The following is a 41,818-nucleotide window of genomic DNA, read 5'->3' on the forward strand; positions in this document are numbered from 1 at the left end:
TGAATAAACCTGCACGTTCTTGTGTTGCAGTGAAAACACTTCCGAAGAATGTGTTATGTGAAGTAGAGGTTATTGCGAAACTGTAAATGTTTGGGCAGAAAGAGGTAGTAATGTCAGAAAACAGATTTGATTTTGACACTGTCGTAGACAGGCGTGGGACAAACTGTGCAAAATGGGATACCATGGACAAAAAATATGGAAGCAGAGAGCTTATTCATTTAGGTGTGGCTGATATGGATTTTCCTTCTCCAAAACCTATTCGTGATGTGGTACATCAATGTGCTGAACATGGGATTTTTGGATATACAGATTTAGGTGATGATTTCTATGAAGGTTTTATATCATGGGAAAAACGAATGCACAATGTGGATGTGAAAAGAGAAGAAATCGTATTTTGCTCTCGCATTAATATTTCTGCAGGCCTTTGTGTGGATGCATTTACAGAACCGGGGGAGGAAGTATTACTTCACACTCCGGCTTATGGTCCACTGTATGAGGCGATTTCCAAGAATGACAGAATTGTAGTAAAATGTGGATTAAAATCTCAAAACGGAAAGTACACCATGGATTTACAGCAGATGGAGGCGCAGATAACGGAAAAAACAAAAATGCTTTTATTATGCAGTCCTCATAATCCCGTAGGTCGTGTTTGGACAAAAGAAGAGCTGGAGGCAGTAGGTGAATTTTGTATAAAACATGAACTGCTGTTATTTGTAGATGAAATTCATGGTGATATTACTGCACCGGGAGTAGAGTTTGTATCTGCCTTGTCTTTGTCGGAAGAAGTGCGAAAAAGATTGATTGTTGCATCATCACCTACAAAAACTTTTAATATTCCGGGATTTATTTTATCTTATCTGATTATTCCAAATCAAGAATACAGAGCTGTGGTAAAAAGGGAAATTGACAGAATCGGTATGCATAATCCCACAATCTTTTCAGCAGCAGTAGCAGGTTGTGCGTATCAACAGTGTGATGACTGGTATAAAGCAATGCTGTCTTATATTGATGAGAATGATAAATTTACCAGAGCGTATTTTGCAGAAAAAATGCCGGAATTTTATATTTATCCAAGAGAAGGGACATATCTTTTATGGATGGATTATAAGGAACTGGGTTGTGAAGAAGCAGAATTGGAAAAATGGTTTTTGGAAAAAGCAAAAGTCAGCGTGTATATGGGAACTGTGTTTCAGGAAGAAGGCAGAGGCTGCATTCGACTGAATATAGCAAGTCCCAGAAAATTATTGGAAGAGGCGTATGACAGAATGTACGTTGCATATTGTCATATAAAGAAAAATTAAATATTTAACTTCATTTAGAAAAAAGAGCAGATGAGGTATGTTTTTATTGAAATTATTAGAAACATATTTTGTCTGCTTTTTGTTTGATTAAATATGAAATTTACATGATTTTTATAAAAGAGAGATAACATATTTTACAAAAGAAATTTAAACTTATAGGAGAATAGGGGGAAAAGGAGATGAAAAATAGTTTGAATGATGAAAAAAAATCAGATAAATCGGAGATTGTGCAAATAAATTCACCAATGACGTTGTTAATGTATCAATCGGCTATTGATATTGTAGTGGATCGATTGAAAGCAATTAATATAGAGCTTACAAACAAAAGCGGGCATCATGTAATCAGGGGGATTACAAGCCGAATTAAGTCACCGGAGAGTATTACAAAAAAATTAATAAGAAAAGGTAAAAAAATAGACTATGAGACCGCAGTTGAATCATTAAATGATATTGCAGGAGTACGAGCAGTATCTTATTTTTTTGACGATATTTATCAAATATCTAAAGCTGTAAAAAAGCAGAAAGATTTTACATTGATAAAAGAAAAAGATTATGTGCAAAAACCGAAAAAAAGTGGATATAAAAGTATACATTTAATTGTAAAAGTTCCGGTTGTATTGGACAGTCAGACAACGTATGTAAAAGTAGAAATTCAAATTCGTACTTTTGCAATGGATTATTGGGCAGAATTAGATAGTCAAATGTGTTACAAAAAATCTGCCGATGATATAGAGATGGTTAGACAAGAGAGTAAAAGATACGCAGAGGCAATTACTGCTTTGGATAATAAAATGCTGGAATTTAGAAAAAAAATTGAATTACTAGAAAAAAATAAAGTTTTGTGTGAAACAGATAAGGTGAAGAAATGAAAAAATTGGATTGTTAACAAGCGGGGAAGATTGTCAAGCATTAAATTTATACATTATTGTAGCCGAATGTGTAGGGATATGTTAAGATGATACAACAGAGAAAATCATCAAAACAGAGGAGGAAAAAATTTGAAAAATTTAAAGATAGCAAATAGATTAGAAGCCTCAGAGATTGCATTGGGATGTATGCGAATTACCGGATTGGAAGGGACGGATGAGGTTAGAGAATTAGTAGATACAGCTATGGAACATGGGATTAATTTTTTTGACCATGCTGACATTTATGGAAATGGTGAGTCAGAACATATTTTTGGAGAGGCCATAAAGGGAATACCAAGAGAAAAAATGATTGTCCAGACAAAATGTGGAATTCGTCCGGGGTTATGTTATGATTTTTCTAAGGAACATATTTTGGAATCTGTAGATAAGAGCTTAAAGCGTTTGAATATGGATTACATTGATGTATTGTTATTGCATCGCCCAGATACTTTGATGGAACCGGAAGAAGTTGCAGAGGCTTTTAATATTTTGGAAAAAGAAGGAAAAGTAAGATATTTCGGAGTCAGCAATCAAAATTCTATGCAGATGGAATTGCTTCAGCGTTATTGCAGTCAAAAACTTATCATTAATCAGCTTCAGTTTAGTGTTGCGCACTGTGATATCATTGATTCTGGATTAAATGTGAATGTTCATAATGATGCAGGGTGTGTTCGAGATGGAAGTATTCTGGAGTATTGCAGGTTAAAAGAAGTTACCATTCAGGCATGGTCTCCTTTCCAATATGGATTTTTTGAGGGAGTATTTATCGGAAGTGAAAAATTCCCAGAACTGAATAAAATGCTGGATGAACTGGCAGAGAAATACCATGTAACAAGTAGTGCTATTGCCATTGCTTGGATATTGAGACATCCGGCAGGTATTCAGGCAATTTTGGGAAGTACAAAGAAGCAGAGAATTGCAGAGATTTGTAAGGCAAGTGAAATAAAATTGACAAGAGAAGAGTGGTACGCACTTTATATGGCAGCAGGGAAAAAATTGCCGTAGAGGATATGAAAAAGTACAGAACATATATTCGATTTTGTTCTGTACTTTTATTTTGTGTTTTGATATAATGAGAAAAATGAAATTTGTGACTTTTCGCAATAAAAATTTGTAACGTGAGGAGGAGCTTAAATGGAAAATCAGGGTGAAGTTATTTTTTATAATGCAAATGATGGGTTGACACATATTGAGGTAAAAGTAGAAGATGAAACTGTTTGGCTGACAATAGATCAAATGTAAGAACTGTTTGGAAAAGCTAGATCAACTATAAATGAGCATATTTTAAATGTTTTTTCAGAAGGAGAATTACTTAAATCAGAGTCTGTGAGAAAAATCGGAAATTCCGATTTTTCTACAAAACCTACAAATTATTATAATCTTGATGTGATAATTTCTGTAGGATATCGTGTGAAGTGTTGATTACAACCCGCATAGTGATGAATCAATACGCTTTTTCAAAATTGTACAGAATAAATTGCATTTTGCAGCACATGGTCACATGGCAGCAGAAGTGATATATGAAAGAGCAGATGCAGAGAAATCTTTTATGGGACTAACTTCTTTTTCAGGTGAATTGCCAGCGTTAAAAGATATCAGTATTGCAAAGAATTATCTTTCGGCAGATGAATTGAAGATATTAAATAATCTTGTTTCAGGTTATTTTGATTTAGCTGAAATTAATGCGATTGAACATAAACCAATGTACATGAATGATTATGTAGGCGTATCTGTTGTGATATTATCTATAATAGGAGTCATACATATTGATGGCAGAAATCAAATATCTATGCTTTGGTTATGGTTATTTTCAGCTTTTATCAATAGCGTTATGCAGGAAGTGTTAGTTCGTGGTTACTTGTATCAGATGATAAAAAATAATTACAATACAGTTGCCGCTGTTATTGTATCTACTGGATTATTTACATTTGCACATGGTGGTGCTTTTGAGGCAGGAATACTTCCTGTACTAAATGTTATAACAATGAGTCTTTTCGTGACAGCGGTATTGGAGTACACGGAATCCTTAATTGCTCCGATTGTAATCCATTTTTTATGGAATGGTGTTGGCGCAATTATTTTGGGTGGAGTATCGTTGGCAGAAGATTACCCGCATATGTTTAACATGGTAATTAGTGGAAACTCAATTTACCCGTTGAGCAGATTGTTCATTTTAATCACCTCAAAGTATCGGGAGGAAGAAACGCCTATTTGGCATAAAGGAGAATAAAATGGAATACCAGTACAAACTTCGTCCACATCACGGATTGTGTATCTCCTTTTTCTCAGTGAAAAAGTATAGTGAAAAATATAAAGAAAATAATAGCTGAATTAGAAAACGCTTCAATTGTTTGTGTCACCTTGCAGTCAGATATTTTTTGTGAGGGATGTCCCAGTAGATTACAAGATGGAAGTTGTAGTGTTGCTGATAAGGTTCGAGAATATGATCAAAAGATTCTTGAATTATGTGGATGGAAAGAAGGAATGTTACTTCCGTATTCTGAATTTAAACAAGATATTCATGATAATATTTTGTCTTGTAGAAAGTGTGAAACAATTTGTGGTGATTGTGAATGGAGCGAAATTTGTTACATAAATGGAAGAAAAAATAAAAAGCTAATATGTTGGATTAATGAACAAGATAAAATATTGTCTTTTCACCAAGAAGAAGGATTTGTGCAAAAGGAATTTACAGACAGAGACGAGCTTCGATGCTTCTTGCTTGCAGTGTATGGAGGATATTGCAGGGGAGCATATAGATACAGATAATGAGTACATGTATTACTATTCGGTTGAATTTATAAAATAGCACTAATAAAAAGAAGAGGATGTCACGTAATCTGCTTTGATTCGTTGGCATCCTTTTTTTGACATTTAGTTTTTATGACATTATAGATTTCATAACCTATTTCTTATTTTTCGGTATTCTCTTGGCGAATATCCTTTCAGCTTGTGGAAAAGCCGGCTGAAATAAAGCTGATTATCATACCCGACGATTTTAGAAATTTCATTGATGGAATAGGTTGTTGTTTCAAGTAACATCTGGGCATTGTTAATTCGGATTCCCACAATAAACTGCATTGGTGTAGAACCTGTGTATTTTTTGAAGTTTCGGATAAACCAGCTGACACTCATTCCACGTGAGGCAGCATAATCATCTATGCTAATATTCTGGTTATAATTTTCACTGAAAAAGGTAACTGCGTTATCCATCTCGTGATCCAGGTATTCATTTTTCGAGATATGTTCCCTGGTCAGTTCCCGATGAAAGATGATAAGAAGATGACGGAGCAGAAGGACAAGCATTTCCTCATAATTATCTTGGCAACGCTGAAGCTCGATGATAATACGCTTGAAAATCTGTTCGTATTCCATAGAGGTTCCGACCTGAAATACACGCTCTTTATCCGGGAATCCATATTGCCGTAGGATATTTTTTACATTGTTGCCTGTAAAATGAATCCAGTATACTTCTGTCTTATCTTTTCCATAATATTCATATTTCTGAAGTTCCTTCGGTCTGTACAGTACAATATTACCGGCGGGGACAATCGTTTCGTTATCCACATTGTCAAAATGAAAATGCCCACAACCAGCAGTGATATAGATAATCTGATAATCCAGGCGTCCCCTTGGACGGTAGGTTGGTAACTTTGGATGGCTGGAAAGGCGGTAAGTACCGCAACTTCCTACAACCAGTGGGCGACTTTTGTCTTTGAAATCCATATGGGAGTGGTTTAAATAACCGGTGTTCATATACATATGGTAGCACCTCTTTTACTTTTTTTGTTATTGTATCATTTAGTGCATATTTTGTCTAATCCAATTCATAGACATGTTTTGCAGATTAGGATAAGATATATATATATATATATATATATATATATATATATATATATAGCAAAACAGAGAAGCGTAAACATAAAAGTAAAAGACAAGGTTTGCTGTGGAAAAACAAAGTGCAAAAAAATGTATATGTATTAAAGGAGAGTTATTTATGATTGTACCACGTTATTATGAGGATTTAAGCGTACTGCATGAAAATACAATGCCAGCCAGAGCCTATTTTATTCCGGCATCCAAAAGAATGGATAACCTGGTGGAGCACAGGGAAGAGTCAGACCGAATGCAGTTATTGAACGGAACTTGGAAGTTCCAGTATTTTAACAGTATCTATGATGTTCAGGAACCCTTCTTTGAGAAAGATTATGATACAGAAAATTTTGATGAGATTCAGGTTCCGAGTGTATGGCAGATGGCAGGATATGACACACATCAGTATACAAACATCAGGTATCCGTTCCCATTTGATCCACCGTATGTACCACAGGATATTCCATGTGGAACATATGCACATACCTTTGTTTATCACAAAGATGAAAATGCACCAAAAGCTTTCTTGAATTTTGAAGGAGTAGACAGTTGCTTTTATGTATGGATCAATGGCTCTTATGTAGGGTATAGCCAGGTTTCACATATGACCAGTGAGTTTGATATCACCGACCTCCTTCGGGACGGAGAGAACAGCATAGCGGTTCTGGTCATGAAGTGGTGTGATGGTTCCTATTTGGAAGATCAGGACAAATTCCGTATGAGTGGTATTTTCCGGGATGTGTACATTTTGAAACGCCCAAAACAGGCAATCAGTGATTATCATATTAAAACAAGAATTGAGGATATGCTTGCGAAAGTAGAAATTGAAATGAAATTCTACTCTCCGTTAAATGTAAAAATTTCGATTGAAGATAGAAACGGAGCAGTTGTAGCACTAGGAAGTATTGCTGAAGAAGGAACAGCTGTATTAGAAATCGCAAGTCCGGAACTTTGGAATACAGAAAATCCATATCTATATAAACTGATTCTTGAAACAGAGAATGAAGTAATTGTAGATCACATTGCATTAAGAAAGATAGAGATTAAAGACCAGGTTATTTATTTAAATGGACAGAAGATTAAATTCCGTGGTGTCAATCGACATGATTCTGATCCGGTTACTGGATTTACAATCAATCCGGAACAGATTACAACCGATCTTACGTTAATGAAGCAGCATAATTTTAATGCGATCCGTTCCAGCCACTATCCGAACGCACCATTTTTCTATGAAATGTGTGACAAGTATGGATTCATGGTAATAGATGAAGCAGATATTGAAGCTCATGGCCCATTTATGATCTACAGAAAAGAAGACACCGATTACAATCGGTTCAAACGATGGAATGAGAAGATTGCAGATGATCCGGTATGGGAAGAGGCAATCGTTGATCGAGTAAAACTCATGGTGGAACGTGACAAAAACCGTTTCTGTATTGTTATGTGGTCAATGGGAAATGAGAGTGCTTATGGCTGCAACTTTGAAAAAGCACTGGAATGGACAAAGAATTTTGATCCAGACCGTATCACACAATATGAGAGTGCAAGATATCGTAATTATGATGAAACATATGATTACAGCAATCTGGATGTGTACAGTCGGATGTACCCAGCGCTTTCCGAAATTCAGGAATATCTGGATAAAGATGGAAGCAAACCCTTCCTTTTGGTAGAGTACTGTCACAGCATGGGAAACGGACCTGGAGATTTTGAAGATTACTTCCAGATGATTCAGGATAATGATAAAATGTGCGGCGGCTTTGTCTGGGAATGGTGTGACCATGCGATTGCTCATGGAACTGCTGAGAATGGAAAGACTATATATGCTTATGGGGGCGACCATGGCGAAGAAATTCATGATGGCAACTTCTGTATGGATGGATTAGTATATCCGGACAGAACGGTACATACAGGACTTTTGGAATACAAGAATGTTTATCGCCCGGCAAGGGTTATTTCCTATGACAAAGAAAGCGGAGAACTGGTGCTTCATAACTACATGGATTTTGATGACTTGAAAGATTATGTGAAGATCAGTTATGAACTGACGCAGGACGGGCTTGTAATCAGCAAAGGTAAACTTCCAGAAGTTTCAGCAGCACCACACAGTGAAGGAAAAATAAACCTTAAAATCAATGTGCCAGAGAGTGGAAAATGTTATTTAAAATTTATTTACCATCTGAAAAAGGAATTGCCACTGTTGGATGAAGACCATATTCTTGGATTTGATGAAATTGAGGTAAGCAAAGACGGTGCAAAATGTAAACTTGCTGAGAAATGGCTACAAAAAACAGCAGTGGACTCTGAGTTACAGGTAAATGAAAATGATACACAGATCCATATCAAGGGGCGTGAATTTGCTTATACCATAGACAAACGTACTGCACTCTTTACAGAGATGAAATTCGCAGGGCGGGAATACTTGAACCATCCGATGGAATTAAATATTTGGAGAGCTCCAACAGATAACGATATGTACATCAAGTCTGAATGGAAGAAAGCCCATTATGATAAAGCTTATACAAGAGCTTACACGACAGAGGTCGTGCAGGGAAAGCATGGTGTGAAAATTACAAGCCATGCATCCGTTGTGGCAGAGACAGTACAGAAGATTCTTGATGTGACGATCACATGGAAAATAGAAGCTGCTGGAAAGATTGATGCAGATATTGCAGTAACAAAAGATGATGAATTTCCGGACCTGCCAAGATTTGGTGTGAGGATGTTCCTGGATAAAAAACTTTCAGCTGTAAGATACTTTGGAATGGGACCACAGGAAAGCTATTGTGACAAACATCAGGCTGCGAGCCACGGTTTGTATCAGGCAAATGTAGATGATTTGCATGAGGATTATATTCGCCCACAGGAAAATGGAAGCCATTATGATTGTGAATATGTAGAGCTTAACAACAGCCGATATGGAATTGTGGCATCCGCAGAAAAGGCATTTTCATTCAATGCTTCTTATTATACACAGGAAGAACTTGAGAAGAAAACGCATAATTATGAACTGATAGAATCAGATAGTGTAGTATTCTGTGTTGACTACGCATTAAATGGCATTGGTTCTAATAGTTGTGGTCCAGTTGTATTGGAGCAGTACCGATTTGATGATGTATTATTCCGGTTTCAGTTTACACTGATACCGTATGTAAAGGGGTAATAAAGTTTCATGTAACCCGTAAACAAGGAAAGAGAGTCTGATTGTTATGTAAAGTCCGGATATACAGAGCAATCAGACAAAATAAGTGCGATGAAGATGAGGAGCAAAGAAATTCGATGGAAGAAAAAAAGTATTTGAAATGGTATAACAAAATTGGATATGGATCAGGCGATATTGCAGGTAATGTAGTCTATGCGTTCCTGACATCTTTTATGATGGTCTATTTGACGGACTCAGTAGGACTTGCTGCAGGTGTCGTAGGTACCCTGATTGCCGTATCAAAACTATTTGATGGTTTTACAGATATATTTTTTGGATCAATGATTGACAAAACACACAGTAAAATGGGAAAAGCGAAACCCTGGATGCTATACGGATATATTGGTTGTGCCATTACGCTGGTCGGCTGCTTTGCAGTACCGGTGAGTTTGGGAACAACGGCTAAATATGCATGGTTCTTTATTTCTTATACACTGTTAAATGGTGTGTTTTATACAGCAAACAATATTGCTTATTCAGCACTTACGTCATTGATTACAAAGAACAGCAAAGAGCGTGTGCAGATGGGATCTTACCGTTTTATTTTTGCGTTTTCAACAAGTCTTCTGATTCAGGCAATTACAGTTGGATTTGTAGATAAATGTGGTGGAGATGCTGCAGCATGGAGAACGGTTGCTATTATCTATGCAATCATTGGTCTTGTCGTAAATACGATTTCAGCACTTTCTGTTAAGGAACTTCCTGAGGAAGAACTTAACGAAGGAGAAGTAAAGGATGATAATGAAAAGTACGGAATGGTACATGCATTCAAGCTTCTTGTTAAAAACAAATATTACATGATGATTTGTGGAACATATATTTTACAGCAGTTATATGGTGCCATGATTGGAGCTGGCATTTATTACATGACATGGGTACTGAAAAATAAGAATTTGTTTGGACAATTTGCATGGGCAGTAAATATTCCACTGATCATTGCCCTGATTTTCACACCGACATTAGTTGGTAAGTGGAAAGGTATGTATAAACTGAACTTAAGAGGTTATGTCTTAGCAGTCATCGGTAGAGCACTTGTTGTTGTTGCAGGATATATGGGCAGTGTTCCGCTGATGATGGCATTTACAGCTCTTGCAGCCTTAGGTCAGGGACCATGGCAGGGAGATATGAATGCAGTTATCGCATCCTGCTCTGAATACACTTATCTTACACAGGGAAAGAGAATTGACGGAACGATGTACTCTTGTACTTCTCTTGGCGTAAAAATCGGTGGAGGTATTGGAACCGCTGTTGTTGGATGGATGCTTGAGTTCAGTGGATATGTTGGAACAAATGCAACTCAGCCACAGTCTGCACTTGACATGATGCAGTTTATGTATCTTTGGCTTCCGTTAATCTTTGATGTATTGATTATGTTTGTACTTTCAAGAATGAATGTAGAAGATGCAAATAAAAAACTGAAAGCAGAAAAGGGAATTGCTGCAGATGAAGTAACAGATGCATCAGACATAAATTAGAATTGACAGGAGAAAGCGTTGTCTGGTCATTGCTCGATGAGACAGTGCTTTTTTCTATATATAAAGTGATTGAACTGTATTTTGAAAATAAAAAAGGACCACTTCATTTTTGTGAAATGGCCTTAAGAAAATATTCAGTTTTCACAAAATAGTCCTTTTAGTATTTATACATGGTAAGGATGCTCAAAATATTCAGTGTAGAATACTAAAAGGTCATTCAGATATTTTTTTAGGTTGCTCATTTGCAATTCCTCCTTTCCTTATTTACAAGTCGATTATAAGATAGGTGTAAAAGGATTGCTTGCCAAATCGAAAGAAGATATAGACAAATGTTGCAAAGGGGAGTATTTCATGCAGTTAAAATATGTTGACACAAAAGAGGAGATTATAGCAATAAATAGGAAGTCAAAACATATTGAACCACATCTTCATAATGCACTGGAGATCGTTTGTGTAACAAGTGGATCATTAGAACTTGGTGTCGGACATGAACTATACCATATGGAAAAAGGAGATATAGGCTTTGTATTTCCAGATGTTATTCATCACTATCAGGTACTGACACCCGGTGTAAATAAAGCGACTTATCTGATTGCATCGCCATTTACGATAGCCAAATTTGCAGATATCATGCAATCCATGGCTCCTGAATACCCAATCATCAAAGCGGAAAAGGTTGAACCGGAGGTATATAGGGTTATAAATGCAATTTTAGAGACAGAACAGTCGGATATTACTGTTGCACAGGCATATCTTCAAATTGTGTTGGCACGCTGCATAGGAAAATTAAATTTGGTAGAAAAGAGCAGTGTGGGGAGCAACGATCTTATTTACCAGACAGTTTCCTATATATCAGCAAATTTCAAGAAGAAATTTTCGTTGGAAGAGATGGCAAAAGACCTGGGCGTGAGCAAATATGTTTTATCCAGACTCTTTTCCAAGACATTCCATAGAAACTTTAATCAATATCTTAACGATGCAAGGCTGAACTATGCATGCCATCGTTTGGAAAATACGAGTGATTCTATTACAAATATTTGTCTGGATAGTGGATTTGAAAGTCAGAGAACGTTTAACCGAGTATTTAAAGAAAGATATAAAATATCACCAAGTGATTATCGAAGTACTTGTGTGAAAGAGATGTTGTCATAAAAGGTTCTGTTGATCGAAATATTTACTTTGATTTTACAGTGCTATGTATTTGATTTCATGTGTGGATGATATAATATAAAAATATTTGTAGAAAAAAGAGTTTTATTCTATTATGAAAAGAGTAAGGTGTATTCTAAAGAAACAAGAAAGGCAGGGCGCATATGAACATGAGAAAATCCATAATCGATTTTAATGAAAAAAAAGGATTCATCTGTGATATGGATGGTGTGATTTATCATGGCAATCAGATATTGCCAGGTGTTCCAGAATTCATCCAGTGGTTGCATGATGAAAAGAAAGAATATTTATTTTTGACAAATAATAGTGGATATACACCACGGGAATTAAATCAGAAACTGGCAAGGATGGGACTTGATGTGCCAGAAGAACATTTTTACACCAGCGCATTGGCAACAGCCGCTTTTTTAAAGGAACAGGCGGCAGGCTGTTCAGCATTTGTGATAGGAGAAGCAGGTCTCTTAAATGCACTTTATGATGTTGGCATTACAATGAATGATGTAAATCCGGATTATGTTGTTGTGGGAGAGGGACGATCCTATTCATTGGATACCTTAACGAAAGCAACGAATTTAGTTCTGAAGGGAGCTAAGTTGATTGGAGCAAACTCGGATGTTTCCGGACCAATCGAGAACGGAATCGCTCCTGCCTGTCGTGCATTGATTGCCCCAATTGAAATGGCAACAGGTACACAGGCATATTTCTGTGGGAAACCGAATCCACTGATGATGAGAACAGGATTGAATATGCTTGGATGTCATTCAGCAGAAGTTGTAATGGTTGGGGATCGTATGGATACAGATGTGATTTCAGGAATGGAAAGTGGTATGTCTACTGTATTGGTTCTCTCTGGATGTTCAACGAAGGATACACTCAAAACTTATGCTTATCTTCCGACAATGGTATTGAATGGAGTGGGAGATATCGCCAGTATGGCAAAAGCAAAAGAGGAATAGTGTGATTAGGCAAATAGATAGTGTCAAATAAGTTATGAAAAAATGAGCCAAAAAGAAAAGGCTCAAAAGAACCTTGAAAACTGCAAATATTTAAGGCTGTGGAAATCGTCCGCCACCCTTGACAGCACAAAAAGAACTGCTGTCAGGCAATTACCAACGGCGAAGAACTCAAAAACAGTTAGATTTTCTCCGTCGCTGACAACAGTGTAGCAGTTCTTTTTGATTATCTGTCAAGGGTATACCGCTTTGCGGTGGCTGGTAACGCTCCCTCAGGTTCAGAATCTAAGAACAATTAGCGGCTTCGCCGTTCTGTAAGTTCAAGATGGTTTGTTGCCTAAGGAAGATGAGAAGCTGCCATTTACCGGGTATATTGTTTGCACCATGAAGCATTTCAATATCATTAAGGACTTTATAGTTATTGTGTTTATGTGGTCTCAAAAAGTTATAATAAGTGACCCAGAGCGCAAGTTCATAGTTGGCACCGTCAATGTTATCAAAACCATTTGTTGGTCTATAAGAAGTCTTGTAAGTACGATTTAATCTTTCAATCATCTGCTTGTAAGGTCTGAATTCTTTTGATACTTCATCTTCGTTGGTAAGTCCAATTACTTGGGTAATGTTAAATTTAAAATCATTGCCGTATTCACGCAGGAACTGTTGTGCTGTCTGGATGTATTGGAACCATTTATTGAAGAAGTTATTCCAAAAGAGCGGAAAGATCAGTATTATGATTATTCAGAAGTGATTGAAATAGACTTAATCCTGGAGGAATATTTCAACGCAGCATGATAAAAAATAGAATAGTAGTAAGAGAGAAAAGTACAAATAAGAATCGAACATTTGTACTTTTTTCTTGCCTTCAGCTATATACTTTCAAAAAAATGTCTGATATAATAGGGACTGTTACAAGAACAAACAGTAAAAATATGACAGAACCGGAGCCTGGTATCATCAGGTATTTCCGAGTGCTGTTTTATCCGCAAAAATCAGTTTTGTGACTTTTATTCGTAACGAGGTGAGAAACACATCTATTCACCATAAAATAAGCTTTTCGTTATGAATCTGGATACGAATTTTTGGCTGATAATGATCATAGTAAAAGTCACAAATGGAGGGATTTACCATGAATGAGTTCAAATTAAAAGCCCCATATAAGCCGACCGGAGACCAGCCACAGGCAATTGCAGAGCTTGTGAAAGGGTTCAAGGAAGGTAATCAATGCCAGACTTTACTAGGGGTTACGGGTTCTGGAAAAACTTTTACGATGGCAAATGTGATTCAGCAATTACAGAAGCCGACACTTGTCATCGCTCATAATAAGACGTTAGCGGCTCAGTTATATGGAGAGTTCAAGGAGATGTTCCCCGATAACGCAGTAGAATATTTTGTCTCCTACTACGACTATTACCAACCGGAAGCCTATGTTCCGTCCTCTGACACCTATATTGCAAAGGATTCATCTGTCAACGATGAGATAGACAAGCTTCGTCTTTCAGCTACATCTTCTCTTAGTGAACGAAAAGACGTAATTATTGTTTCCAGTGTGTCCTGCATATATGGAATTGGGAGTCCTGACGATTATCAAAACATGATTATTTCCCTACGTCCCGGAATGGAAAAGGATAGGGATGAAGTTATTCGAGAGTTGATAGATATTCAATACGATCGCAATGAAATGGATTTTCATCGAGGAACTTTCCGGGTTAGAGGAGATGTTTTAGAAATCTTTCCGGCAGATTACTCAGAAACAGCAGTACGAGTGGAGTTTTTTGGAGATGAAATTGATCGTATTACAGAAGTTGATATTTTGACAGGAGAAATTAAAAGTGCATTAAATCATATTGCTATTTTTCCTGCATCTCATTATGTAGTGCCGATTGAAAAAATACGGAAAGCTGCCGTTGCAATAGAAGAAGAATTAAAAGAGCGTGTGGATTATTTTAAGGGTGAAGATAAGCTTTTGGAGGCACAGCGAATTTCAGAGAGAACAAACTTTGATATCGAAATGCTCAAGGAAACAGGTTTTTGTTCGGGAGTAGAAAATTATTCCAGACATTTATCTGGATTAAAGCCAGGACAGCCTCCATATACGCTAATTGATTATTTCGGAGATGATTTCCTTATTATTATAGATGAATCTCATAAAACCATTCCACAAATAAGAGGGATGTATGCGGGAGATCAGTCCAGAAAACAAACTTTAGTTGATTATGGATTTCGACTTCCTTCCGCAAAGGATAACCGCCCTTTAAATTTTGAAGAATTTGAAGATAAAATTGACCAGATTTTATTTGTGTCTGCTACACCTGGAGAATATGAAGAAAATCATGAACTTTTGCGGGCAGAACAGATTATTCGTCCTACAGGACTCTTAGATCCAGAGGTAGAAGTGCGTCCTGTGGAAGGTCAGATTGATGATTTAATTTCAGAAGTTAATAAAGAAATTAAGAAGAAAAATAAAATTCTTATTACGACACTTACGAAACGTATGGCAGAGGATTTGACAGAATATATGAAAGAACTGGGTATACGTGTTAGGTATCTTCATTCAGATATTGATACCTTGGAACGAACACAGATTATCAGGGATATGCGTTTAGATGTTTTTGATGTGTTGGTAGGAATTAACCTATTAAGAGAAGGGCTTGATATTCCGGAAATTACCTTAGTTGCCATTTTAGATGCGGATAAAGAAGGCTTTTTGCGCTCAGAAGTATCTCTTATTCAGACCATAGGGCGTGCTGCCCGAAATGCGGATGGTAGAGTTATTATGTATGCTGATGTCATAACAGATTCTATGAGAATTGCCATAGATGAAACTATGAGGAGGAGAGCACTGCAGCAGAAATATAATGAAGAGCATGGAATTACTCCAAAGACAATTAAAAAAGCAGTCAGAGATTTAATCAGTATTTCCAAAGCAGTGGCAGAAACAGAAGAAAAACTGGAAAAAGATCCGGAAAGCATGAGCAGAAAAGAACTTGAAAATCTGATTAAAAAAGTTCAAAAGCAAATGCAGGCGGCAGCCGCAGATTTGAATTTTGAAATGGCAGCTTCCTTGCGTGATAAGATGTTAGAATTAAAAAAGAGTCTGGAAGAACTAGATGAGTAAAATTGTAACAGTTCAGCCATATCAGCTCGAATTGGTGGTTTCACCACCTATACGCTGCAATGCAGCGCAAATTCTCGCTTATGGCAGAGCGCCATATACAAATCCAACAAAATTGTCTTGTTGCAAGCAAGTTTGCCAATCCATTTTTGTGGATTTGTGCATGGCTGAACTGTTAAGTAAAATTCTAAAATAATTATAAAGCTCTTGACAAATAAAACGACTGGTGCTATCTTAAGAACATAGATGTTAGCACTCCACTACAACGAGTGCTAACAATAAAAAAGAAAGGAGCAGGATATGGAATTGGTGACTGAGTTGGATGAAAGAAAACGAAAAATTCTAAAAGCCATTATTCAGACATATTTGGAGACTGGTGAGCCGGTTGGGTCAAGGACGATTTCTAAATACACAGATTTAAATCTTAGCTCCGCAACAATCCGAAATGAGATGTCAGACTTAGAGGAATTAGGATATATCGTCCAGCCATATACTTCTGCCGGTCGTATTCCTTCCGATTTAGGATATCGACTTTATGTAGATGAGTTGATGAAGGAAAAAGAACAGGAAGTGGCAGAGATTAAAGAACTGATGATTGAAAAGACGGATAAAATGGAAAAGGTTCTAAAGCAGGTAGCAAGGGTGCTTGCATCCAATACAAACTATGCAACCATGATTACAGGACCTGCCTATCACAGAAATAAAGTAAAATTTATCCAGCTTTCGAAAGTCAGTGAAAAACAGTTGTTGGCAGTTGTGGTAGTTGAAGGAAATATTGTGAAAAATCATATTATTAACCTTCAGGAAGCAATGGACGAAGAGACGATTTTGAAACTAAATCTGTTGCTGAATACTCAGTTAAACGGCTTATCTATTGAAGAAATAAATCTGGCAATGATTTCTCGCTTAAAAGAACAGGCCGGTATACACAGTGCAGTAGTCGGAAGTGTCATTGATGCAGTTGCTCAGGCAATTGCGCCGGACGAAGAAGAGATGGAAATTTATACCAGTGGTGCTACAAATATTTTCAAATATCCGGAGCTGGCAGATAAGGCAAAGGCAAGTGAATTGATTTCCACGTTTGAAGAAAAACAGGCTCTGGCAGAATTTGCAAAAGAAACCATGGAAGCAGATAATGGCAAAGAAAATACAGGAATTCAAATTTATATTGGAGATGAAACACCTGTTCAGACTATGAAGGACTGTAGTGTTGTAACTGCTACTTATGATTTAGGCGGCGGTATGCAGGGAACCATTGGGATTATAGGTCCTAAGCGAATGGATTACGAAAATGTAGTAGATAATCTGAAAACTTTAAAAAATCAGTTAGACCATATATTTAAGAAAACATAGAAAGGCGGTAAGAGATTGGTGTCAGAAGAAAAAAAAGAATATAATACAATAGAAGAAGATGAAATTTCTCAAAATGAAACAGAAGAAATTTTGGAAGAAGATGATGTGAAATTAGCAGAGGAAACAACTGCTGAAACAGATGAGACACAAGAAGAACAGACAGAAGAAGAAAAAGCAGTAGAAAAGAAAGGGCTGTTTGGAAAGAAGAAAAAAGATAAAAAAGATGAAAAAATAGAAGAATTAACCGATATGGTAAAACGCCAGATGGCAGAGTTTGATAACTTCCGAAAACGTACAGAAAAGGAAAAAGCTTCTATGTATCAAATCGGAGCAAGAGAGATTGTAGAGAAAATTCTTCCGGTGGTTGATAACTTTGAAAGAGGTCTGGCAATGATACCGGAAGATGAAAAAGAAAATCCTGTGGCTACAGGTATGGCTCAGATTTATAAACAGTTGATGACAGCTTTTGATGAAATAGGAGTAAAAGCAATTGAAGCTGTAGGGCAGGAATTTAATCCTGATTTTCATAATGCAGTGATGCATGTGGAAGATGAGGAAGTGGAAGAAAATATAATTGTTGAAGAATTCCAGAAGGGATATATGTATAAAGATTATGTGGTAAGACACAGTATGGTGAAGGTTGCAAACTAGCGATATTCATCAAGCAGAAGAAATTCTGTGAGATTTTATCTTATAAATGAAAGATAACCAGTAAATAAATAATAGAAGAAAAATTCAGGAGGAATTTATCATGGGAAAGATTATTGGTATTGACTTAGGTACTACAAATAGCTGTGTAAGTGTAATGGAAGGCGGACAGCCGGTAGTTGTAGCAAACGCAGAGGGTGCAAGAACAACACCATCCGTAGTAGCTTTTACAAAATCAGGAGAAAGATTAGTTGGAGAACCTGCAAAACGTCAGGCTGTTACAAATGCAGACAAAACAATTTCTTCCATTAAAAGACACATGGGAACAGATTACAGAGTGACTATTGATGATAAAAAATATTCTCCACAGGAAATTTCAGCAATGATTTTACAGAAATTAAAAACAGACGCTGAAAATTATCTTGGTGAAAAAGTAACAGAAGCTGTTATTACAGTACCTGCTTATTTCAACGATGCACAGCGTCAGGCAACAAAAGATGCAGGTAAAATTGCAGGTCTGGAAGTAAAACGTATTATCAATGAGCCAACAGCAGCAGCTCTGGCTTACGGTCTTGATAATGAAAAAGAACAGAAAATCATGGTATACGACTTAGGTGGCGGTACATTCGATGTTTCTATCATTGAAATCGGTGACGGTGTTATCGAAGTATTATCAACAGCAGGTGATAACCGCCTTGGTGGTGATGACTTTGACCAGAAGGTTGCAGATTACATGATTGCTGAATTTAAGAAAACAGAAGGCGTTGATTTATCCGCAGATAAAATGGCTATGCAGCGTATTAAAGAAGCTGCTGAAAAAGCGAAAAAAGAACTTTCTTCTGCAACAACAACAAACATCAACCTTCCATTTATCAGCATGAATGCAAACGGACCTCTTCATTTTGATATGAACCTGACAAGAGCAAAATTTGATGAATTAACACATGACTTAGTAGAAAGAACAGCAGAACCTGTAAAACGTGCATTATCTGATGCAGGACTTGCACCTTCCGAATTAGGTCAGGTATTATTAGTTGGTGGTTCTACACGTATTCCGTCTGTACAGGATAAAGTAAAACAGCTGACAGGTAAAGAGCCAAGTAAAACATTAAATCCGGATGAATGTGTTGCTTTGGGAGCATCTGTTCAGGGTGGTAAGCTTGCAGGTGATGCAGGCGCAGGAGATATCCTTCTTCTTGATGTAACTCCACTTTCACTTTCTATTGAAACAATGGGTGGTATTGCTACAAGATTAATTGAAAGAAATACAACAATTCCTACAAAGAAAAGTCAGATTTTCTCAACAGCAGCAGACAATCAGACAGCAGTAGATATTAACGTTGTACAGGGTGAGAGACAGTTTGCAAGAGATAATAAATCTCTCGGACAGTTCCGCTTAGACGGTATTCCACCAGCAAGACGTGGTGTACCTCAGATTGAAGTAACCTTTGATATTGATGCAAACGGTATTGTAAACGTATCTGCAAAAGACTTGGGAACAGGTAAAGAACAGCACATCACAATTACAGCAGGTTCTAATATGTCTGATGACGAAATCGATAAAGCTGTAAAAGAAGCTGCAGAATACGAAGCTCAGGATAAAAAACGTAAAGAAGCAGTTGATACAAAGAATGATGCAGACGCTATGGTATTCCAGACAGAAAAAGCTCTGGAAGAAGCCGGAGATAAAATCGATGCAAACGATAAGACAGCAGTAGAAGCAGACTTAAACGCATTAAAAGACGTTCTTGCTAAATGTGCAAATGTAGATGAAATCACAGATGCTCAGGTAGAAGAAATCAAAGCCGGTAAAGAAAAATTAATGCAGAGCGCACAGAAGCTCTTTGCTAAAATGTATGAACAGGCTCAGGCACAGGGCGGCGCACAGGCAGGTCCTGATATGGGTGCAGGCGCACAGGGCGGTTCTAACGAAGCATACGGCGATGATGTGGTAGACGGAGATTACAGAGAAGTTTAATCAGTAGGCGTAAAGCAGTAAAACATGGGCATGGGGTGTTTTGTGACACCTCATGTCTTATGTTCTTCCATATCTGTGATACGCCGATGAGAGAAAGGGATAAAACAAATGGCAGATAAAAGAGATTATTACGAGGTTCTTGGAGTAGACAGGGGCGCAGATGACTCTGCAATAAAAAGTGCATATCGTAAGCTTGCCAAAAAATATCACCCTGATGTAAATCCTGGAGATAAAGAAGCCGAGAAAAAATTCAAAGAGGCAACAGAGGCTTATGGCGTTTTAAGTGACCCTCAGAAGAGAAAGCAATATGACCAGTTTGGTCATGCTGCCTTTGAACAGGGCGGCGGTGGAGCCGGAGGCGGCTTTGGCGGTTTCAGTGGATTTGGCGGCGCAGATATGGGAGACATCTTTGGAGATATTTTCGGAGATTTATTTGGCGGCGGCGGACGCAGAAGACCGAATAATGGTCCAATGAAGGGTGCAAATCTGAGAGCGTCCGTTCGTATTACATTTGAAGAAGCCGTTTTCGGATGCGAAAAAGAACTGGAACTGAATTTGAAGGATACCTGTACAACCTGTAATGGAACCGGTGCAAAACCGGGAACATCACCGGAAACCTGCCCGAAATGTCATGGATCAGGTCAGGTGGTTTATACACAGCAGTCTATGTTTGGTACAATACAGAATGTGCAGACATGTCCGGATTGTCAGGGAACAGGTAAAGTAATTAAGGAAAAATGTACACAATGTCATGGTACAGGATTTACTTCCAGCAGAAAGAAAATTAAAGTTACCATACCGGCAGGTATTGACAATGGACAGAGTATTCGTATCAGAGAAAAGGGTGAGCCAGGTGTAAACGGAGGACCAAGAGGAGATTTGATGGTAGAAGTTGTTGTGGCACGCCATCCGATTTTCCAGAGACAGGATATGAATATATTCTCAACAGCACCAATTACCTTTGCACAGGCTGCACTGGGCGGTGAAGTACGTATCAGCACCGTAGACGGAGATGTCCTTTATGATGTGAAACCAGGTACACAGACAGATACCAAGGTACGTTTGAAAGGTAAGGGTGTTCCATCTCTTAGAAATAAAAACGTCAGAGGTGACCACTATGTAACCTTAGTGGTAGAGGTTCCTACAAAGCTTAATGAAGAAGCAAAAGAGGCGCTTCGTAAATTTGATGAGGCATGTGGAAATCGTCCTTCAAACGGAGAAAAAAAGAAAAAATTTGGTGAAAAATTAAAAGATATGTTTGAAAACTAAACAAATAGGTGAGTTGTATACAGCTGAAAGCCGGCTGATGCAACTCTCTTTTTAGTTGCATTTCTTTTTTGTTTCATCTATAATAATACAATACGCTTATTGTGTCTGTACGTATAAAATAAGGAGATTAGATAAAATGAAGTGGAAAAAATTTAGAATAAAAACAAAAACAGAGGCAGAAGATATTGTTATCAGCACACTGTATGATATTGGATTAGAGGGGGCACAAATTGAAGATAATGTTCCTCTTACACCTCTGGAAAAAGAGCAGATGTTTGTGGATATTCTTCCGCAGATGCAGGAAGATGATGGTACTGCATATTTAAGCTTTTTTGTGGAAGAAACGGAAGACGGAGAACTGCTCATGAATGGCGAAGTTACAACAGAAGAAACAATTTTAAACGCTGTAAAAACAGAGCTTGACGGCCTCCGTGATTTTATGGATATTGGAGAAGGCAGTATCGCTATAGATGAAACAGAAGACATTGACTGGATAAATAACTGGAAACAGTATTTCAAACAGTTTTATGTAGATGATATTCTGATTATTCCATCTTGGGAAGAAGTAAAAGAAGAAGATAAAAACAGAATGATTATCCATATTGATCCGGGAACGGCCTTTGGTACAGGTATGCATGAGACAACACAGCTTTGTATCCGTCAGTTGAAAAAATTCGTAAAAGAAGATACAGAGCTTTTAGATGTTGGTACAGGCAGTGGTATTTTATCTATTGTGGCATTAAAATTAGGGGCAAAACATGCCGTAGGAACAGATTTGGACCCATGTGCCGTACCTGCCGTAGAAGAAAATAAAGAAGCAAATGAAATTCCAACCCAGGACTTTGACATGATGATTGGTAATATTATTGATGACAAAGAAGTACAGGATAAAGTTGGTTATGAGAAATACGATATTGTTGTTGCGAATATTCTGGCAGATGTATTAGTACCTCTTACACCTGTAATTGTAAAGCAGATGAAAAAGGGCGGTATTTATATTACGTCAGGTATCATTGACAATAAAGAAGAGACTGTGGTGGAAGCAGTGAAAGCGGCTGGTCTTGAAGTGTTAGAAGTTACATATCAGGGCGAATGGGTTTCTGTTACAGCCAGAAAAAATTAGGAGAAAGCTATGTATCGTTTTTTTGTAGAGCCTTCCCAGATAAATGAAAATCAGATTTTCATAAAGGGCAGTGATGTAAATCATATAAAGAATGTTCTGCGTATGAAGCTGAAAGAAGAAATTTTGATCAGCAGCGGAGAAGATAAAGAATACACCTGCTATATAGAAGAAATGGGTGAAGAGGAAATAATTGCTCATATTATGTATGTTCAGGAAGCTGGATATGAACTTTCTTCCAAAATTTATTTGTTTCAGGGGCTTCCAAAAAGTGATAAGATGGAATTGATTATTCAAAAGGCCGTAGAACTTGGGGTACATCAGGTTATACCGGTGGCATCCAAAAGAGCTGTGGTAAAATTGGATAAAAAGAAAGAAGAAAAGAAAATCGCAAGATGGCAGGCAATTTCTGAGAGTGCAGCCAAGCAGTCAAAGCGAATGTATGTACCGGAAATTGCCGGTGTAATGAGCTTTAAACAGGCTGTAGATTATGCAAAGGATTTAGATATTGTTTTATTTCCCTATGAACTGGCAGAAGGAATGAAAAAAACAAAAGAGATTATTGGAAAAATAAATCCGGGACAGTCGATTGGAATTTTTATCGGACCGGAAGGCGGATTTGAGGAAAGCGAAGTAGAGCTTGCAAAAGAAACAGCAGATGCGCAGGTTATTACTCTTGGAAAACGGATTTTGCGGACAGAAACAGCAGGTCTTACCGTTCTGTCGATTTTAATGTATACACTGGAGGAATAGAGATGGAAGCATATCTGGATAACTCAGCTACAACCAGATGCTATGAAGAAGTAAAAAATATTGTAGTTAAGACAATGGTAGAGGATTTTGGTAATCCGTCTGCCATGCATTTAAAAGGTGTAGAAGCGGAAAATTATGTTAAAGAGGCAACAAAAGAAATTGCGAAAACACTGAAGGTGCAGGAAAAAGAAATTTTCTTTACTTCAGGTGGAACAGAGTCTGATAACTGGGCGGTTATCGGCACTGCATTGGCAAAGAACAGACAGGGGAAACATATTATTACAACACCTTTTGAACATGCGGCTGTATCGGCACCAATAGAGTGGCTTCAAAAACAGGGCTATGAAGTGACAGAAATTCCTGTAGATGAAAAGGGAAATATTCTCTTGGAAAAGCTTTCAGAAGCAATCAGAGAAGATACTATTTTAGTTTCTACAATGATGGTAAATAATGAAATGGGAGCTGTTCTGCCAGTTGAAGAAATAGGAAAATTAGTTCATGAAAAAAATGCCCAGACAACTTTCCATGTAGATGCCATTCAGGCTTATGGAAAGTACCGGATTTATCCGAAAAAATGGAACATTGATTTATTGTCTGTCAGCAGTCATAAAATTCATGGTCCAAAGGGCGTAGGTTTTTTATATGTAAATGAAAAAACAAAAATTCAGCCTTTGATTTTAGGTGGAGGACAGCAAAAAGGAATGCGCTCAGGCACAGATAATGTACCGGGAATTGCGGGACTTGGTGTTGCTGCCAAGAAAATATACAGCCATATCGAAGAAAATGTGTCCTCTATGATGGAATTAAAAAAATATTTTGCAGAGGAACTTTTAAAACTAGAAAATGTAGAAATTAATGGTCCTGAAGTGGAAAAAGGAGCGCCACATATTCTGAATGTAAGCTTTTTGGGAGTAAGAAGCGAAGTACTGCTTCATACTTTGGAAGATATGCAGATTTATGTTTCAGCAGGAAGTGCATGTTCCAGCCATAAAAGAGCAGGAAGCGCAACGCTGTCAGCATTGCGTCTGACGCCGGAGAGAAAAGAGTCTGCAATTCGTTTTAGCTTTTGCGAGTTTACTACAAAAGAGGAAATCGACTATACACTGGAAGCATTGAAAAAGGTACTCCCCATGCTTCGCAGATACGCAAGAAAATAGAAAGGAAACTACAGAATGTATAAAGCATTTTTGATTAAATATGCGGAAATCGCAATTAAAGGAAAAAACCGCTACATTTTTGAAGACGCGCTGGTAGCGCAGATTAAATATCAGCTGAGAAATGTAGAAGGCAGTTTTAGAGTTGTAAAAGAAATGGGACGTATTTTCATTTATACAGACGGAGAATTTGATTATGACGAAACCATTGAAGCTTTAAAGAGAGTTTTTGGCATCTTCAGTATTTGTCCGGCTGTTGTATTGGAAGATGAAGGATTTGAGAAATTATCTCAGGAAGTGACAGAGTACGTCAAGAAGCTGTATGGAGAAAAAGCATTAACCTTTAAAGTAAATACAAGAAGAAATAAAAAAACATATCCTATGCAGTCTATGGAAATCAGCAGCGCCTTAGGTGGTGCGATTTTAGATGCCTGCCCGAATATGAAAGTGGATGTACACAATCCTGATGTATTTGTGAATGTTGAAATCCGAAATAAAATTTACTTATATTCTGAAAATATTCCGGGACCTGGCGGTATGCCTCTTGGAACAAACGGAAGTGCTATGCTTCTCCTGTCTGGTGGTATTGACAGTCCCGTTGCAGGATATATGATTGCAAAACGAGGAGTTACGCTGGATGCGGTGTATTTCCATGCTCCGCCGTATACAAGTGAGAGAGCAAAACAGAAAGTTGTTGATTTAGCAAAGCTGGTAGCAAAATACAGCGGACCAATCCGCCTTCATGTTGTAAACTTTACAGATATTCAGTTATATATCTATGATAAGTGTCCGCACGAAGAACTCACCATTATTATGCGCCGCTACATGATGAAAATTGCAGAAGAATTTGCCAAAAAAGATGGCTGTCTGGGATTGATTACAGGTGAAAGTATTGGGCAGGTAGCAAGTCAGACTATTCACAGCCTTGCTGCTACAAATGATGTGTGTACCATGCCGGTATTCCGTCCGGTAATCGGTTTTGATAAGCAGGAAATCGTAGATGTGGCATTAAAAATCAATACTTATGAAACATCGATTCTTCCGTACGAAGACTGTTGTACAATTTTTGTAGCAAAACATCCTGTTACAAAACCAAATCTTCAGATTATCAAACGTTCAGAAGAAAAGCTTCAGGAAAAAATTGATGAGATGATGAAAGAAGCAGTGGAAACAGCAGAAACAATTATTTGTGAATAAAAGATTGAAAAAAATACAGGCTATAGAATTTCTATAGCCTGTAAAAAGTTTAAAAATTGTTTTAATTAAACTAAGTATGGTTTTAATACTTCTAAGATTTCATCTAAAGCTGCATCTGCTGCATGAATGTTTAAGTCAATAGCTTTGGATAAATCTAAAGAAAAGATACCCATAATGGATTTTGCATCGATTACGTATCTTCCGGATACTAAATCAAAATCATAATCAAATTTTGTGATTTCGTTTACAAAAGATTTAACTTTGTCGATAGAATTAAGTGAAATTTTAACTGTTTTCATTGGATAAAAATCCTCCCTTACATCAGATTTATTATTTGCTTATTACAAGCATAATGTTACCTTTTATGGTAAAAAAAGTCAATATAAAAAAGGGGAAATAAAATACAAATTATTTGAAAACAATTCGTCAAAACGCTTAACTTTCAGAAGGAATGAGGATAAAATAATGAAAAAAAAAGTAGCATTGCATAATTTAGGGTGCAAAGTAAACGCTTATGAGCTGGAAGCCATGCAGGAGATGCTGGAAAAAGCAGGATATGAGATTGTTCCTTTTGCACCGGGAGCAGATGTTTATATAATAAATACTTGTACTGTGACTAACATTGCAGACAGAAAATCCAGACAAATGCTGCATAAAGCAAGAAAGATGAACCCACAGGCAATTGTCATTGCAGCAGGCTGTTATGTGCAGGCACAGAAAAATATGGAAAACATTGATGATGCCATTGATATTGTACTGGGCAACAACAGAAAACAGGATTTGCTGTTTGTACTGGAAAATTATAAAAAGGAAAATGGACAGGAAAAGGATATGATAAGCCTAGATAAACCGGTAGAATATGAAGAACTTCATTTATCCAGTACAGGTGAGCATACAAGAGCATATCTGAAGGTCCAGGACGGCTGCAATCAATTCTGCAGTTACTGTATTATTCCTTATGTAAGAGGACGGGTAAGAAGCAGAAAGAAAGAGGAAATCTTAGAGGAAGTTCTTCGCCTGACAAAAAATGGATACCAGGAATTTGTGCTTACAGGAATTCATTTAAGCTCTTATGGAGTAGATTGTGAAGATAATCTTTTAGGGTTGATTAAAGCAGTTCATGAAATCGAAGGAGTGAAAAGAATTCGTTTAGGTTCTTTAGAGCCTCGTATTATTACAGAGGAATTTGCACAGGCATTAGGAAATATGCCGAAGATATGCCCGCATTTTCATCTTTCCCTGCAAAGCGGCTGTGACGCTACTTTAAAGAGAATGAACAGAAAATACAGTGCCGGGGAATATTTAGAGGGATGCAGAATTTTAAGAAAGTATTTTAAAAATCCTGCGTTAACAACAGATGTAATAGTAGGATTTCCACAGGAGTCAGAAGAAGAATTTGAGCAATCCTATAAGATGATAGAAAGTGTGGAATTCTACGAAACACATATCTTCAAATATTCCAGACGACAGGGTACAAGAGCTGCCCAGATGGAAGGACAGGTTGATGAAACAGTAAAAACAGAAAGAAGTCATAAGCTTATCCAGTTGGGAAAAGAGAAAAAACAAAAATATATGGAAAGCTTTTTAGGGCAGCAGGTTGAAATTCTCTTTGAAGAAACAGCGAAAATACAAGGAGAAGAATACTGGATTGGTTATACAAAGGAATATTTAAAGGTAGCTGCAAAAAGCAAAGAAAATCTGGAAAATCGTATTGTTTTTGGAAAAGTGGAGAGATTTATTGAGGAAGGGATTTTTATTTGCTCAATATAATAGTTGAATTTCTAAACAAGATATATTAAAATAGGAGTATAGTTGCAGTACTAGAATGATAGGTAAGGGCGTGAATTTATGGCAAATTTAGAGAATACACAATATTTTAATGTAAAAAAAGACCCGGCAGTTCGTGTAAAAGAAGTATTAGATTTGGTATATAATGCTATGGCCGAAAAAGGATACAATCCGGTAAATCAGATTGTGGGATATATTATGTCAGGCGATCCCACATATATTACCAGCTACAAAGGCGCCAGAAGCACAATTATGAAAGTAGAGCGAGATGAGCTGGTAGAAGAATTGCTGAAAGAATATATTAAGAATAAATCATGGAAGCGTGACTGATTTATGAGAATTATGGGATTAGATTACGGTTCAAAGACCATAGGGGTAGCAATCAGCGATCCCCTGGGGATTACCGCACAAGGTATTGAGATTATCAGAAGAGAAGAAGAAAATAAACTGAGAAAGTCCTTGCGCAGAGTAGAAGAACTGGCAAAAGAATATGAAGTTTCAGAAATTGTTTTGGGATTTCCAAAGCATATGAACAATACAATCGGAGAACGGGCGGAAAAATCGCTGCAGCTAAAAGAAGCACTGGAAAGAAGACTGGGCTTGCCCGTTGTGATGTGGGATGAAAGACTTACTACAGTAGAAGCCAATCGTACTTTAATGGAAGCAGGAGTACGCAGAGAAAACAGAGATAAATATGTAGATATGATAGCTGCTGTATTTATCTTACAAGGCTATTTAGATGCAAAAGCAAACCCGGGGACAGTTTGAGAAAGCCTGAACCATAAGTGCGGTTTCGGCAAAAACGAGCATGTGTCCGGGTTATGTGTATGCTTGAAAAGTGAATGAAGAAAGGACGAAAAATATGGAAACAGTGATTTTTGATGGAGAAGACGGAACAGAATTAGAATTTGGTATTTTAGAACAGACCAGAGTAGGGGGAATTAATTACCTTTTAGTAATTGATCCGGAAGAAAACGATGAAGAAAACGGAAGTGCGGCATACATTTTAAAAGATATTTCAGAAGATGGCGACGAAGAAGGCTGCTACGTATTTGTAGAAGACGATACAGAATACGATGCGGTTTATAAAGTCTTTGCAGCTATGTTAGATGACATTGATTTTGAATAGGAGCGGAAATAATTGGAGGAAGAAAATTGAAAAAAAATAATAATGGAAAATTACGTATCATTCCATTGGGCGGACTGGAACAGATTGGAATGAACATTACTGCTTTCGAATATGAGGACAGTATTATCGTAGTAGACTGCGGACTTTCATTTCCGGAGGACGATATGCTGGGAATTGATTTGGTAATTCCGGATGTCACATATTTGAAAGAAAACATTGATAAGGTAAAGGGCTTTGTTATTACTCACGGACACGAGGACCATATCGGAGCTTTGCCTTATGTTTTAAGAGAAATCAACGTACCTATTTATGCTACAAAGCTTACAGTAGGTCTTATTGACAATAAATTAAAAGAACACAATCTTTTAAGAACAACCAAAAGAAAAGTGATTAAACACGGACAGTCTATTAATCTGGGCTGCTTCCGTATTGAATTTATAAAAACAAACCACAGTATTCAGGATGCATCTGCTCTTGCTATTTATTCACCGGCAGGAATTGTTATCCATACAGGTGACTTTAAAGTGGATTATACACCGGTATTCGGAGATGCTATTGATTTGCAGAGATTTGCAGAAATCGGAAAAAAAGGTGTACTGGCACTGATGTGTGATAGTACGAATGCAGAAAGGAAAGGGTTTACCATGTCAGAACGAACTGTGGGAAAAACCTTTGATAATATTTTTGCAGAACATAAAAATACCAGAATTATTATTGCTACTTTTGCTTCGAATGTGGATCGTGTACAGCAGATTATTAATTCTGCATATAAATATGACAGAAAAGTGGCAGTAGAGGGAAGAAGCATGGTCAATGTTATCGGTACTGCAGCAGAATTGGGATATTTACAGATACCGGATAAAACATTGATTGATATTGATCAGATTAAAAACTATCCAGATGAAAAAGTAGTATTGATTACTACGGGAAGTCAGGGAGAGTCTATGGCTGCATTATCCAGAATGGCTGCCAATATTCATAAAAAAGTTACCATTAAACCAAATGATACTATTATTTTCAGCTCTAATCCGATTCCGGGAAATGAAAAAGCAGTTTCCAGAGTGATTAATGAGTTGAGCAGAAAAGGCGCAGATGTTATTTTCCAGGATGCCCATGTATCGGGACATGCCTGTCAGGAAGAAATCAAGCTTATTTATTCTCTGGTAAAACCGAAGTATGCAATTCCGGTTCATGGAGAATACCGCCATTTAAAAGCACAGGCACAGATTGCCAGTGATCTGGGAATTCCTAAGGAGAATATCTTTATTCTTTCTTCCGGAGATGTATTAGAGCTAAATCAGGAAGAACCTGCAAAGGTAAAAGAAAAAGTTCGTACAGGTGCAATTTTAGTAGATGGACTTGGCGTAGGAGACGTAGGAAACATTGTGCTAAGAGACAGACAGCATTTGGCAGAAGACGGTATTATGATTGTAGTACTCACTTTAGAAAAACACAGCAGCAGACTTCTGGCAGGACCGGACATTGTATCCAGAGGATTTGTATATGTAAGAGAGTCTGAGGATTTGATGGATGAAGCCAGAATTGTGGTAGAAGATGCGATTGATGTGTGTCTGGACAAGCATATTACTGATTGGGGTAAGATTAAAAATATTATTAAAGATTCTCTGGGAGATTTCCTGTGGAAACGTACTAAGAGAAATCCGATGATTTTACCAATTATTATGGAGGCATAATATGAGTTTTATTAATACCTGCACAGAGATGTTGATTTCTGCTATTAAAAATGGGAATGCATATAAACAGTATTGTGCAGCGTTGGAAGAAATAAAAAAAACTCCGGGATTAAAAGAACAGGTAGATGAACTTCGCCGTTTGAATTATCAAATTCAAAATCAAAGCAATGGCATAAATTTAGATACAGCATTGGAAAATTTAGATGAAAAGATGGAAAAGTTGTGTAGGATTGTAGAGGTTAATCAGTTTCTGGACGCGGAAATGGCGCTGTGCAGACAACTTCAGGAAATCAGTGCAGCAATTCATCAGGGAATTTATCTGGATATACCGGATTTGTCATAAATCAAGGAGAACAACATGGGAAAACAAGTCAGAAAACAGAAAAAGTCGTCTATTATAGCAGAAGGTTTTTTCCGATTTGCTCTTTATCTTTGTGCGATTTTCTGTATTATTTATATAGGAAAATCAGCATATGATTTTGGCTATGAAATTTTTAATCAGGAAACCATGGATACCGAAGAGAACGGAAGAGACGTTACCATTGTTATAAAAGAAGGAGATTCTGCATATCAGATTGGAAAAACCTTGAAGAAAAAGGGTTTGATTGACGATGCAAAAATATTTGTAGCACAGGAAATGCTCTCCAATTATAAAGGAAAGCTGCAGCCGGGCACTTATATTTTGAACACAAGCATGACTCCTGATGAAATGATGGAGATTATGGCAAGGGAAAATACAGAAGGACAACCGGACCAGACAAATACCGGAGGTAATACAAAAGAAGGAAGTTCTGAAATACAGGATGGTTCCAGTTCATCACCAAAAGAGGTGGATGAGTCTTCTTCACAAGAAGGAGGAGAATAACCGTGATTGTAGATGAGAGAATGGTCACATATATTAATTCTCTGGATAAGGGAAATACACCTTTTTTAAATGAATTAGAAAAAGAAGCAAGGGAAAATTATGTCCCGATTATCCGTAGAGAAATGCAAAGTTTTTTAAAGGTGCTTTTACAGATAAAAGCACCTTTAAGGATTTTAGAGGTAGGAACAGCAGTGGGCTTTTCTACAATTTTAATGAGCACATACGCACCAAAAGAATGTAAAATCGTAACCATTGAAAATTATGAAAAAAGAATTCCTATTGCAAAAGAGAACTTCAAAAAAGCAGGAAAAGAAAAACAAATTCAGCTTTTAGAAGGAGATGCAAAAGAGGTTTTAAAGACACTTTCAGAGCCGTTTGATTTTATTTTTATGGATGCGGCAAAAGGACAGTATATTAACTTTTTACCGGATGTTTTGCGCTTATTAAAAACAGGAGGTATTCTTTTGTCTGATAATGTTTTACAAGATGGAGATATTATAGAGTCCCATTTTGCAGTAGAAAGACGAAATCGTACCATTTATAAGAGAATGCGTCAGTATTTATATGTATTGAAAAACCATGAGTTATTAGAGACATCTATTCTTCCTTTGGGAGATGGTGTTACACTTAGTATTAAGAAATAATAGGAGGATTAAAATGCTTCGGAAACCAGAATTACTAATTCCGGCAAGCAGTCTGGAAGTGTTAAAGATTGCTGTTATGTTTGGAGCAGATGCTGTTTATATTGGAGGAGAAGTTTTTGGCTTACGAGCTAAGGCAAAAAATTTTTCCATGGAAGATATGAAAGAGGGTATTGCCTTTGCACATGAACATGGAGTAAAGGTGTATGTAACAGCTAATATTCTGGCACATAATGAAGATTTAGAAGGTGTCAGAGAATATTTTGAAGAATTAAAGGAAATCGGACCGGATGCGCTCATTATTTCAGATCCGGGAGTTTTTATGATCGCTAAAGAGATATGCCCTGAAATAGAGAGACATATCAGTACACAGGCAAATAATACGAATTATGGAACCTATGATTTCTGGTGGAAGCTGGGAGCAAAAAGGGTGGTAAGTGCAAGAGAGCTGTCTTTGGAAGAAATTAAAGAAATCAGAAAGAGAATTCCGGAAGAAATGGAAATTGAAAGCTTCATTCATGGAGCAATGTGTATTTCTTATTCAGGACGTTGTCTGTTATCAAATTATTTTACTGGCAGAGATGCAAACAGAGGCGCTTGTACTCATCCATGCCGTTGGAAGTACTCTATTGTAGAAGAAACAAGACCGGGAGAAGTTATGCCCGTTTACGAAAATGAAAGAGGTACATATATTTTTAACTCCAAGGATTTGTGTATGATTGAGCATATTGATGATATCCTGGATGCAGGAATTGACAGCCTGAAAATCGAAGGAAGAATGAAAACAGCTTTGTATGTGGCAACAGTTGCAAGGACTTATCGTAAGGCTATTGATGATTATTTAAAAGACCCTCAAATATATGAGGAAAATATGCCATGGTATAAGGAGCAGATTAGAAGCTGTACTTACAGACAGTTTACCACTGGATTTTTCTATGGAAAGCCAGATGAAACAACACAGATTTATGATAACAACACCTACGAGAAAGGATATACTTATCTGGGATATGCAGAAGAAAAGAGAGAAGACGGACTCTATCGCATCACCCAGAGGAATAAGTTCTTGCTGGGTGAAACGATTGAGGTTATGAAACCGGATGGAAGAAATCTGGAGGTTGAAGTAAAGGGTATTTTTGATGAGGAAGGCCAGCCCATGGAAAGCGCCCCTCATCCACAGCAGACTTTATATGTGGATTTGGGAACAGAAGTAGAGGTGTATGATATTTTAAGAAGAAGGGAAAAAGCTTCTTAATTTTAAAACGGCATTTTTTTCAATACGGGATACATAAGAGCGGCTGATATTCAGCCGCTTTGCTATTTCCCGCTGTGTCAGTTCTTTTTCTCCGTAAAGACCATATCGAAGTTTGATGATTTCGTGTTCTCGAACAGTAAGTACCTGAGGGAGCAGTTTGTAGAGGCATTCAATATCTTGTTTTAAGGAATAATTTTTTACTACATCTACGGGCTCTGTTTCAATAACGTCAAGCAGACTGATTTCATTGCCTTCTTTATCTGTACCAATGGGATCATAGAGGGAAATTTCCCGGTTGGTTTTCTTTTTAGAACGAAGGAGCATGAGAAGTTCATTGTCAATACAGCGAGCTGCATAAGTGGAAAGCCGACTTGCCTTTTTTGCATCAAAGGTATGGATGGCTTTGATAAGCCCGATGGTGCCTATGGATATCAAGTCGTCCATTTCCTCTGGAGCACCCTGATATTTTTTTACAATATGCGCAACCAGACGCAGATTTCGTTCAATTAAAATGTTTTTTGCTTCCAGGCTGCCTTGTTTGTATTGCTGAAGATAATAGCTTTCCTCTTCCGAAGTCAGGGGCTTAAGAAATGTTTTCACACAAGCTTACCTCATAATGATTTAATTATAGTTTATGACGAGAAAATAGATTTAGTGCTTTTCCATTGTAAAATATCAAGAAATATGGTAAAGTAAATATATCAAAATTCTAAATTTCAGGCAATTCTGCCAATAATTTCCGAATAAAAATAAAATATTATATAGGAGGTACTATGTTTCGAAAAGTGATGTCAGCAACTATTGTAGGGGTGAATTGCATTTCTGTGCAAGTAGAAGCAGACGTAAGAAATGGACTTCCCGGTTTTTCCATGGTAGGTTATTTGTCTTCCAGAGTGAGGGAAGCACAGGAGAGAGTCTGTACAGCTCTTAGAAATTCAGGTTTTTCTTTTCCTGCAAAACACATTACGGTTAATCTATCACCGGCAGATGTGAAAAAGGATGGAACAGGATTTGATTTGCCTATTGCAGCAGCTCTTTTATCTGCTTTGGGCTATTTAGATTTTGCATGTCTGGAAAATGTCTGTATGGCAGGAGAATTAAGTCTCAGTGGAGAAGTTAAGGGGATAAGAGGAATTTTGCCCATTGTAGACAGAGCTGTAAAAGAAAAATGCCGTTTATGTATTATTCCAAAAGAAAACGCAAAAGAAGTAGAAATGATAGATGGAATACCAATTTTAGCTGTGGAAAACATGAGAGAATTTACCGATTATGCCGGCCTTAAAAACTGGGGTGCAGAACGAAACCCGGGAAAAAAATGGGAAGAAGAAAACTATGAAAGTGAATGGGACTTCTGCGAAATTGCAGGTCAGGAAGCAGCAAAAGAAGCGGCAGTCATTGCGGCAGCAGGTTTTCATAATCTTCTAATGATAGGAACAAAAGGATCTGGAAAGACTATGATTGCGAAAAGTATTCCCGGTATTTTTCCGTGTCTGTCAAAAGAGGAGGCAATGGAAATTTCAGGGATTTACAGTGCGGCAGGACTTTTATCACAAGAAAAACCGCTTATAAAAATACGTCCTTTTCGGACACCCCACCATACAATATCACCTAAGGCATTAGCGGGAGGCGGGCAAATGCCAAGACCGGGAGAAATTACTCTTGCACATAAAGGAATATTATTTTTAGACGAGCTTCCGGAGTTTTCCAGAAGCACGCTGGAAGTTTTAAGACAGCCCCTGGAGGAACATAAAATTTGCATTTCAAGAGTTAGCGGGAACTTTCAATTTCCTGCAGATTTTCTTTTTATTGCAGCAATGAATGCTTGCCCTTGCGGCTATTATCCTGATAGAAATAAATGTTCCTGCTCTGACACAGAGGTAGCAAAATATATGGGGAAAATCAGTGGACCTATTTTAGACAGATTTGATTTATGTACAGAGATGAAACAGGTTCCAAAAGAGAAAATATGGAAAAAGAAAAAGGGAAAAACTACTTGTGAATTAAGGGAAATGGTAAAAGAGACTCATGAAATTCAAAAAGATCGTTATAAAGGAAAGGGAGTTTCTTTTAATGGAAGACTTCAGGGAAAAGAAATAGAAAAATATTGTCAGACCAGCAGGGAAGGAGAAAAACTTTTACAAAGAGCTTATGAAAAAATGCATTTAAGTGTTCGGGCTTATCATAAAATTCTAAAGACAGCCAGAACAATTGCAGACCTGGAAAAATCTGAAAAAATAGAAGTTTCACATATCAGTAAAGCCATGTCTTTTCGGGCATTAGATAAAAAGGACTGGTGAGGGAGGGGAAAAATGAAAGAAGAAATTTGGAAATGTACGAAATTTGAAGAAATGTACCCGCAACGTTTGCTTGTTTATGAGAATATGCCCCAGATTATTTATGTAAAAGGAAAACTTCCTTTAGAAAAAAGGAAAACAGTTGCTATTGTGGGGGCTCGAATATGCAGTCATTATGGTGCTTATCAGGCATATCGGTTTGCAAAAGAACTGACGCAGCAAGGCGTACAGATTGTCAGTGGTTTGGCAAAAGGGATTGATGCAAATGCTCATAAGGGGGCTTTGGATGCGGGGGGAAACACTTTTGCGGTGTTGGGATGCGGTGTGGATATTTGCTATCCAAAACAAAATCAGAAACTTTATGAGCAGATTATAAAAAGTGGAGGTGTCCTATCAGAATTTGATAATCAGACACCACCTTTTGCGGGAAATTTTCCCAGGCGTAACAGGATTATCAGTGGTTTGGCAGATTTGGTTCTGGTAGTAGAGGCTAAGAAAAAAAGTGGTTCTTTAATTACCGCAAATTATGCTTTGGAACAGGGAAAGACAGTTTTTGCCGTCCCCGGCAGGGTAGATGATGTATTAAGTGAAGGATGTAATTTGCTGATTGCAGACGGAGCAGGAGTTGCAAATTCTGTAGAAAGTATTTTATCAGAACTTCAGATTTTACCGAAAAAGAAGGGGGATTTCCGCCATAAATCAAAGATATGGCTTGCAAGCCATGAAGAAATGGTGTATAGTTGTCTGGATTTACAGCCTAAAAATATAGAAGAAATCTTTCAGGAAGTTTCCTTAAAACCAGGAGAGATTATGGAAATTTTATTAAAATTAGAGCTGGAAGGGCTTATTATGGAGCCTGTAAAAAATTATTATACCAGAACAGGAGGTTGACATGGCGAAATATCTAGTGATTGTGGAGTCACCGGCAAAAGTGAAAACAATTAAAAAATTTCTCGGTTCGAATTATGAAGTAATGGCATCCAATGGACATGTGAGAGATTTGCCAAAAAGTCAGCTTGGAATTGATGTAGACAATGACTTCGAACCTAAATATATAACTATTCGAGGAAAGGGGGATATACTGGCAGCTCTTCGAAAAGCTGCGAAAAAAGCAGATAAAGTGTATCTGGCAACTGACCCCGACCGTGAAGGAGAGGCAATTTCATGGCATCTTTCAAATGCATTAAAGCTTGATGAAAAGAAGATGCGCCGTATTACCTTTAACGAAATTACAAAAACAGCAGTAAAAGCTTCTATTAAAGAGGCAAGAGATATTAACATGGATTTAGTAGATGCACAGCAGACACGGCGTATTTTAGACCGTATGGTAGGCTATAAAATCAGTCCGGTGCTGTGGGCAAAAGTAAAAAGAGGTTTAAGTGCAGGGCGTGTACAGTCTGTGGCACTTAGAATTATTGGGGACAGAGAAGACGAAATCAATAATTTCATACCGGAAGAATACTGGACTTTAGATGCGGAATTCTCTGTAGAAGGCGAAAAGAAACCGCTGATAGCTAAATTTTACGGAAATAAAAATAAAAAAATCAATATTCATTCCAAAGAAGAAATGGATAAGATTTTAAGCGAATTAAAAGATGCAGAATATCGTATTGCAGAAGTAAAAAAAGGAGAGCGCAGCAAAAAAGCTCCTCTGCCCTTTACAACCAGTACCCTTCAACAGGAAGCATCTAAGGTACTCAATTTTTCCACACAAAAAACAATGCGTCTGGCGCAGCAGTTATATGAAGGCGTAGATGTAAAAGGAAGCGGAACGATTGGTATTATCACTTACCTGCGTACAGATTCCACACGTATTTCAGAAGAAGCGGATTATGCAGCAAGAACCTACATTGCATCAGAATTCGGAGAGGAATATCTGGCAACAGCAGAGAAAAAGGATGACAGCAAAAAGAAAATTCAGGATGCTCACGAGGCAATCCGTCCTACAGATATTACGCGTACACCGTTATCTTTAAAAGACTCGCTTTCTCGTGATCAGTATCGTTTGTATCAGCTGATATGGAAACGTTTTGCAGCCAGCAGAATGCAGCAGGCAAAATATGAAACAATTTCTGTAAAAATTCAGGGCGGAGAATATTATTTTACTGTGTCAGCGTCTAAACTGAAATTTGACGGTTTCATGGCTGTGTATACACAGGAAGATGATGCAAAATCAGAAAATCAGTTTTTAATGAAAAGTCTGGATGAAAATACTAAGCTTGCGTTTAACAGCTTTCAGGAGCAGCAGCACTTTACACAGCCTCCGGCACATTATACAGAGGCGGCTCTTGTAAAAGCATTGGAAGAAAAAGGAATTGGAAGACCAAGTACTTATGCACCTACGATTACTACGATTATTGCCAGAAGATATGTGGCAAAGGAAAACAAAAATTTGTATATGACAGAGCTTGGCGAAGTGGTCAATAATATTATGAAAGAAGCCTTTCCCAGTATCGTAGACGTGAACTTTACAGCTACTATGGAAGAACTTTTAGATTATGTAGGTGAAGGAAAAGTACAGTGGAAAACAGTTATTCGGAATTTTTATCCTGATTTAGATGAAGCAGTAAAGACAGCAGAAAAAGAGTTAGAACAGGTAAAAATAGAAGATGAAGTAACAGATGTAATCTGTGAACAGTGTGGAAGAAATATGGTTATAAAATATGGTCCTCATGGGAAATTTCTTGCCTGTCCCGGTTTTCCGGAATGTAAAAATACAAAACCATATCTGGAAAAAATCGGAGTGCCTTGCCCTGTGTGCGGAAAAGACATTGTAGTAAAAAGAAGCAAAAAGGGACGTTTGTACTATGGGTGCGAAAATAATCCGGAATGTGAATTTATGTCATGGCAGCGTCCTTCAAAGGAAAAATGTCCTTCCTGTGGCGGCTATATGTTAGAAAAAGGCAATAAATTGGTATGTGCAGATGAACATTGTGGATATGTTATGGCAAAGCCAAAGGAAAATGACGATAATCAGTAAATAATTTGGATGTTTAGATTGTATAAATTATTAGAAAACTACTAAAAAGACTGAAAATAGTAAAACTACACATTGATTTCAGAAATATTGTGTGATAGAATAAAAAAGACAGAAGAAGTAATCTTGTTTTGCTGATTTCCGTAAGAAATGAAGAATTTAAGCGAAAACAGGGAAAGAGGAGAAAGGAGGTCGCCATGAGCGTACAATTATTAGATAAGACCAGAAAGATAAATAAGCTTCTTCACAATAATCATGCTTCAAAAGTTCTATTCAATGATATATGTGAAGTCATGGTAGAAACACTGGATTCAAACATTTTAGTAATGAGTAAAAAAGGAAAAGTATTAGGTGTAGGAAATTGTCCCGGGGTAGATAGAATTACTGAATTGATTGACAGTGAAGTGGGCGGCTATATAGACAATCTTTTAAATGAAAGACTGCTGGGTGTGCTGTCTACAAAAGAAAATGTAAATTTACAGACTCTTGGATTTGAGGATGAGCAGATTAGCCGATATATGGCAATTATAAGTCCCATTGATATTGCAGGAGAAAGACTGGGCACTTTATTCATGTATCGCAGTGCGAAGCCTTATGACATTGAGGATATTATTGTCAGTGAATATGGTACAACCGTAGTCGGATTGGAAATGATGCGGTCCGTACATGAGGAAAATGCAGAAGAAAACAGAAAAATTCAAGTAGTTAAATCTGCATTCAGTACATTATCTTTTTCTGAATTAGAGGCAATTATTCATATTTTTGATGAACTTAACGGTGAAGAGGGAATTCTGGTAGCAAGTAAAATTGCTGACCGAGTAGGTATTACAAGATCCGTGATAGTCAATGCCCTTAGAAAATTCGAGAGTGCAGGCGTAATAGAGTCCCGTTCCTCAGGAATGAAAGGAACCTACATTAAGGTATTAAATGAAGTTATTTTTGATGAACTGGAAGAAATTAAGAAAAGAAAATTAGTGAAGAAATAATGAAAGAGGCTGTTTGCTTGATGCGACAGCCCCTTTTCTAAAATATCTATAAAATCCGCACAAAAACAAAAAGCTGAAAAAACAAGAGAAAAAATTAGAAAATGAGAGAAAATAGAAGATAAATACGGGAAAAGAGTTGCTATATACAGTTGCGAAATTGGATGAAATTAACTAATATATGACTATCGGTTAGCACTCGATTGCAATGAGTGCTAATAAACAAAGGATGGCAATGATAAAGGAGGAAATAGATATGAAGTTAGTACCATTAGGTGACAGAGTTGTATTAAAACAGTTAGTTGCAGAAGAAACAACAAAATCAGGAATTGTTTTACCGGGTCAGGCTCAGGAAAAACCACAGCAGGCAGAAGTTGTTGCTGTCGGACCAGGCGGAATTGTTGATGGCAAAGAAGTAAAAATGGAAGTAGCAGCAGGAGATCAGGTTATTTATTCTAAATACGCAGGAACAGAAGTAAAACTTGACGGAGAAGAATATATCATTGTAAAACAGAATGATATTTTAGCTGTTGTAAAATAATTTAAAATTGAAAGCTTAAATTTTAGGAGGAATGTCATCATGGCAAAAGAAATTAAATATGGCAGAGAAGCAAGAGCTGCATTAGAAGCTGGTGTTAATAAATTAGCAGATACAGTAAGAGTTACATTAGGCCCAAAAGGAAGAAACGTTGTTTTAGATAAATCCTTCGGCGCACCGCTTATTACAAACGACGGTGTTACAATTGCAAAAGAAATTGAATTAGAAGACGGCTTTGAAAACATGGGCGCACAGCTCATTAAAGAAGTTGCTGCAAAAACAAATGATGTAGCCGGAGACGGTACAACAACAGCAACTGTTTTAGCTCAGGCTATGGTACACGAAGGTATGAAAAACCTGGCAGCAGGTGCAAATCCAATCATCCTGAGAAAAGGTATGAAAAAAGCAACAGAAGCAGCAGTAAATGCAATTCAGAACATGAGCTCCAACATCGAAGGAAGAGACCAGATTGCAAGAGTAGCAGCAATTTCAGCAGGTGATGATGAAGTTGGCGAAATGGTTGCAGAAGCAATGGAAAAAGTAAGCAAAGACGGTGTTATTACAATCGAAGAATCCAAAACCATGAAAACAGAATTGGATTTAGTAGAAGGTATGCAGTTTGACCGCGGTTATATTTCCGCATATATGGCAACAGACATGGATAAAATGGAAACTGTTTTAGACGATCCATATATCTTAATCACAGATAAAAAAATCTCCAATATTCAGGACATTCTTCCTGTTTTAGAGCAGATTGTAAAAACAGGCGCTAAATTATTGATTATCGCAGAAGATATCGAAGGAGAAGCTCTTACAACTTTAATCGTAAACAAATTAAGAGGTACATTCTCTGTATGCGCTGTAAAAGCTCCTGGATATGGCGACAGAAGAAAAGAAATGCTGAAAGATATTGCTGTATTAACAAATGGTACTGTGATTTCTGATGAAATCGGATTAGAGTTAAAAGATACAACTCTGGAACAGCTAGGACGTGCAAAATCTGTTAAAGTTCAGAAAGAAACAACTGTTATTGTAGACGGTATGGGCGAAAAAGAAGAAATTGATGCAAGAGTTGCTCAGATTAAACATCAGATTGCAGAAACTACATCTGAATTTGATAAAGAAAAATTACAGGAAAGACTTGCAAAATTAGCAGGCGGTGTTGCTGTTATCCGTGTAGGTGCTGCCACAGAAACAGAAATGAAAGAAGCAAAACTTCGTATGGAAGATGCTTTAAACGCTACAAGAGCAGCAGTAGAAGAAGGCGTTATTGCAGGTGGCGGTTCTGCATACATCCACGCATCAAAAGAAGTAGCAAAAGTAGTAGATACTTTAGAGGGTGACGAAAAGACAGGTGCAAAAGTAGTATTAAAAGCTTTAGAAGCGCCATTATTCCATATTGCAGCAAATGCCGGACTGGAAGGTTCTGTTATTATTAATAAAGTAAGAGAGTCTGAAGTTGGTACAGGATTTGACGCATTACATGAAGAATATGTAGATATGGTTAAAAAAGGTATTCTGGACCCGGCAAAAGTTACAAGAAGTGCATTACAGAATGCAACAAGTGTAGCAGGTACATTACTTACAACAGAAGCAGTTGTTTCTACAATTAAAGAAGAAACTCCAGCTATGCCAGCAGGTGCTCCAGGAATGGGAATGATGTAAGAAAATAGATTTTTAGCCGGTGTTCAATGTATGGACACCGGCTTTTCCTTTCTTGCAACAAAGGGGTATTTGTGATACACTATTTTTTAGAAAACTGAAGATATAGGAGGAATGGAGAATGAACGACTCGTATTCAGAGCTGCTGGTTAACAAAGAGCAGACTGGAAAAGACAAAGCAATTAAATTCCTGCTGATAGGACTGATTGCGGCAACAGCAGTAGTAGGTGTAATCCTTCCACTGGTATGGATTTTAACGCTTGGTCTTGGTATTGCGGCATACTTTATTTTACCAAATCTGGATTTGGAATATGAGTATGTCTATGTAAATGGTGAATTAGATATTGATAAGATTATGGCAAAATCAAAGAGAAAACGTGTACAGTCTTTTGATTTAGCAAAAATGGAGATTATGGCGCCTGTCAATTCACATAGAATGGATTACCAAAATCATAACACAAAATTAAAAGTTTTAGATTTTTCATCAGGAAATAAAGAACACAAGGTATATGCTATGATTATTCCTGAT

General features: G+C 37.3%; 39 protein-coding genes and 1 pseudogene (2 of these 40 only partly in view). 36 read left to right on the plus strand and 4 right to left on the minus strand.

Features of this window, described 5'->3' with window-relative positions; translation table 11 throughout:
- From BQ7352_RS08070 to BQ7352_RS08095, 6 genes are all read left to right on the plus strand, one after another.
- On the plus strand, nucleotides 1-86 hold the final stretch of the coding sequence (locus BQ7352_RS08070) for a RidA family protein (RefSeq protein WP_072448535.1). It extends 289 nt beyond the left edge of the window; 86 of the gene's 375 nt are visible here — the last part of the coding sequence; its start codon lies beyond the left edge, outside the window; its stop codon occupies nucleotides 84-86.
- Nucleotides 87-110: 24 nt separating this feature from the next.
- Complete coding sequence (locus BQ7352_RS08075; RefSeq protein ID WP_072448686.1) at nucleotides 111-1,301, plus strand: MalY/PatB family protein; 1,191 nt, start codon at nucleotides 111-113, stop codon at nucleotides 1,299-1,301.
- A 179-nt stretch (nucleotides 1,302-1,480) separates the two neighbouring features.
- Nucleotides 1,481-2,170, plus strand: coding sequence for a GTP pyrophosphokinase (locus BQ7352_RS08080; protein ID WP_072448537.1), 690 nt, complete (start codon nucleotides 1,481-1,483; stop codon nucleotides 2,168-2,170).
- 129 nt (nucleotides 2,171-2,299) lie between these two features.
- Complete coding sequence (locus tag BQ7352_RS08085; protein WP_072448539.1) at nucleotides 2,300-3,214, plus strand: aldo/keto reductase; 915 nt, start codon at nucleotides 2,300-2,302, stop codon at nucleotides 3,212-3,214.
- 457 nt (nucleotides 3,215-3,671) lie between these two features.
- Complete coding sequence (rhuM, locus tag BQ7352_RS15165; protein ID WP_334292708.1) at nucleotides 3,672-4,439, plus strand: RhuM family protein; 768 nt, start codon at nucleotides 3,672-3,674, stop codon at nucleotides 4,437-4,439.
- A 71-nt stretch (nucleotides 4,440-4,510) separates the two neighbouring features.
- The gene (locus tag BQ7352_RS08095; protein WP_242948556.1) at nucleotides 4,511-4,978 is read left to right on the plus strand and encodes a DUF1284 domain-containing protein; all 468 of its coding nucleotides are present in this window, start codon (nucleotides 4,511-4,513) and stop codon (nucleotides 4,976-4,978) included.
- 129 nt (nucleotides 4,979-5,107) lie between these two features.
- Here BQ7352_RS08095 and BQ7352_RS08100 read toward each other — a convergent pair whose 3' ends face one another.
- Nucleotides 5,108-5,971, minus strand: a complete 864-nt coding sequence (locus tag BQ7352_RS08100) for an AraC family transcriptional regulator (protein ID WP_072448542.1) — start codon at nucleotides 5,969-5,971, stop codon at nucleotides 5,108-5,110.
- A 235-nt stretch (nucleotides 5,972-6,206) separates the two neighbouring features.
- Here BQ7352_RS08100 and BQ7352_RS08105 point away from each other — a divergent pair, with 235 nt between their 5' ends.
- The 4 genes from BQ7352_RS08105 (at nucleotide 6,207) to BQ7352_RS08120 (ending at nucleotide 12,885) form a co-directional block, all read left to right on the plus strand.
- Nucleotides 6,207-9,245 (plus strand): glycoside hydrolase family 2 TIM barrel-domain containing protein, encoded by a 3,039-nt coding sequence (locus BQ7352_RS08105; protein ID WP_072448544.1) that lies wholly within the window; start codon nucleotides 6,207-6,209, stop codon nucleotides 9,243-9,245.
- Between the two features lie 116 nt (nucleotides 9,246-9,361).
- Complete coding sequence (locus BQ7352_RS08110; RefSeq protein ID WP_009246441.1) at nucleotides 9,362-10,759, plus strand: MFS transporter; 1,398 nt, start codon at nucleotides 9,362-9,364, stop codon at nucleotides 10,757-10,759.
- Between the two features lie 351 nt (nucleotides 10,760-11,110).
- Nucleotides 11,111-11,911: a helix-turn-helix transcriptional regulator gene (locus tag BQ7352_RS08115; protein ID WP_072448546.1), complete on the plus strand. Its 801-nt coding sequence runs from the start codon at nucleotides 11,111-11,113 to the stop codon at nucleotides 11,909-11,911.
- Nucleotides 11,912-12,072: 161 nt separating this feature from the next.
- Nucleotides 12,073-12,885, plus strand: coding sequence for an HAD-IIA family hydrolase (locus BQ7352_RS08120; RefSeq protein WP_072448548.1), 813 nt, complete (start codon nucleotides 12,073-12,075; stop codon nucleotides 12,883-12,885).
- Between the two features lie 282 nt (nucleotides 12,886-13,167).
- Here the strand turns inward: BQ7352_RS08120 and BQ7352_RS15170 are convergent.
- Nucleotides 13,168-13,524, minus strand: a pseudogene (locus BQ7352_RS15170) (integrase core domain-containing protein); the annotation flags it as partial.
- On the opposite strand from BQ7352_RS15170, the gene BQ7352_RS08130 reads away from it, so the two are divergent.
- The 10 genes from BQ7352_RS08130 (at nucleotide 13,495) to thiI (ending at nucleotide 25,466) form a co-directional block, all read left to right on the plus strand.
- Nucleotides 13,495-13,674, plus strand: a complete 180-nt coding sequence (locus BQ7352_RS08130; RefSeq protein ID WP_003022433.1) for a hypothetical protein — start codon at nucleotides 13,495-13,497, stop codon at nucleotides 13,672-13,674. The pseudogene BQ7352_RS15170 and the gene BQ7352_RS08130 overlap by 30 nt on opposite strands.
- 334 nt (nucleotides 13,675-14,008) lie before the next feature.
- Nucleotides 14,009-15,997: an excinuclease ABC subunit UvrB gene (gene uvrB / locus BQ7352_RS08140; RefSeq protein ID WP_040351192.1), complete on the plus strand. Its 1,989-nt coding sequence runs from the start codon at nucleotides 14,009-14,011 to the stop codon at nucleotides 15,995-15,997.
- 297 nt (nucleotides 15,998-16,294) lie between these two features.
- Complete coding sequence (hrcA, locus tag BQ7352_RS08150; RefSeq protein WP_072448554.1) at nucleotides 16,295-17,347, plus strand: heat-inducible transcriptional repressor HrcA; 1,053 nt, start codon at nucleotides 16,295-16,297, stop codon at nucleotides 17,345-17,347.
- Nucleotides 17,348-17,365: 18 nt separating this feature from the next.
- A complete protein-coding gene (gene grpE, locus BQ7352_RS08155; protein WP_072448688.1) occupies nucleotides 17,366-17,998 on the plus strand; it encodes a nucleotide exchange factor GrpE in 633 nt (210 codons plus the stop codon).
- Between the two features lie 100 nt (nucleotides 17,999-18,098).
- Nucleotides 18,099-19,973 carry a molecular chaperone DnaK gene (gene dnaK, locus BQ7352_RS08160; protein WP_072448556.1) on the plus strand — a complete coding sequence of 625 codons (1,875 nt, stop codon included), beginning with the start codon at nucleotides 18,099-18,101 and terminating at the stop codon, nucleotides 19,971-19,973.
- Nucleotides 19,974-20,081: 108 nt separating this feature from the next.
- Entirely contained in the window at nucleotides 20,082-21,242 is a 1,161-nt protein-coding gene (gene dnaJ / locus BQ7352_RS08165; RefSeq protein WP_072448557.1) for a molecular chaperone DnaJ, read from the plus strand.
- 136 nt (nucleotides 21,243-21,378) lie between these two features.
- The gene (gene prmA, locus BQ7352_RS08170) at nucleotides 21,379-22,365 is read left to right on the plus strand and encodes a 50S ribosomal protein L11 methyltransferase (protein ID WP_072448559.1); all 987 of its coding nucleotides are present in this window, start codon (nucleotides 21,379-21,381) and stop codon (nucleotides 22,363-22,365) included.
- A gap of 9 nt (nucleotides 22,366-22,374) precedes the next feature.
- A complete protein-coding gene (locus tag BQ7352_RS08175) occupies nucleotides 22,375-23,115 on the plus strand; it encodes a 16S rRNA (uracil(1498)-N(3))-methyltransferase (RefSeq protein ID WP_072448561.1) in 741 nt (246 codons plus the stop codon).
- Nucleotides 23,116-23,117: 2 nt separating this feature from the next.
- Nucleotides 23,118-24,272 carry a cysteine desulfurase family protein gene (locus tag BQ7352_RS08180; RefSeq protein ID WP_072448564.1) on the plus strand — a complete coding sequence of 385 codons (1,155 nt, stop codon included), beginning with the start codon at nucleotides 23,118-23,120 and terminating at the stop codon, nucleotides 24,270-24,272.
- Between the two features lie 15 nt (nucleotides 24,273-24,287).
- On the plus strand, nucleotides 24,288-25,466 hold the full coding sequence (gene thiI / locus BQ7352_RS08185; protein WP_072448566.1) for a tRNA uracil 4-sulfurtransferase ThiI: 1,179 nt from the start codon (nucleotides 24,288-24,290) through the stop codon (nucleotides 25,464-25,466).
- Between the two features lie 65 nt (nucleotides 25,467-25,531).
- Here thiI and BQ7352_RS08190 read toward each other — a convergent pair whose 3' ends face one another.
- Nucleotides 25,532-25,765 carry an HPr family phosphocarrier protein gene (locus BQ7352_RS08190; protein ID WP_003022411.1) on the minus strand — a complete coding sequence of 78 codons (234 nt, stop codon included), beginning with the start codon at nucleotides 25,763-25,765 and terminating at the stop codon, nucleotides 25,532-25,534.
- Between the two features lie 166 nt (nucleotides 25,766-25,931).
- Here BQ7352_RS08190 and mtaB point away from each other — a divergent pair, with 166 nt between their 5' ends.
- From mtaB to BQ7352_RS08235, 9 genes are all read left to right on the plus strand, one after another.
- A complete protein-coding gene (gene mtaB, locus BQ7352_RS08195) occupies nucleotides 25,932-27,236 on the plus strand; it encodes a tRNA (N(6)-L-threonylcarbamoyladenosine(37)-C(2))-methylthiotransferase MtaB (protein ID WP_072448568.1) in 1,305 nt (434 codons plus the stop codon).
- Nucleotides 27,237-27,314: 78 nt separating this feature from the next.
- Nucleotides 27,315-27,584 carry an IreB family regulatory phosphoprotein gene (locus BQ7352_RS08200; protein WP_072448570.1) on the plus strand — a complete coding sequence of 90 codons (270 nt, stop codon included), beginning with the start codon at nucleotides 27,315-27,317 and terminating at the stop codon, nucleotides 27,582-27,584.
- Between the two features lie 3 nt (nucleotides 27,585-27,587).
- Nucleotides 27,588-28,022, plus strand: a complete 435-nt coding sequence (gene ruvX, locus BQ7352_RS08205) for a Holliday junction resolvase RuvX (RefSeq protein ID WP_072448572.1) — start codon at nucleotides 27,588-27,590, stop codon at nucleotides 28,020-28,022.
- Between the two features lie 94 nt (nucleotides 28,023-28,116).
- Nucleotides 28,117-28,383: a DUF1292 domain-containing protein gene (locus BQ7352_RS08210; protein WP_003022404.1), complete on the plus strand. Its 267-nt coding sequence runs from the start codon at nucleotides 28,117-28,119 to the stop codon at nucleotides 28,381-28,383.
- Nucleotides 28,384-28,409: 26 nt separating this feature from the next.
- Nucleotides 28,410-30,077: a ribonuclease J gene (locus BQ7352_RS08215; RefSeq protein ID WP_072448574.1), complete on the plus strand. Its 1,668-nt coding sequence runs from the start codon at nucleotides 28,410-28,412 to the stop codon at nucleotides 30,075-30,077.
- Nucleotide 30,078: 1 nt separating this feature from the next.
- Entirely contained in the window at nucleotides 30,079-30,420 is a 342-nt protein-coding gene (locus BQ7352_RS08220; protein WP_072448577.1) for a YlbF/YmcA family competence regulator, read from the plus strand.
- A 15-nt stretch (nucleotides 30,421-30,435) separates the two neighbouring features.
- A complete protein-coding gene (locus BQ7352_RS08225) occupies nucleotides 30,436-30,942 on the plus strand; it encodes an endolytic transglycosylase MltG (RefSeq protein WP_072448578.1) in 507 nt (168 codons plus the stop codon).
- Between the two features lie 2 nt (nucleotides 30,943-30,944).
- Entirely contained in the window at nucleotides 30,945-31,586 is a 642-nt protein-coding gene (locus BQ7352_RS08230; RefSeq protein ID WP_072448580.1) for an O-methyltransferase, read from the plus strand.
- Between the two features lie 13 nt (nucleotides 31,587-31,599).
- The gene (locus tag BQ7352_RS08235) at nucleotides 31,600-32,835 is read left to right on the plus strand and encodes a peptidase U32 family protein (RefSeq protein ID WP_072448581.1); all 1,236 of its coding nucleotides are present in this window, start codon (nucleotides 31,600-31,602) and stop codon (nucleotides 32,833-32,835) included.
- On the opposite strand, the gene sigK is transcribed toward BQ7352_RS08235, so the two are convergent.
- Nucleotides 32,809-33,435, minus strand: coding sequence for an RNA polymerase sporulation sigma factor SigK (gene sigK, locus BQ7352_RS08240; protein WP_072448583.1), 627 nt, complete (start codon nucleotides 33,433-33,435; stop codon nucleotides 32,809-32,811). The two genes, BQ7352_RS08235 and sigK, sit on opposite strands and share 27 nt — an antisense overlap.
- A 173-nt stretch (nucleotides 33,436-33,608) precedes the next feature.
- Between sigK and BQ7352_RS08245 the strand changes: the two genes are divergently transcribed.
- The 7 genes from BQ7352_RS08245 to BQ7352_RS08275 all read left to right on the plus strand — a co-directional run.
- A complete protein-coding gene (locus BQ7352_RS08245; RefSeq protein WP_072448585.1) occupies nucleotides 33,609-35,132 on the plus strand; it encodes a YifB family Mg chelatase-like AAA ATPase in 1,524 nt (507 codons plus the stop codon).
- A 12-nt stretch (nucleotides 35,133-35,144) separates the two neighbouring features.
- Entirely contained in the window at nucleotides 35,145-36,020 is an 876-nt protein-coding gene (dprA, locus tag BQ7352_RS08250) for a DNA-processing protein DprA (protein ID WP_072448587.1), read from the plus strand.
- A 1-nt stretch (nucleotide 36,021) separates the two neighbouring features.
- Nucleotides 36,022-38,109 (plus strand): type I DNA topoisomerase, encoded by a 2,088-nt coding sequence (gene topA / locus BQ7352_RS08255; protein ID WP_072448589.1) that lies wholly within the window; start codon nucleotides 36,022-36,024, stop codon nucleotides 38,107-38,109.
- Between the two features lie 194 nt (nucleotides 38,110-38,303).
- Entirely contained in the window at nucleotides 38,304-39,092 is a 789-nt protein-coding gene (gene codY, locus BQ7352_RS08260) for a GTP-sensing pleiotropic transcriptional regulator CodY (protein WP_009246426.1), read from the plus strand.
- A gap of 253 nt (nucleotides 39,093-39,345) precedes the next feature.
- A complete protein-coding gene (gene groES / locus BQ7352_RS08265) occupies nucleotides 39,346-39,630 on the plus strand; it encodes a co-chaperone GroES (protein WP_009246425.1) in 285 nt (94 codons plus the stop codon).
- A gap of 39 nt (nucleotides 39,631-39,669) precedes the next feature.
- Nucleotides 39,670-41,292, plus strand: a complete 1,623-nt coding sequence (groL, locus tag BQ7352_RS08270) for a chaperonin GroEL (RefSeq protein ID WP_072448591.1) — start codon at nucleotides 39,670-39,672, stop codon at nucleotides 41,290-41,292.
- A gap of 118 nt (nucleotides 41,293-41,410) precedes the next feature.
- Nucleotides 41,411-41,818: the 5' portion of a DUF6106 family protein gene (locus BQ7352_RS08275; RefSeq protein WP_072448593.1), read on the plus strand. It continues 93 nt past the right edge of the window; the window shows 408 of its 501 coding nt (coding positions 1-408); its start codon is at nucleotides 41,411-41,413; its stop codon lies off the right edge, out of view.

The sequence above is a fragment of the Blautia sp. Marseille-P3201T genome, from assembly GCF_900120295.1.
Classification (GTDB): Bacteria; Bacillota; Clostridia; order Lachnospirales; family Lachnospiraceae; genus Blautia.

Excerpts from the sequence above, each read along its gene's own strand:
- BQ7352_RS08075 (WP_072448686.1), top strand. The coding sequence starts at position 111 with ATGTCAGAAAACAGATTTGATTTTGACACTGTCGTAGACAGGCGTGGG.
- BQ7352_RS08080 (WP_072448537.1), top strand. The coding sequence starts at position 1,481 with ATGAAAAATAGTTTGAATGATGAAAAAAAATCAGATAAATCGGAGATT.
- BQ7352_RS08100 (WP_072448542.1), bottom strand. The coding sequence starts at position 5,971 with ATGTATATGAACACCGGTTATTTAAACCACTCCCATATGGATTTCAAA.
- BQ7352_RS08105 (WP_072448544.1), top strand. The coding sequence starts at position 6,207 with ATGATTGTACCACGTTATTATGAGGATTTAAGCGTACTGCATGAAAAT.
- BQ7352_RS08110 (WP_009246441.1), top strand. The coding sequence starts at position 9,362 with ATGGAAGAAAAAAAGTATTTGAAATGGTATAACAAAATTGGATATGGA.
- BQ7352_RS08115 (WP_072448546.1), top strand. The coding sequence starts at position 11,111 with ATGCAGTTAAAATATGTTGACACAAAAGAGGAGATTATAGCAATAAAT.
- BQ7352_RS08120 (WP_072448548.1), top strand. The coding sequence starts at position 12,073 with ATGAACATGAGAAAATCCATAATCGATTTTAATGAAAAAAAAGGATTC.
- uvrB (WP_040351192.1), top strand. The coding sequence starts at position 14,009 with ATGAATGAGTTCAAATTAAAAGCCCCATATAAGCCGACCGGAGACCAG.
- hrcA (WP_072448554.1), top strand. The coding sequence starts at position 16,295 with ATGGAATTGGTGACTGAGTTGGATGAAAGAAAACGAAAAATTCTAAAA.
- dnaK (WP_072448556.1), top strand. The coding sequence starts at position 18,099 with ATGGGAAAGATTATTGGTATTGACTTAGGTACTACAAATAGCTGTGTA.
- dnaJ (WP_072448557.1), top strand. The coding sequence starts at position 20,082 with ATGGCAGATAAAAGAGATTATTACGAGGTTCTTGGAGTAGACAGGGGC.
- prmA (WP_072448559.1), top strand. The coding sequence starts at position 21,379 with ATGAAGTGGAAAAAATTTAGAATAAAAACAAAAACAGAGGCAGAAGAT.
- BQ7352_RS08175 (WP_072448561.1), top strand. The coding sequence starts at position 22,375 with ATGTATCGTTTTTTTGTAGAGCCTTCCCAGATAAATGAAAATCAGATT.
- BQ7352_RS08180 (WP_072448564.1), top strand. The coding sequence starts at position 23,118 with ATGGAAGCATATCTGGATAACTCAGCTACAACCAGATGCTATGAAGAA.
- thiI (WP_072448566.1), top strand. The coding sequence starts at position 24,288 with ATGTATAAAGCATTTTTGATTAAATATGCGGAAATCGCAATTAAAGGA.
- BQ7352_RS08190 (WP_003022411.1), bottom strand. The coding sequence starts at position 25,765 with ATGAAAACAGTTAAAATTTCACTTAATTCTATCGACAAAGTTAAATCT.
- mtaB (WP_072448568.1), top strand. The coding sequence starts at position 25,932 with ATGAAAAAAAAAGTAGCATTGCATAATTTAGGGTGCAAAGTAAACGCT.
- BQ7352_RS08200 (WP_072448570.1), top strand. The coding sequence starts at position 27,315 with ATGGCAAATTTAGAGAATACACAATATTTTAATGTAAAAAAAGACCCG.
- ruvX (WP_072448572.1), top strand. The coding sequence starts at position 27,588 with ATGAGAATTATGGGATTAGATTACGGTTCAAAGACCATAGGGGTAGCA.
- BQ7352_RS08210 (WP_003022404.1), top strand. The coding sequence starts at position 28,117 with ATGGAAACAGTGATTTTTGATGGAGAAGACGGAACAGAATTAGAATTT.
- BQ7352_RS08220 (WP_072448577.1), top strand. The coding sequence starts at position 30,079 with ATGAGTTTTATTAATACCTGCACAGAGATGTTGATTTCTGCTATTAAA.
- BQ7352_RS08225 (WP_072448578.1), top strand. The coding sequence starts at position 30,436 with ATGGGAAAACAAGTCAGAAAACAGAAAAAGTCGTCTATTATAGCAGAA.
- BQ7352_RS08235 (WP_072448581.1), top strand. The coding sequence starts at position 31,600 with ATGCTTCGGAAACCAGAATTACTAATTCCGGCAAGCAGTCTGGAAGTG.
- BQ7352_RS08245 (WP_072448585.1), top strand. The coding sequence starts at position 33,609 with ATGTTTCGAAAAGTGATGTCAGCAACTATTGTAGGGGTGAATTGCATT.
- dprA (WP_072448587.1), top strand. The coding sequence starts at position 35,145 with ATGAAAGAAGAAATTTGGAAATGTACGAAATTTGAAGAAATGTACCCG.
- topA (WP_072448589.1), top strand. The coding sequence starts at position 36,022 with ATGGCGAAATATCTAGTGATTGTGGAGTCACCGGCAAAAGTGAAAACA.
- codY (WP_009246426.1), top strand. The coding sequence starts at position 38,304 with ATGAGCGTACAATTATTAGATAAGACCAGAAAGATAAATAAGCTTCTT.
- groES (WP_009246425.1), top strand. The coding sequence starts at position 39,346 with ATGAAGTTAGTACCATTAGGTGACAGAGTTGTATTAAAACAGTTAGTT.
- groL (WP_072448591.1), top strand. The coding sequence starts at position 39,670 with ATGGCAAAAGAAATTAAATATGGCAGAGAAGCAAGAGCTGCATTAGAA.